This window comes from Sphingomonas zeicaulis, assembly GCF_050433225.1.
GTDB classification, from domain to species: Bacteria; Pseudomonadota; Alphaproteobacteria; order Sphingomonadales; family Sphingomonadaceae; genus Sphingomonas_D; species Sphingomonas_D zeicaulis.
Map to the genome: position 1 here is coordinate 334,976 of NZ_JBNPXQ010000004.1, position 56,865 is coordinate 391,840.

Genomic DNA, 56,865 nt, shown 5'->3' on the forward strand with positions numbered 1-56,865 from the left:
TGGGGCTGCCCGCACCCTGGCCGGCGCTGATCGGCGCGGTGCTGGGCTTTGCGATCCGCGCCGCCGCGATCGTCTGGAAAGTCACATTGCCGCCGCACCGCGGGCATTGATCGCCCGCCCCGCGCGCGGCACATCCCGTTTTGAAGGGCCGATCCCCGCCCGATCCGGAGCCATGATGCGTCTTGCCCGCCTGATCCCCGCGCTCGCCGCCTGCCTGGCGGCGGCGCTCGCCCCGTCGACGCCCGCCGCCGCGAAGCCCGCCGCCGCGGCGCCCGCCACCCCCAAGCGCCTCGTCATCGTCGATGACGACATCATCGGCCTCAACGGCGTGCCGCTGCTGATGCTGCAGGCGGCCGATATCGAGCTGCTCGGCATCACCACCACCAGCGGATCGGTGTGGCGAGACACCGCCACCGCCTATGCGCTGCGCACATTGGAGATCGTCGGCCGCACCGATGTGCCCGTCGTCCCCGGCGCCGTCGTCCCCCTGCTCAACACTGCGGAGGCGACGAAGGCGTGGGAGGGGCAATATGGCCGCCTCGTCTTCAAGGGCCCATGGACCGATTACTGGCCCGAAGGCACGATCCAGGACCATCCCGGCGCCGCGCGGCCGGAGGTGGTGCCGGCACTCCCCATCGGCAATCCCATGATCAAGGCGAAGGACGAGATCGCCGCCGCCTTCCTCGTCCGCATGGTCCGTGCGCATCCCGGTGAGATCACCTTGTTCGCCACCGGCCCGATGACCAACATCGCCATCGCGCAGAGCCTCGATCCCAGCTTCGCCGCCAATGTGAAGGAACTGGTCTATATGGGCGGTAGCCTGCCGCCCACCCAGGCCTTGCCCGGCGCCTCCGCCGAGCAGTTTGCGCGCGAGTTCGTCAATTCGCCGCGCCGCGAATTCAACATCCGCTGGGATCCCGAAGCCGCGCGGATCATGGCGCACGCCCCCTTTCGCAAGGTGACGATGATCCCGGTCGATCCTTCCACCGGCACCCAGTGGACGAGCGAATTCCTCGCCAGCCTCAAGCCCGCCGGCACCAAGCTGACCGACCTGATGCAAACCGCGATCGTCACCGGCTTCCCGATGTGGGACGAGATCGCGGCGATGGTCTGGCTCGATCCCGCGATCGTCACCCACGAAGCGCCGCTCTACATCGATTTCGAAACCAGCCAGACCGCGGCCTATGGCGATACGCTGTCATGGACCGAGGCCTATCGCCCCAGGCTCGGCGAGCGCGAGCAGCGCGTGATCCTGTCGGTCGACCGGGCGAAGATGGAGGTCGGAATGCGCGCGCTCTACATGCGGCGAATCAGGTGAGGGGAGCGCCGCCGTCGACGGATCGAGCCGGGCTGTCGACGGGCTGAAAAGGCTCGACCAGCGGCGAGGATTGCCCGCAATTCGCGCCGAACAAGGTTCCAAGCTAACCGGCTTCGGCTGTTTCGTAAAGTAAATTCCTAATTCTTGGCCATCTATACTGAAAATATGCAGTCCGAACTAAAAATTCGGCAAGAACCGCCTGTTCGCTGATTGACCGCTGCCAATCTCCCCCTAATTTGTGGGTGAGAGGAAAACAGTGCTGCTGGAATTTCTTGGGCAAAGCGAAAATATCGCGTTCAGTATCGCGCTGGCGCTGATGGTGTTGATCGGTCTGGTCGAAGCATTGGGCCTTGGTGCCGCATCGATCGATCTGGATCTTGATCTCCACCTTCCCGATGCGGCGGGCCCGCTCCACTGGCTGGGCGTCGGCCGCGTGCCGCTGATGGCGGTCCTCATCGCCTTCCTCGCCGCGTTCGGGCTGGTCGGCCTCGCCGGCCAGCAGGTCGCGCTGGAGCTGACCGGCACGCTCTTCTCTCCCCTGATCGCGATCCCCGCGGCTGCTGCTACGGCGCTGCCGGTCACCGCGGTGGCCAGCCGCCTGCTCGGCCGGGTGCTGCCGCAGGACGAGACCACCGCGATCGACGTCGCGACCCTGGTCGGCCGCACCGGCCAGATCGTCGTCGGCACCGCCCGCCAGGGCGCACCGGCCCGCGCCCGCGTGCGCGATGAACATGGCCAGTCGCATTATGTGCTGGTCGAACCCGACGATGCCGGACAGGCGCTGGGGGAGGGCGAGACCGTGCTGCTCGTCCGCCGCGAGGCCAGCCTGTTCCGCGCCATCGCCTATGATACCCCCCGTTTCTCCAACTGGACGGAATGATGACCGACATTTTGCCTGCCACTTCCGCGTCTTCCGGTTTGATGACCATCGGCTTCGCGGCCGTCGGCGTGCTGATCGCACTGATCGTCATCGGCCTGCTCATCGCGCGGCTCTACAAGCGCGCCTCGAAGGAAATCGCCTTCGTCCGCACCGGTTTCCGGGGCGAGCAGGTGGTGATGAACGGCGGCGCGATCGTGCTGCCGGTGCTGCATGAAACCATGCCGGTGAACATGAACACCGTGCGCCTCGCGGTGGAGCGCAAGAATACCGACGCGCTGATCACCCTCGATCGCCTGCGCATCGATGTGAAGGCCGAATTCTATGTGCGCGTGCGCCCCGATCGGGAGGCGATCGCCACCGCGGCGCAGACATTGGGCATGCGCACCATGCACCCGGAACATCTGAAGGAACTGGTCGAGGGCAAGTTCGTCGACGCGCTGCGCTCGGTCGCGGCGGGCATGACGATGAACCAGCTGCATGAGCAGCGCTCCGATTTCGTGCAGAAGGTGCAGCAGGTCTCCTCGTCGGATCTCGCGATGAACGGGCTGGAGCTGGAATCGGTCTCGCTGACCGGGCTCGACCAGACCTCGATCGAGCATTTCAACGCCAACAACGCGTTCGACGCCGAAGGTCTCACCAAGCTCACCGAGCAGATCGAGCTGCGCAAGAAGACGCGCAACGACATCGAGCAGGACACCCGCGTCCAGATCGAAAGCAAGAACCTGGAGGCGCAGCGCCGCTCGCTGACGATCGCGCGTGATACCGAATTCGCGCGGCTGGAGCAGGAACGCGAGGTCGAGGTGCGCCGCGCCGAACAGTCGGCGGAGGTCGCCCGCGAACAGTCCGAACGCCAGCGTGAGGCCGATCAGGCGCGCATCGTCGCCAAGCAGTTGACCGACTCCTCGCAGATCGAGGCGGATCGCACCGTCCAGCAGGCCAAAATCGCGCAGGCGCAGTCGATCGAGATCGCGCGGCAGGAACAGCAGATCGCGGTGCAGAACAAGAGCCGCGAGGAAAGCCAGGCCAAGGCGGAGGCAGACAAGGCCCGCGCCGCGGCCGTCGCCGCCGAGGAGCAGGTCGTCACCGCGCGCGAGACCGAGGTCGCCGAACGCACCAAGCGCATCGAACTGATCGACGCCGCCCGCGAGGCCGAACGCGCCGCGATCGCGGTGAAGGTGCAGGCCGAAGCCGAGAAGAAGGCCGCCGCCGACCGCGCCGAGGCCGTCCGCGCCGTCGCCCAGGGCGAGGCCGAAGCCGAAAAGCTCCACGCCGAGGCCGCCCGCGTCCGCTTCGAGGTGGAAGCCGCCGGCCAGCGCGCGGTCAACGAGGCCGCCAACCTGCTCTCCTCCGACCAGATCTCACTGCAGACCAAGCTGGCGCTGCTCAAGGTGCTCCCGGAGGTGATCCGCGAGGCCGCCAAGCCGATGGAAGCCATCGACAGCATCAAGATCGTCCAGGTCGACGGCCTGACCGGCAAGGGCGCCGGCAGCGGCGGCGAGACCGGCGCGGGCGCCGGCGGCGGTGACGGCAACCTTGCGGACAGTGCGGTTGCTGCGGCGCTGCGCTACCGGGCGCAGGCACCGGTGCTGGACGGGTTGATGAAGGAGCTTGGGCTGGACGGGAGTTCGCTGAATAGCCTGGTGGGTGGGGCTGCGGTGAAGGGGGAGTAAGGGGGGGGGGCCTTCTCCCCTTCCGAAGTCTCGCTCGGATGGGGAGGCAGGTTCCGACCCAAAGCCAGTCGTTCATTCCATCTCCGGTGACGTCCGGAACTGGCGACGTCCAGGCGACTTGTGCTCGGCATCGCACAACGACAGAAAGTGGGTTGTTTGCAGTCAGGCAGCTTTGGGTGGCGGTCAGTGAAAGCGCGCACGAAACGCTGCCGTAGACTATCCAAATCAGTCATCTTCAATTATTCAAGTTTGATAACCTATGGCATTTGAGTCTGCAGAACTATTCATACCTTGAATTTTCTAAGCCTTTAGCGCTTCAGCCATTTGAACCGCTTCTAGGAGGGAGGTGGGTTTCAACGCTCTTTCTCTACGCCAAGCAAAAGATCCGCTGACCATTTTCTCTACGGCATAGCCTTTAGGTTGTTCGACGAGCCGATATTTAGCCTTGGAACGATAAAGCACCGGTTCAGGCTCGAACCGCCAATCGGGAAGCGATTTTCTGAGGTTGTTGAGTTTCGCTATAAGGGCAGCTACCGTTTCAAATCGATCATTGCGGTTTACCTTGCAGCACTTCCGTATTATCGAAATTAGTCCTGCGGGGCACCAAGGAGGAAGGCTTTTTAAATCAAGCAGTTTGCCCTTCTTGATTTTTTCTTCGATGATGGCTGTAGCATAAAGCTGATTGTCGGGTGATTCTAGGTCGAAATACCTGATCTTCTCTTTCGCGGACAGCCAGTCAGTCTCCTCATAGGGAAGATTCCCACCTAGGAGTTGATAGAAAACAATACCAAGTTGATAGATGTCGCCGCGCTGATAAGCGCGGCCGGAATCGGTTTCCTCTGGCGTGCGATAAAGCAACGAATGACGGGAGCCTGTCTGTGCATAGCCATCTGCACCAACGCTCACGACAGAGCCAAAATCTCCAACAACAAAGCGGCCGTCGTTGTCACTGAATAAATTAGAAGGTTTCAGATCACGATGAATGTAGCCTTTTCCGTGAATAAAGCTTACGCCGCTGGCAACGTCCAGCATGATATCGACGGCTTGTTTAACGTTAATCTTTCCAGCCGACATTACGTCATCGAGATCTCCATTTTCACAGAACGGCGTTATAAAATACGCATCTTCCGCATCAATTGGCGCAGCATCATCCACTTTGAGAACGTGATTATGCGCCAAATCGCTGAGCATCTTAGGCTCAGCGTGAGCGCCATCTCCCCAGTAATAAAATTTAACAACCACCTTGCGCCCAAGGATTCTGTTCGTTCCTATCAACACAAAGCCATTGCCGCCTTTGACGTTGATGCTCTCAAAATAAATCTTGTTTTCTAACTGATTGACCACTGCGCACACATTTGCGGTCAATACACTCTTATCTATCGGCATGACTTGACTCAGGCTTTCGCCAACTTCCAAGCAGCTGCGCGATAAGCATCGACTTGATATCGGTTAACTGACTGTGGAGATGTCGCGAGATTGCTCTTTTTTGCAAAAGCTGTGAGTGTTGGTGGACTTACAAAGGTAACTTCAGTACCGGAGAGCTGAAACAACGTCTCAATCTTGAATGTTATTCCGCCCGCTGCAAGTTTCCCGGTTGCTTGTCGGGACTTTATGACAAATCCATCGATTTTATTCTCGTTAGCGAACGCCTTAATGGCCTTTATCAAAGCTTCAAGAGATGCCGTATCTTCATGGTCGTGAAGCGCGAGCTTCTTTGTGGCACATTGAAGATGCTCGATATTATCGTCGCTATCGGACCTGATGATGGCAAGGATTGCCTCCTTACCCTTAATGTCCACCCCGCAGATTACCACAGCTGTCATGCTCCCTGTTACGTAAACGCATATGCAGCCAAAGTCGCGACTTTTTCAAGTCGCGGTCAAACGGTGTGGAACGTATCACATCAAGCGTAACACTAACGTACGGACGACAGCGTCCGTCAACAGCGGTCGTTCAAAATGTCATCCGGAAACGGCGGCTTTGTCCCACGACGCGACCGGAGCCGACCATTTGGTCACTCAACTTTCTCGCGCGATACACCAGTGCGGTCAGGCCCTTTTCAAGACTAGGCGGGTTAGGCGCACTTGACTCTAATCATGTGAATCACGTATCTCATGTTTGTTACGTGAGATGTGAGGCTATGATTCTTGATATCGCTGAATTTGCGGGTGCAACAATCCTCTCGGGGGCGCCGAGCGGCAGGCAGCTTTATATACGGCTGATCAGCGCGCTCAGCGAGGAACCAGCGATGCCCGAGCCTCTGTTCCTCGATTTCGGTGGGATCGAGGTCGCGACCGCGAGCTATCTGCGGGAATCGGTCCTTGCCTTCCGAACGTTCGTGCGCGGCCGCAAGTCAAACTTCTATCCGGCGGTTGCCAATGCCAACGCTGATGTGATCGATGAGCTTGTCGAACTCGTCTATCCGCGCGGCGATGTGCTCATTGTCTGTGTCGTCGGCGATGACGGGACGGTGCTGCGCTGCCGCTACGTTGGCAAACTCGATCCCATGCAGAAGCTGACCTTCGATCTCGTCAATCGCGAGGGAGAAACAACGGCTGTTCGATTGATGGAAATCGAGGATAGCCAAGTCAAGGCGACGGCTTGGAATAACCGTTTGGCTTCATTGTCGAGCCTGGGTTTGATATGTGAATATTCGCGTGGACGTACCAAAACTTACAGGCCGATATTTGCGGAGAGTGAGGATGGGAGCTGATTTCAAGGAAAAGACGAAAAAGACTTTCGAGAAGTGCTGGGACAAGGCGGCGGTCGAAGCCAATACGCCCGACCTTTTCAGCAGGACACCGGACCATGCCGCCAGTCGTTACGAAGCCGAAGCGCTTGGCGATGCTAACCTTGCGGTCGGCGACACTTTCGCGGTGCGGATGGAAGACGGCAAGTTGATCGGACGTCGTGGCATTTCGCCCGTGCTCCAGGTTTGCTGCCCCAGCCACGCTCTCGTTCAGTCGGTTACGCAGGGTGGCAACATCGCCCGCGCCGACATTGTTGCAGTCGATCCGATCAGTGGCGTTTTCGAGGTTTCATTTAGCTAGAGGTTCGGTGAAATGTCCCGACAGGAGCGAGCGTTCAAGAGCTACTGGAGTGAGCCTGGCGCTGCTATGTCGTTGGGATGTGTCGGCTGTCCCGACCAAGCGATCTGTGGCGGACAGACCGTTATGGGGGCCGGTTTCAACTGCTTGGACCATTGCTGCGCCAAGCCCGATGCCTGTCCGGCCGTATGTCCTCACGCATTGACGTTCGCCGACCGCATCCGGGAAGTGCGTGGACTTGCGCTCGATACGCCCTTGACTGCACCGCTCGCACACCCCGACTTGCCCCACCATCTCGCCATGCTCTTCCATGGCAGCGCGCTTACAGCGCCGGTGCCGGCGAACGCCGTCGCCATGCCACTATATCGTTTCTTTAACCGTCTCGCCGAATGCCGGTTCGGCACGCGCGAAAGCGTCGCCGAAACCTTCAAGATTGATCCGGCCACGGACATTCTCCTCTCCGGCGTGGCGCAGGACAAAGAAGTCGAAGGCTGGTGGCGCCTTGAGCGGCGCGGTCGCCTCAAGGCCGTTGCGAACTTCCAACGCCTGGGGGTGTCGATGGTTACGGTTCCGAATTTCAGTCTGATGGTGGATCGCCCGCGCTGGGACGATCTCCATGCCATGCGGCGGATCGCGGTCTGCTATCATGAGATCGTGTCCGAAGGGCAGCCGGCAGCACTCCATGTGAATGGCCGGACCGAATGCGATTTCGCGCGCTGGACGGACTATATCGTCGCGCATCCCGAGGTCACGCACATTGCTTACGAGTTTACGACCTGCGGCAAGACCCCGAATCGGATGAGGCAACACGCCGCCTGGCTGATCGAACTCGCGCAGAATGTAGGTCGGCGGCTCGGTCTTGTCCTGAGGGGCGGGCTCCCGGTGGTCGGATTGCTGGCGGACTATTACAACATCGTCTTCATCGATACGTCGCCGTTCGAAAAGGCGCAGCATCGCGAGGTCGCTTGGGTCGACAATGAGGGACGGCGTCGCTGGATGAAGCGAATGACTGCTAACGGCGAAATGCTGGACGTTTTGCTCGCAGATAATATCCGTGTCTCGCGTGACTGGTTCGAAACGCTGTTGCCGAAGTTCAAGCTTGCAGCCTGACCTCCTTTCTCCGCGCTTCGACTATCTTGTAGTCGACGGTCTCGGCCGTGCTCGACAGCGCGGGGGTGTGCCGCAACTCGGCGGAGCCATTTTTCGAGCGGACACGCTGGGACCGGCCATCGAGCTTGCCCACTTGGAGCGCGGGATTTCAATCGGCGATCTGGATGATCAGAATTGGCTCGATTGCGGCTCCCTAGCGCCGATCCTGTCGGCGCTGGCAGGCGAGCAACAGCAATGGCTGGCCCCCGACGGCCGGCGTGGCTTGATCCTTGGATCGGGGTTGGCGGCCGAAGCAGTGCTCAACAGCTTCAAGATCGATGCGCATAGAGCGGCGCTTGCTGCCGGCTTTGTAAAGCCAGCACTTCTTGTCGCTGCCGTGGGCGAACTCATCGGCAACGTGATCGATCATTCCGAGGCGATCGGCAGCGGCGTGGCGGTGTTTTCCGCTGAGGTCGGGCGCTTCGAATTCGTCGTGGCGGACACTGGCATCGGCGCGCTCCGCAGTCTGACTCGCAACCCGGATCATGCGATCCTGAGCGACGATGGTGCGGCCTTGCTCGCTATGGTCGAAGCCGGGGTCTCGCGCTTCGCGCGCGACAGCGGTCACGGCAACGGCTTTCGGCCGATCTTCGAGAAGCTCGCGGATATGTCTGGGCACTTGCGTTTTCGTTCGGGCGGTTATGCGCTGACACTCGACGGCCGTTTCGGCGATCGGATCGCGCGACAGATTGCGCAGAAGCCCAAGTTGCGCGGCCTTTTGGCGGCGGTGACTTGTCTAGCGCCGAGGGCACCGGGTCGATGAGGCCGTGTCGACTTAACCGTTCGACTTTGTATCGCTGTGCGAGGTCGGTTGGACAAACGCAGGACGTCAGTTTTTGCCCAAACCTGCCGTACAACATGTCGTTTTAGGAACGGTACAAACCTGCATTCTTGCCATTCCAAAGGGCTCAGCGGGATTTTTACCCGCTTCTCGGCCGTGTGGCCACGCCCCCCGCACCGGATGCCTTTTTCCGGCGCGGGGCCGCACGTACCTCAGCTATGCGTCGCGATCCACTCCTCCAGCACCGGCGCAATCCGCGTGCGCCATTTGCTGCCGTTAAAGATGCCGTAATGGCCCACGCCCGCGGCCATGTGGTATTGCTTCTTGTCCTCGGGCAGGCCGGTCGCGATGGTCAGGGCGGCCCTGGTCTGGCCGAGGCCGGAGATGTCGTCGCGCTCGCCCTCGATCGCCAGCAGCGCCACATCCTTGATCGCGGCCGGGTCCACGCGGCGGCCGCGGTGCATCATCTCGCCCTTGGGCAACTGATGCTCCTGGAACACCACCGTGATCGTCTGCAGGTAGAACTCGGCGGTCATGTCGCAGACCGATCGATATTCCTCGTAGAAGTCCTTGGTCGCCTCGGCGCTCTCGTCGTCGCCGGCCACGAGGTGCTTGAACATCTCCCAATGGCTCATCAGGTGGCTGCCGAGGTTCATCGTCATGAAGCCGGCGAGCTGGAGGAAGCCCGGATACACCTCTCGCCGGGCGCCCGGATATTGCAGCGGCACCGTCGCGATCACATTCTGTTCGAACCAGCTGTGCGGCCGCTCGGTGGCGAGGCGGTTGACCGTGGTCGGCGCCTCCCGCGTGTCGATCGGGCCGCCCATCATCGTCAAGGTGCGCGGGCGGTTGGGGTTCTCGTCCGCGGACATCAGGCAGGCCGCGGCATAGCAGGGCACGGTCGGCTGGCACACCGCCAGCATGTGCGCGCCCGGGCCGATATGGTCGAGGAAGGCGATGATGTAATCGACATAATCGTCGAGGTCGAAGCGGCCGTCGGTCACCGGCACCAGCTTCGCGTCGCGCCAGTCGGTGATATACACGTCATGCTTGGGCAGCATGCGTTCCACCGTGCCGCGCAGCAGCGTGGCATAGTGGCCGGACATCGGGGCGACGATCAGCAGCTTGGGGCCACCCTCCACGCCGGCGCGCACGAAGCGCTTGAGCTGGCCGAACGGCTTGCGCAGCACGATTTCCTCATGGACGGCCACGGTCTTCCCCTCGACCACCGTCTCCGTCAGCCCGAAGGCCGGCTTGCCGCGCGGCGCGGATGCGTGCGCAAAAACTTCCAGCGCGGATGCGAACACCGGGCCGCCGCCGAAATAGGCGATCGGATTTGCCGGGTTCTGCAACAGGTTGGCGCCCATATCGGCAAAGGCGCTGACGCCCGCCAACAGCGAGCGCTGCATCTCATAAGCTTGGTAAAGCATCTGGTCCTATCCCACAGACTCGATCGCGCTTTCGCGTGAAGAGTCGGCTTGTTTAGCGCTGCGGATCATGGTGGTGCAACGTCGTACTGTGGATACGCGTTCCAAAATGCGACGAATTTGATGCGGCAGATGCGAACGGCGCAATCAATCGTGGCATTCCCGTTACTTGCGGGGAGGGGGTGAAAAAGCCCTCTCCCGATCGGCATCGCGATGTTCACATGGTGAGACCGGAGCTGCGTAAAAGCCCTCTCCCGCACTTCGCGGGCGTGCGTCGGTTCTGACGGGTGTGGGATGCCCCCGGCATCCCACAGATCATGCCGGGGGCATGATCGGCCCATCATAACCGCCGCACGCCCGCGAAGTGCGGGAGAGGGCAATTCGGCGGAGGTCTCGGATATCGGCAGCATTTCTCGCGCAGGCATCCACCCCCCGATCCTAAGTACCATTGAGGGCGCCCGCCTGCGCTGCTACGCCCCGCCCATGGCGGAGACCAAGGCAGTAGCCAGCGAGAATATGGCCAGCGCGAACCTATCCAGCGAAGACAAGGCCGGCGGCACCGGGGGAGGGCAGCGGCGGCTGGGCAGCCTCAAGATGGTGTGGGCGGCGGCGATCCGCTATCCGGGGCATATCGTCGCGGCCAGCCTCGCGCTGTTCGTCGCCGCGGGGGCGACGCTCGCCATCCCCAGCGGCTTCCGGCTGGTGATCGACCGCGGCTTCGCGGCGGGCGCGGACATCCATGAGATCGGCCGCTGGTTCACCTATCTGCTCGGCATCGTCGTGCTGCTCGCGCTGGCGACCGCGTTCCGCTTCTACTTCGTCTCCTGGCTGGGCGAGCGGGTGGTGGCAGACGTGCGGCTGGGCGTGCAGCGCAACCTGCTGCGCCTGTCGCCCGCTTTCTTCGAGGAGAACCGCCCGTCCGAGATCGCCTCGCGGCTGACCGCGGATACCACGATCATCGAGCAGCTGGTGGGCACCACCGTCTCGGTGGCGCTGCGCAACATCATCATGGTGGTGGGCGGCATGATCTACATGCTCACGCTCAGCCCCAAGCTGACCGGGCTGATGCTGGTCGGCATCCCCACCGTGGTCGTGCCGATCGTGCTGCTCGGGCGGCGGCTGCGCAAGGTATCGCGCGACAGCCAGGATCGCGTCGCCGATGTCGGCACCCAGATCAACGAAGTGCTGGGGGCGATGAAGATCGTCCAGGCCTTCGGCCAGCAGGCGCGGGAAGTGGCGCGCTTCGGCGCCGCGGTGGACAGCGTGTTCGCCACCGCGCGGCGCCGGATCATGCTGCGCGCGGCGATGACCGCGATCGTGATGGGGCTGATCTTCGGCGCGATCACATTGGTGATGTGGCAGGGCGCGGTGGACGTCGCCTCCGGCCGGATGTCGGGCGGCACCATCGCCGCCTTCGTGCTGACCGGCGGGCTCGTCGCCGGTGCGTTCGGCGCGTTGAGCGAGGTCTATGGCGATCTCGTGCGCGGCGCGGGTGCGGCCAGCCGGCTGGCGGAGCTGCTCGCGGAGGAACCGACGATCGCGGCGCCCGCCAGCCCCGCGGCGCTGCCGCAGCCGGCGCGCGGCGCGCTCGCCTTCGATCGGGTCAGCTTCCGCTATCCCACCCGCCCCGAACTGCTCGCGCTCGACGATTTCTCGCTGGCGGTCTCGCCGGGGGAGACGGTGGCGGTGGTCGGCCCCTCCGGCGCGGGCAAGTCGACCCTGTTCCAGCTCATCGAGCGTTTCTACGATCCCGAGCGAGGGCAGGTGCTGCTGGATGGCGTGGCGCTGACCGCGGCGGACCCGGCGGAGGTGCGCGCGCGCATCGCGATGGTGCCGCAGGAAACCGTGATGTTCGCCGCCTCCGCGCGGGACAATCTGCGCTACGGCCGCTGGGATGCTGCGGACGACCAGCTCTGGGCCGCGGCGGAGGCCGCCAACGCCGCCGATTTCCTCCGCCGCCTGCCCGAGGGGCTGGACACCTATCTGGGCGAAGGCGGCGCGCGCCTGTCCGGCGGCCAGCGCCAGCGCATCGCGATCGCCCGCGCCATCCTGCGCGATGCGCCGCTGCTGCTGCTCGACGAGGCGACTTCCGCGCTGGATGCCGAGTCCGAGCGGCTGGTGCAGGTCGCGCTCGAACGGCTGATGCAGGGGCGCACCACCATCGTCATCGCCCACCGCCTCGCCACCGTCCGCTCCGCCGACCGCATCGTCGTGATGGATCATGGCCGCATCGTCGAAGAAGGCCCCCACGACGCGCTGATCGGCCGCGGCGGGCTCTATGCGAAACTGGCGCGGCTGCAGTTCGACGGGCTGGCGGCGTAGGAGGGCGAGGCTGGGCGGGGGCGGTGTGGCGATCGTTCGCGGCGCTTTCGGGCTGTCCCGTTTTGCGAACTTTTCAGAACGACCGGGAATGAGGGGATCTCGCTTCGGCCGCAGACGCTTTTGCGCATCGGCGAGCGTGGGCTGGAGCTCGATCTCGACATTTATGCGGAGCGGAGTTTCGGGGACATAATACTAAATTGCCTCGCCTTGATCGCGGTTGGACCGGGAGTTTGAGAGTTTCGTATTATGTCCCCGAAATTCGGTCATGTCCCCGAAATTCGGTCGATCTCTGCCCGCACGAATGCCACGCGGTGTGCGACCGGTGCGCGGGGCAGGGGCACCACGCGATAGCCCGCGGCTTCATAGGCGGTGATCATCGCCGCGGCGGTCGCTTCGGCTTCGGCGTGGGACTGTCGGCGTTCGGTGTCGGTCGCGTAGATGTCTGCCCAGAACGGCGCGAGGAAGACGGTCGGGTTGTAGCGATAGAGTGCGGCGGCGCGGTGCATGTGGGGTGGCACGGGGAGGCCGCATAAGGTGAGATAGCCGATCACGTCGGGCACGCCGCGATCGAACACCACCGGGGCGGTCTGCGCCTGCGCCTCGGCATGCGAGCGCAGTTCCCAGCCCAGCATCAGTTCGGCGAAGGCGGCGCGGTCTGCCCAAGGCAGGGCGGTGCCGCCGATCGCCTGCTGGTCGCGGATGATCGCACGGCCGGCCTCCGGCATGGTGGCCAGGCCGGTTTCGGCGAGCGCGGCGATCAACGTGGATTTGCCGGAGCCGGGGCCGCCGGTGATGACGAACAAGGGTGGCACGAGGGAGCCCCCAAACCAATCGGCCCGCCCCGGGCATCCCCGGGGCGGGCCGTATCCGGCTTAGCGTGCGCCGCCGCCGCCGGTCCTGCGGACCGCGCCCTTGTGGGCGCCGACGCCGCCCGGCTTGCGCCGGCCGAACGAGCGCTTGGGGCGGTCGCCGCCGGGGGCGCCGTCACGGCGCGGCTGGTCGCCGCGGCCGCGCGATTCTTCGTGGCGGCGCTGCGCAGTCGGCTTGGCCTGCACCGGCTTGGGCAGGCGCGCCTTGGCGATGTCGAAGCCTTCGGGCAGCGGGATCGGGGTCAGCGCGACGCGCGTCAGCCGCTCGATCTGCTTCAGCCACTGCTTCTCCTCGCCGTCGACGAAGCTGATCGCCTTGCCCGCGGCGCCGGCGCGCGCGGTGCGGCCGATGCGGTGGACATACTGCTCCGGCACGTTGGGCAGCTCATAGTTGAACACATGGCTGACGCCCGAGACGTCGATGCCGCGCGCGGCGATGTCGGTCGCGACGAGGATCTTGATCTCGCCCGAACGGAACGCCTGCAGCGCGGTGGTGCGCTGCGGCTGGCTCTTGTTGCCGTGGATCGCGGCGCAGCCGATGCCGGCGGCCTGGAGGTTCTTCACCACCCGGTCCGCGCCATGCTTGGTGCGGGTGAAGACGAGCGCGCGGTCGATCGGCTCGGCCTGCAGCGTCAGCGTCAGCAGCGCCTGCTTCTCCGTCTGGTTGACGAAGGTGACATACTGGTCGACGCGCTCGGCCGTGGTCGAGGGCGGCACCACCGAGACCTTCACCGGATCGGTCAGGAAGCGGTCACCCAGTTCGGCGATCGTCTTGGGCATCGTCGCCGAGAAGAACAGGCTCTGGCGCTTGGCCGGCAGCAGCTTGTCGATACGCTTGAGCGCATGGATGAAGCCGAGGTCGAGCATCTGGTCCGCCTCGTCGAGCACGAAGATCTCGACATTGGCGAGGCGCAGCGCGCGCTGGTCGATCAGGTCGAGCAGGCGGCCCGGGGTGGCGACGAGGATGTCGACACCCTGCTGCATCTGCTTGATCTGGCGGCCGATCGGCACGCCGCCGAACACGGTGGCGACGGTCAGCTTGAGCTGGCGGCCATATTCGCGGAACGATTCGGCGATCTGGCTGGCGAGTTCGCGGGTGGGTGAGAGCACCAGCATGCGGCAGCCGCCCGGCGGACGGGTGCGGCCGCTGTCAGTAAGGCGCATCAGCGAGGGGAGCGCGAAGGCCGCGGTCTTGCCGGTACCGGTCTGCGCGATGCCGCACAGGTCGCGACCCTCCAGCAGCGGCGGGATCGACTGCGCCTGGATCGGCGTCGGCGTGTCATAACCCTTGTTGTTCAGGGCATGAAGGATCGGCTCGGAAAGGCCGAGGTCTGAGAACTTGGTCAACTAAGACCCTTTCGTCATGTGCGAACGGCGGCGCCCATGACGGACGTCGCGCGACGCGGGAATCGTCGACGACCCGCGTGAAAAGGGAAGCCTGGTGGCGCGCATCGGTTCGGCCGGTCCCGGGCAAGCCGGGCGTTCACGCTGCCGATATGCTCTGATGGCCGGAACACCGGCCATGATGCGCTGCGGCATTTATGGCGTCAAAACGCGCCAAATGCAAGAGGGGCTGTCCGACAACCGCGTGAAATTGATCAGAACAGCAGCATCAGCCCCACGACCACCAGCACGGTGGCGAGCAGCGGGCGCAATATGCGCTCATGCGTGCGGCCCGCCAGCAGGCTGCCGACGATGATGCCGGGCACTGACCCCATCAGCAGCGAGAGCAGGAGGCCGATATCGACCGCGCCCAGATAGAAATGGCCGATGCCGCTGAGCAGGGTGAGCGGCACGGCGTGGGCGATGTCGGTGCCGACGATGCGATCGACCGAGAGTTGCGGGTAAAGCACGATCAGCACCGTGGCACCGATCGCGCCGGCACCGACCGAGGAGAAGGTGACGGCGGCACCGATCACCGCACCGAGCACGATCGTGAGGATGGCGACGCTGCGGGCGCTGAGGCCGGGCCCGCCGCGCCGCGCAAGCCGCGCCGCGATCGGCTGGCGCAGAAGCAGCGCCGCCGCGGTCAGCACCAATGTCACGCCGAGGATCGCCTTGAGCAATGTCGCGGTCTCGGGGGAGGGGCCGCCGAGCCGCGAGAGGATGACGAGGCTGACCATCGCCGCGGGCAGGCTGCCGGCGCCGAGCAGCGCGACGATCCGCCAGTTCACGGAGCCACGCCAGCCATGCACCGCGCTGCCGACCGACTTGGTGGCGGCGGCATAGAGCAGATCGGTGCCGACCGCGACCGACGGATGGAAGCCGAACATCAGCACCAGCAGCGGCGTCATCAACGATCCGCCGCCGACCCCGGTCATGCCGACCAGCAACCCCACCATCAGGCCGGCAAGCGCATAGAGCGGCTGGATCGTGGCCATCATCGGCCCGAACCCTGCGGGATATGGAAGGGGGCGGCAATCGTGGGGGCTGGCATCGGGCTGGTCAGGCGTCTTCTTGGTCTGGTCGTCCGGTCAGGCGTGGAGCGCGTTCATGGCGCAAAGCGGGGGCGCTGCCCAGCCGCGGCTTTCGATGGGGGGCGATATAAAAGCTATCAGCGGCGGGGGGATGGGGGCATTTTTCCTCCCCGGCGCGCAGCGCCGGAGATGGGGACCGCGCGCGTAGCGCGTGGTGGAGGGGCAGGCGCGGAGCCTTCACCTCCAACATTGCGTGATCAATTTGCTTCGGCGCCGGCCCCTCCACCACCGGCTTTGCCGGCGGTCCCCCTGCCCGAGCAAAGCTCGGGGAGGAGATTCAGTTCAGCCCGTCCGCGCCCCCATGCCCGGACCCCGGGTCACCGGCAGCACCGGCCGTCCCGTCGCGCGGGTGCGGCCGGCGATGAGGTCGCGGACCGCCTTCACATAGGTGCGGCCGACGCGGAGCTTCTCGTCCGAGGCGAGCATCACCTGGACATGGCCGTAGGCAAGCGCGCGGACGCCGGTGATCTGCGCCTTCTGGACGATGGACGAGCGGTGGATGCGCAGGAAGGCGTCCGGATCCAGCCGCGCCTCCATGCCGGCCATCGTCTCGCGCAGCAGATAGGCGCGGCCATGGGCGTGGAGCAGCACATAGTCGCGCTCGGCGGCGATCCAGTTGATGTCGTGTGCGAACAGGCGGACGAACTCGCCGCGGTGCTGCACCCAGAACTCGCTCTCGTAGCGCGGCGACGGATGGACCGCGGGTCGGCTGGCGCGCACGCTGGCGAGCAGCGCGCTGAGTTCGTCCACGCGGTCGACCGCGTCGCTCGCGGCGATGCGGGCGCGAGCCTTGTCCAGCGCGGCGCGGAGCCGATCGAACGCCACCGGCTTCAGCACATAATCGACCGCGCTGACATCGAAGGCGCGCGGCGCGAAGACATCGAAGGCGGTCACGAATATGATCTGCGGCGCCGGTCCCTCCGCCAGCGCTTCGACGATGTCGAACCCGTCCATCCCCGCCATGCGGATGTCGAGCAGCAGCACGTCGGGCGCGAGCGCGGGGATGAGTGCCAGTGCCTGCTCGCCGCTGCGCGCGCGGCCGACGAGGATCGCGTCGTCCATCCGCGACAGGATGATCTCCAGCCGGCGCAGTGCCAGTGGTTCATCGTCGACGGCGAGGATGCGCAAGGGAGCGGTCATGCATATTCCAGTGGCATGGAGAGGCGGACGGTGAAGCCGGCAGCGTCGGGCGCGGCCTGCACGCTCGCCCCCGCACCGAAGCGCGCGGCGAGACGGTTGCCGACATTGGCGAGGCCGACACCGGTGCTGGCGCCTGCGATGATGGTGGCGGGTGGGTGGGCGATGGTGGCCGCGGGCGCGTTGTCCTGCACCTCGACGATCAGCCGGTCCGCCTCGCGGCGCGCGGCGATGTTGAGCCGCATGCGCGCGCCACGCGCGCCCACGCCATGCTTCAGCGCATTCTCGACGATCGGCTGGAGGATCAGCCCGGGCACGCGGGCACGGGCGAGCGGAGAGGGGATGTCGATGCTGACGTCGAGCCGGTCGGGGAAGCGGATCTTCTCGATATCCAGATAGAGCTTCTGCAGCGCGATCTCGTCGGTGAGGTCGACATCCTGCAGCGGATCGGCGGCGATGGTGGTGCGGAAGAAGGTGGCGAGTGCCAGCACCATGCGTTCGGCGTCGTCGTTGCGGCGATCGAGGATCAGCGCGCTGATCGAGTTCAGCGTGTTGTAGAGGAAATGCGGGTTCACCTGAAACCGCAGCGCGCGCATCTGCGCCTCGTGCGCCTGCGCCTGGACGAAGGCGAGCTGGCGTTCGCGCGCACGGATCTCGTTATTGTAGGAAATGGCGAGCGCGGTGCCGGTCCACAGCCCGATCGGCGCGAAGAAGATCAGGATCTCCAGCGCGAACAGGCGCGGGGTGAGGCCCTTGTCCAGCCCCATCAGCAGCGTGACCGTGTGCGCGATCAGCGACAGCGCAGCGGCGCCGGCGATGATGATCAGCACCGCACCAGCAAGTTGCGCGGCGAATGGCCAGTGCCGCAGGCTCTTCACCGCGAGGAAGATCGCATAGCAGAGCACGGCGCCGAGCAGGCAGATCAGCAATTCGTTGGGGCGGACGAAGAAGCGCGCGAATTCGACCAGCAGGGTGCCGATGTCCTGATGGGTGCGCAGCGCGCTGGAAGGGAAGCCCGGCCGGGTGATCGCGAAGTAGCCGAAATAGATCACCTGGAAGCCCAGCCAATAGAGCGCGATCAGTGCTATCACCGTGCGCCGTTCCGCAGGCGCGCGCGCAGGGAGCGCGCCGCCGGCTGGTCCCTCGCCATGATCATGTTGAAAGGCCATCGATTCCGCCTGGCGCAAGGCATGGTGCCGCTGGCGCAGATGTCGCAGCGGGGCGCGCCCAAGTCGATGCCCGTTCGTCGCCGGATTATGCGGTTCGTCGAATGATCCGGCCACCCGTGGCGCGGTGCGGCGCCTCGTCGCGCGCCGCCTTCCCGTCCCCGGATGGCCCGGCCTAGCCCCTGCCGATCATCGCCGGCCCTTGAGCCCCAAGCACGGGCGCCGGCCGGGGCAATAAGGGGAATTTCGTTGATCCATCATCACCGTATCGAGATGCTTGCCGCGCTGCGCCTGGGCGGTTCGGCGCTGGCCGTGGGAGCGATGCTGCTGCCCGTCTCGCTGCTGCTGGCACCGCCAGCGATCGCGCAGGACATCACATCGGGCACGCTGAGCGGCAAGGTAACCGACGCGGCGGGGGCGCCGGTCGCCGATGCGACCGTGACGATCACGTCCAACAGCCGCGGCATCACCCGAACCGTGACTTCGGGCGCGGACGGCAGCTTCGCCGTGCCGCAACTGCCGCTGGGGCTCTACACGATCGCCGCCGAGAAAGCGGGGGTCGGCGCGACGACGGTGACCGAGGCGCCGGTGGTGCTGGGCGGATCGAGCTTCGCGGTGCGGCTGGAGCCTGCCGATGGCGGCGCGATCGTGGTGACCGCGGCCAAGGCGCGCGAGCTGGACTTCTCGCAGACCGCCACCGGCCTCGTCATCGACGTGCAGGAGACGTTCAAGCGCGTGCCGATCGCGCGTGACGTGGCCGCGCTGCAACTGCTCGCGCCTCAGGCAACCGCGGGCGACACCGCGTTCAACAGCGTGACGGGCGGCAACAATGTCGCGATCGGCGGCGGGTCGGTCGCGGAGAATATCTATTATGTGAACGGCATGAACATCACCAACTTCCGCAATTTCCTGGGCGGGGGAACGGTGCCGTTCGAATTCTACGATCAGGTGCAGGTGAAGACCGGCGGCTACCAGGCGGAATTCGGCCGGTCGACGGGTGGCGCCGTGATCGCGGTGACGCGATCGGGATCGAATGAACTGCGCGGCGGCGCCAATTTCTACTGGTCTCCCAGCCAGTTGCGATCGACCTCCCCCAACAGCTTCGTGCAGGACAATCGCCGCGACGAACGGCAGGATTATGAGGGCAATATCTGGGCTTCCGGCCCGATCGTAAAGGACAAGCTCTATTTCTTCGGCTTCTTCAATCCGCGCTACAAGAAGCTGTTCGACGCGACGGTGGCCAATGACGGCAGCGTGACCGAGACCACCGCCAAGGCCGACAAGCCGTTCTGGGGCGGCAAGATCGACTGGGACATCGTCCGCGGCCACCGGCTGGAATTCACCTATTTCAACAATGACGACAGCGAGGAGGGGATGATCCGCTCGCGCCGGCTCGACGGGGCGGTGCCCGATCTGGTGACGCCCTATACGGTGCAGAGCGGCGGCAGCAATTACATCGCCAAATATACCGGTGCGCTGACCGACCAGCTCACCGTCTCAGCGCTCTATGGCCGCTCCAAGTTCAACCGCACCTCGTCGAGCAGCCAGCCCTATATCGTCGAGAGCCGCTTCGGCAGCGTCGTGCCGATCGCGGGGCACCCCGACGCCACACTCGACAGCGGTGACGACCGGCGCGAACTCTACCGCTTCGACGTCGACCTGCTCGCACGCTTCGTGGGCGAACATCATTTCCGCTTCGGCGTCGACCGCGAGGATCTCTCGTCCCGCGCGAGCCAGCGATACTCGGGCGACATCGCCTATCGTTATTACCGCGCGGGCCCGGGCGGCGCGCTGGACGGGCTGGTACCCGCCGATACGGACTATGTCCGCGTGCGCAATCTCAACCAGTTCGGAGCGTTCAAGGCGCAGAACACCGCCTTCTACCTGCAGGACAATTGGGACGTCACCGACCGGCTGAACCTGAGCCTGGGCATCCGCAACGAGACGTTCGAGAACAATACGGATTCGGGCGAGACCTTCACCAAGCTGAAGAACCAGTGGGCGCCGCGGATCGGCGCCACCTTCGACGTCTTCGGCGACAACCGCACGAAGTTGTCCGCCTTCTTCGGCCGCTATCACCTGCCGGTTGCCGCCAACACCAACATCCGGCTGGGCGGCAATGAGCTGTTCACGCAGGACTGGCACATCCTGGAGGGCGTCGACCCGGCGACGCGGCTGCCCTCGATCGGCCGGCAGGTGCTGCACGAGGTGCTGTCCGACAGCGCCGGATCGGACCCGCGGACACTGGTTTCCAAGAATCTGAAGCCGCAATTCCTCGACGAGTTCATCGTCGGGCTCGACCATAGATTCTCCGGCGGCCTGCGGGTGGGGCTGAACGTCACCTATCGCGACCTCAAGAGCGTGCTGGAGGATACCGACCTCGCCTATACCATCGAGAATTTCTGCAAGACGCAGACGATGGCGGGCTGCAATCCCGATGCGGTGCCGGCGGCCTATGGCAGCGGCGGCTATATCCTGCTCAACCCCGGGCGCGACGCGATCATCGACGTCGACCTGCTTGGTGACGGCAATCTCACCGAGATCACCATCCCCGCCGCGATCCTCGACCTGCCCAAGGCGAAGCGCAAATATTGGGCAGTGGAGCTGAATTTCGAGCGGCCGTGGGACGGGCGCTGGTCGCTGCAGGGATCCTATGTGTGGTCCAGCCTGAAGGGCAACTACGAAGGCGGCGTGAAATCGGACAATGGCCAGGACGATACCGGGCTGACGCAGGATTATGACGAGCCGGGCTGGATGGACGGCGCCTATGGCTATCTGCCCAACCATCGCCGCCATACGTTCAAGCTGTTCGGCGGCTATGCGCTGACCGACGCTCTGCAACTGGGCGCGTTCGCGCGGCTGCAGGCGCCGCGCAAGTTCGGCTGCATCGGCGTGTATGACGAAGGCGCGGGCGGCCCCGGCCGCGCGAGCACCTCGTCGGCGGCCTCCTGGTATTGCGGCGGCCAGCTCATCGGGCGTGGCCGCGCGTTCGAGGGCGAGTGGCTGAAGCAGATCGACCTTTCGCTCTCCTACACCATCGACATCGCCGGCCTGCGCGGGGTGCAACTGCGCGCGGACCTGTTCAACGCGTTCAACTGGGCTTCCAAGCTCGATTATTACGAGCTGGGCGAGGATGATGGCGGCACCCCCAGCCCGAATTACGGCAAGCCGACATCCTATCAGCAGCCGCGGCAGGTGCGGTTCGGCGTGTCCGTGAACTTCTGACGGGGCGGAGGCGGCGTGCGGCCCGTCAAGGGGGCGGGTCGCACGCGGATGGCTTTCGACTCAACCCGTTTTTCACCACCGTCGTCGCCGCACCATCGCAATCGATCGGCACTCTGTGACATTTATAATGTCACTAAGTGACGATTCGGGTGTGAGTCATGATGCGTCGGGACGACGTTCGATTGCGGATCTCGCGAGAAGCCGCGCGGCTTTTCCTCAGTCACGGGGTGGCCGAGGTGAGCGGCGACGCCATCGGCGCAGCCGCCGGCGTTTCGACGAGGACGGTGTGGCGCCATTTCCGCAACAAGGAGAGCTGCATCGAGCCGGTTCTGACCGTCTCGATCCAGCGGTTCGCCCGCATCCTCAAGGACTGGCCGCTCGACGACACGCTCGAAGCGCATCTGCGCGTCGCGATGCCGCTGGATGGCGAATCCCCCACGCTGATTTCGGACGGCGCGATGGCGGTTCGGCTGGTGGCTCTCTGTGACAAGGAACCGGCCATTCGCACCGTGTGGCTCGACGCCTATCACGCGCTCGAACTGGAGGTACGGGAGGTCGTCGCCCGGCGGGCCAACCGATCGGTGCTGGATTATGACGTCCGGCTCTGTGCCGCGACGATCGTGGCGGCAATCCGGACCATCGACGAGGCCATCAGTGTCGCCGCTGTCTCGGGGGAGCGCAGCTATACGTCGATCGATCTCGCCAGGCTGATGGCCGATGCGATCCGCACCGCCGCCACCTTGCCGATCTGCGATGCGATCGAGCGCGGCCTGCACACTTTGCTGTCGAGGCGTTCCGCGGGCGCCGCGGACAACTGATCATCGAAAGGGGGGGGGGAAGCTCAATCACCAAGGAGAGTAATATGCGTACCACCGAATTTGCCCGTTGTGCGGATACCGCGCGATATCGAGCCCCCTGGTATCGGCCGATCCTGATCGCGCTCGCCGCCGCGACCGGCGTCTGCGCAGCAGGCAGCGCGTCGGCCCAGATCGACTGGGGCCGGGCCGCCGAGCGCGAAGACAGAAAGACCTGCGAACGCTTCGGTGCGGATAACGGCAAGGAGTATACCCGCTGCATGCTCGAGCAGCAGCGCCGCCGCGACAACGCCCCGCTCTATGCCGCCGAGCAGCAGCGAAACAACGCCGAGGCTGCCCGGAACAATGTCGAGACCGTTCGCAGGATCCGCTGCAATCGCGAGGCGAAGCGTGCCCGCAAGCGCGGTGAGCGCCCCGTGCCCTGTTACTGAGTGCGCGTTGGCTGATCATCCCGCGCCGTCGTCGCCGATCGGCGCGGAGGAGGAGGGAGACGGGTTCGGCGTGGCGATCCGCTGGACGATGCGGTCGACGAGCAGCAGCAGGATCAGGGACGCGCCGAACAGCGGCAGCAGCAAGGCGAGGATGATGAGGGCCGCGACGATCCAGCCACGAACGGGGCCGTGAAACCGCGGCGGTGCGCCGAGCCGGCCTTTCGGCCTGCGCCCCAGCCACATCAGGACGCCAAGGATGCTGATCGCGATCAGCGCAACCGCCGTCAGCAGCCCGATGAGCTGATTGATCCAGCCGAACAACTGCCCCTCGTGCCATGCCACGCCCGTGTTGACGACGCGATCGATGACATGCTGGTCCGCGAACCCGCGCCGGCCGGTTTCCGCGCCGGTCAGCGGATCATAGGTCACCTGCCGCCCGAGCCAGCGGTTCTGCGCCTCGGACTTCACCGTCCACACATTGCCCGTCGGCGGGCCGAAGCGCTGCGGCGCATGCGGTGGCAGCACCAGCGCCGGAAAAGCGAGATGCTCGGCTTGCGCCCTCGCGACGAAGGCGGACAGGGGCAAGCCTTCGGCATCCTGCGTATGCGGGGGCATCGCTGGCGTGGCGCCATGGCCATGCCGCCCATGGCCGCCTTTGTCGCCGACCTTCCATGGCTGCGGGCCGTTGACGAGGCCAAGTTCGGTGCGCGCCCAACGGAAGGTGCCGCCCCACACCCCCGCCCAGGGCAGGCCGCTTGCCAGCATCACCAGCACAAGGCCGGCGATCCAGAAGCCCGCCACCCGGTGAAGATCCTTGAGCAGCGGTCGCCCCTTCAGCGACAGGCGCGGGAACAGCGTGCCACGCGCGCGGAACGGGCGCGGCCACCACAGATACAGGCCGGTGAGGATCATCACGATCGTCCAACTCGCCGCCAGTTCGACCAGCCAGTCTCCCCATGTGCCGATCAGGAGCGAGCCGTGGATCCGCGCGATCAGGTCGGAAACCTTGGTCGCCGGATCGCGGGTGCCGAGCAATGCGCCCCGCGGCGAGACGAAGACGTCGCGCTCGGCCCCGTCCTGCCCGATCAGGTGGATCATCGCGGCATCGCCCACGCGCTCGGGCAGGCGATAGGAGGTGAAGCGCGCTTGCGGATGTGCGGCCATGACCGCTGCCAACTGTCGATCTGGCGACACCGCGCCAGCCGTCTCAAGCCCCTGATAGGCGCGCTCCTCCCAGCGGTCGATCTGCGGCTTGAACAGATAGGCCGCGCCGGTCACCGACAGCAGCAGGATGAAGGGCAGCACGAACAGCCCGGCGTAGAAATGCCAGCGCCAGATCGTCGGATAGGCGTTGGCGAGCGCGTGCCCGGATCGTTTCACGAAGGAGAACTCCCTGGCTTTTGTGAATGGTCGCAAGCCGGCTGCGACGCCGGGCATTCACCGATGAGCGCACCGGCGACAAGCAGCGCAGCCGGCGCGATCGGCCGCCCCGCCGATCGGCGGCCACTGCGCGGGCGGGCACGGAACGGCGCCGGCGCCGCGATGGATATGGACATGATGAAACCTCGAATGCACGGGCCGCCACGGCGGCCGGGCGCATGGGCAATGCCATGCGCGATCAGCGGCGATCGAGATCGGCAGGCGGTCGCCGCGCGTCAGGCGTGCGCGGGCGGCCCTCGCAGCGGGGGCAGGACGACATCGGTGCCGGCGAGAACGACACTGGCGGGCGGCGGCAGCGCGAACTCTTCGAGCGACATTGCCGGCAGTGCCGGCACCGGGCCGGGCGATGCGTCGAGCGCCGGCATGGCGAGGCCCGCGAAGGCGCAGGCCGCCGCAGGCTGGTCATGGTCAGGATCGTGCTGGCCATCACCGGGGCGCTGCACGTCGAGCACCATCGTCCTGGCCTCGCCCATGCCATCGCAGATGCGGATGACGATGCCCTGTGCGGTCTGGGTCGGCATGAAGCCGGAGGGGATGGCGATCCGCAGGAGCAGGGCGAACGCGAACAGCGCGGCGACAAGCCCGCGCGCGCGTCTGCCGTTCCGGATGCCCCTCAACATGGGGCCGGCTTAGCCGCCGACGGCGGGCCTGTCAGCAGCGATGCTCCGGCGCCGGCGGATGGTGCCGATGACGCGGAGTCGTCATTGATATGTTGCAACATCGCACTTGACCCTGCTGCCGTACCGGGCGAGAGACGGCCTTCGCGCACAGCAGGGAGACTTATCTTGTCCGAAGCCGTTCCGGCTCCGATCCAGATTCAGGCGATCACATTGGCCTATGGCAGCAACCGCGTGCTCGACCGGTTGTCGCTGGCGGTGCCCGCTGGCAGCATCTATGCGCTGCTCGGTGGCAATGGCGCGGGCAAGTCGACCACCTTGTCGGTGCTGCTCGGCTTCGCGCGCGCCGCCTTGGGCCAGGTCAGCGTCGCCGGCATCGATCCCGCGGCGGATCCGGACGCGGCCCGCCGTGCGATCGCCTATCTGCCCGAGAATGTCGCGCTGTACGAGCATCTCTCGGCGCTGGAAAATGCCGATTATCTGCTCGCGCTGTCGGGCGAACCGCGCACCGCGGCCGAGATCGAGGCCGCGTTCGACGCCGCCGGGCTGCAGCAGGCGGCCTGGTCGCGGCGGCTCGGCGGCTTTTCCAAGGGCATGCGGCAGAAGGTGGCGATTGCCGTCGCGCTGCTGCGCGAGGTGCCGGTGCTGCTGCTCGACGAGCCGACCTCGGGGCTTGATCCGCGCGCAACGGCGGACTTCAACCGGCTGGTCGCCGCGGTGCGCGACCGCGGTACCGCGATCCTGATGGTGACGCACGACCTGCTGAGCGCCGCCGACGTCGCCGACCGCATCGGCTTCATCGACGGCGGCCGCATCGTCGACGAGGTCGTGCCGGGCGCCGGCGGGTTCGATCTGCGCGCGCTGCACGATCGCTTTGCCACCGGCCCGGCACCGGCGGTGGCCGGATGAGCCCCGCGCTGCTGATCGCGCGCGACGAGCTTCGACTGATGCGGCGCAACCGCGTCGCGATCATCGCCTTCGCGATGCTGGTGCTGCTCACCGTCGCCGCGGTGCTGACCGCGTGGAGCCACCGGCAGGCGACCGCCGAGCTGCGCGCGCGCCACCAGCAGGCTGCCGAACAGGCGTTCGACGCGCAGCCCGATCGCCACCCTCACCGCGTCGTCCATTATGGCAATTTCATCTATCGTCCGCTGAGCCCGCTGGCCGCCTTCGATCCAGGCGTCGACGCCTTCACCGGCAGCAGCATGTTCCTCGAAGGGCATCGCCAGAACAGCGCCAATTTCGGCGATGTGCGGCAAAGCTCGCTGCTGATCCGCTTCGGCCAGCTCACCCCCGCCTTCGTGCTCCAGGCGGTCGCGCCGCTGCTGCTGATCTTCCTTGGCTTCGGCGCGATCGCGCGCGAGCGGGAAGGCGGCACGTTGCGCCCGCTGATGCTGCAGGGCGCCTCGCGCGGCGAGATCGTGCGCGGCAAGCTTTATGCGTTGGGGATGGTCGCGCTGCTCGCGGCGCTTCCCGCGCTGCTCGGCTTCGCGCTGATCGCCGGCCAGCCCGGCGCGCTCGCCGCGCCGATGGCGGTGATCGCGCTCGGCTATGTCGCCTATCTCGCGCTGTGGACGCTGATCATCCTGCTCGTCTCTGCGCTGGTCCGCCGCAGCCGCGACGCGCTGCTCGCTCTGCTCGCCTTGTGGGCGATCATCGTCGTGCTGTTGCCGCGGGTCGCGCCGGATGTGGCGAGCGCCGCCTATCCGCTCGCCAACCGGCTGCAGACCGACGTCGCCATTGCACGAGACCTGCGGGCGATGGGGGACAGCCACAATCCCGACGATCCCTATTTCGCGCGCTTCAAGGCGTCCGTGCTCAAGCGCTACGGGGTCAAGCGGGTCGAGGATCTGCCGGTCAACTACAAAGGCCTGCTGGGCATGGAGGGGGAACGGATGACGACCGCCCTGTTCGATCGCTACGCCACCACCAGCCATGACGCGCAGGATCGGCAGAACGCGCTGGTCGACCGCATCGGCATCCTCAGCCCCGCCATCGCGCTGCGCAGCCTCTCGATGGCGGGCGCCGGTACCGATTTCGCGGGGCACCGCCGCTTTCTGGAACAGGCGGAGGCCTATCGCTACGACCTCGTCCAGCGGCTCAATCGCCTTCAGGCCGAGGCGGTCAGCTATAGCGACGACACCGCGCAGGATGCCGATGCCGACCGGCGCAAGCGCATCGCCGCCGATCGCTGGCACGACATGCCCGATTTCGCCTTCGTGCCGCCATCGGGCGCCACCCTCGCCCGCGCCGCCCTGCCGGGGCTGGCGGTGCTGCTGGGCTGGCTGCTCGCAACCTCCTGTCTTCTCATGCTTGCCGCACGCCGGCTGGGAGCGCGCTGATGCGGATCTGGATGCATGAAGCGCGGCTGTTGCTGCGCCAGCGGCTCGCCGCCTTCGCGCTGGTGCTGATCGCATTGCTGAGCAGCGGCGCGCTGATCGCCGGGCTGGTCGAGATCGAGCGGCAGCGCGATGCGATCGCGGCGATCGCCGTGGCGCAGGCCGAGGATATCGGCGCGGTCGCCGCCTTCGTCGATCGCAGCAAGGATGCCGGCAGCGCCGCCTATTACAGCTTCCACCCCACTTGGGACGCGCCGTCTCCGCTCGCCTTCGCGGCGATCGGCATGCGCGACGTGGCGCCCTATATCCTGCGCGTGCGCGCGCTGGGGCTGGAGGCGCAGATCTATGACGGTGACACCTTCAACCCCGAACTGGCTCTGCCGGGCCGCTTCGATTTCGCCTTCGTGCTGGTGTTCCTCGCGCCCTTGTTCGTGATCGCGCTGTTCCACGATCTCGTTTCGGGCGAGCGCGAGGCTGGGCGCGCGCGGATGCTGCAGGCGCTGCCCGGCGCGCACGGGCGGCTGTGGCTGCGCCGCAGCGCGTTGCGCTTCGTGCTGCTGTCCGCCGCGCTCGGCCTGCCCTTCGCCGTCGCCGCGCTGGCGACGGGGGTGACGGTGGGGCTGGTGCTCGCGGTGCTCGGCATCGCGGCCGCCTATCTGCTGTTCTGGATCCTGCTGACGGCGCTGGTCGGCGCGCTGCGCTGGAGTTCGGTCGCCAATGCCGCGACATTGGCGGCGGGCTGGCTGGTGCTGGCGCTGGTGCTGCCGACGATGAGCCATGTGCTGATCAACCGCGCCATCCCGGTCGGCGAAGGCGCCGAGATCGCGCTGGCGCAGCGCGAGCGGGTGAACGGCGCATGGGATATCCCGCGCGGCGAAACGATGCGGCTATTCTATGCGGGGCATCCGCAATGGGCGGATTCGCCGCCGCTGACCGACGATTTCCATTACAAATGGTATTTCGCCTTCCACCAGGTGGGCGACGAGAGCGTCGCGCCGCAGGTGCTCGCCTATCGCGACGGCATCGCGCGGCGCCAGCAGGCCGGGCGGACGCTGGGCTGGGTGCTTCCCCCGGTCGGCGTGCAGACCCTGCTCGCCCGCCTCGCCAATACCGACATCGACGCGCAACTCGCCTATCAGGACCGCATCAGGGCCTATCATGCCCGCCTGCGTGACTTCTACTATGGCTATCTGTTCCGCGACCGCCCCTTCACCAAGGAGGATTTCGCCCGCGCGCCCGCTTATGGTGGATAGGGCGGGGGGCTCGCCAAGGCCGGGCTGATCGCGGCAGGTCGTGCCCGGGAACGCGCAGCACGATCCATTCGGACAGTGCGACGGCTGCGCGTGGGGCGAGGCCGGCATCACGGACGATGCTGGCAGGGCGCGCTGGCGCATGGAGTTCAACGGCGTTGCCGGCCGGAACATCATTGGCGACCCGGGATCGGGCAATCACCGCTCTCACGCGCAGCGCGATGGTGCTGTTAAGTTGCCGCGCGCGCATGCCGACTTCGGCGGGCGGAACATTGGCATTCTCCGCATGTTCTTACACCGAGGCTCGTCGGAAAGGCCGAGCCGTCGCTTTCATCAAGGGGATGCTTCATGTTTCGCTGGGCAATCATATTTGCGGTTGTTGCCGTCATTGCCGCGCTGCTGGGTTTCGGCGGTGTAGCGGGTCTTTCGGCTGACCTCGCCAAGATCTTCCTCGTGGTCGCCGCTGTGATCCTGCTTCTTGGCTTCCTTTTCGGTCGTGGTGCCAGAGTGCGCTGACGCGCTGACGCGCTGACGCGCTGCCCGGGCACGACGCTGACCGCTTGGCACGGTCCCGCGAGCAGCGGGGCCGTTGTCGCGGATGATCGGAAATTGCGCGCGCATCAGCGAAGACGGGCTGGCTGTGCAAAATGTGCCGACGGGTTCGGGCAAGACGTCCAAGGCAGTGGCCGGTGCCATGGCCCGTCATCTGAAGCCTGTGAGGCTTTGACGCCTTGATTTAACCAGTTTTTTCTGTCCGGGCCTTGCAAGAGCCCAGGTTGGTGCGGACGGCGGGACTCGAACCCGCACTCCCGAACGGGAAACGGATTTTAAGTCCGCTGCGTCTACCGATTTCGCCACGTCCGCACGCAGCCGCAAAAGCCGCATCGCGGGCGCGGCGTCAAGCGGGTCAGACGTTAAGGCGCGCGCGCATATCCTTGCCAGGCTTGAAATAAGGCACACGCTTGGCTTCCACCTCCACCGACTCGCCGGTCCGCGGGTTGCGGCCGGTGCGCGCATCGCGCGATCGGGTGGAAAAGGCACCGAAGCCGCGCAGTTCGACGCGGCCGCCCTCGGCGAGGCGCGCACTGATCTCGGCGAAGAAGATCGCCACGATCTTCTCGATCTCTCTCAGAGAGAGATCCGGATTTTCCGACGCCAGCATTTGTACGAGTTCTGAACGAATCATAGCGATCCCCTTTCGGCCTGCCTTGATTCGCGACCCAAGCTCCCCGCAGCCTTGCCTGACACGACGGAGCCCCACGCTTCCAAGATAAGCGACCCGCCCTATCCAAAAACACGAATATGGCCTGCCCGAACAACCGCTTCCGGTCTGTTCTGCAATGTCCGGACCCGTTCGAGCATGATGGAAAATTGATCTGGCGCAAGCCGGAAAATGAAACACCGGGCGGCCCAAAAGGCCACCCGGTGCTGCATTCGGTTCGAAATGGATCAAGTGCCGGCCCGCAGGCCGGCCGCAGGATCTCAGTTCTTGCTCTGACGCGCCTTGAGCGCCTCGCCCAGAATGTCGCCCAGCGACGCGCCCGAGTCGGACGAGCCATACTGCGCAACCGCCTGCTTCTCCTCGGCGATCTGCATCGCCTTGACCGAGAAGGTCGGCTTCTTCGAGCGATCGAAGCCGGTGACCATCGCGTCGAGCTTCTGGCCGATCTGGAAACGCTCCGGACGCTGCTCGTCGCGGTCGCGGCCCAGGTCGCCACGCTTGATGAAGCCGTTCACGCCGTCGTCGCCGACCTGCACGTCGAGGCCGCCATCGTTGATCGCGAGCACGGTGACCGTGACCACCGCGTTCTTGTTGAGGCCCGAGGCGGAGCTGGTGCCGCCGCCGACCGCGGGGGCGCCGCGCTCGAGCTGCTTCATGCCCAGCGAGATGCGCTCCTTCTCGACGTCGATATCGAGAACGACCGCCTGGACGGTCTCACCCTTGCGGTGCAGGTTGAGCGCGTCCTCACCCGAGACACCCCACGCGATGTCCGACATGTGGACCATACCGTCCACATCGCCGTCCAGGCCGATGAACAGGCCGAACTCGGTGGCGTTCTTGACTTCGCCCTCGACGGTGCTTCCGATCGGGTGACGCTCCGCGAAGCTCTCCCACGGATTGGCCTGCGCCTGCTTGAGGCCCAGCGAGATGCGACGCTTGTCCTCGTCGACCTCGAGGATGACGACGTCGACTTCCTGGCTGGTCGAGACGATCTTGCCCGGGTGGACGTTCTTCTTGGTCCAGCTCATTTCGGAGACGTGGACCAGACCCTCGATGCCGGCCTCGAGCTCGACGAACGCACCATATTCGGTGATGTTCGTGACGCGGCCGGACAGCTTGGCGCCGACCGGATACTTCGCGGCCGCACCTTCCCACGGATCGCTCTCGAGCTGCTTCATGCCGAGCGAGATACGCTGCGTGTCCTTGTTGATGCGGATGATCTGGACGCGAACGGTGTCGCCGATGTTGATCATCTCGCTCGGGTGGCCGATGCGCTTGTAGCTGAGGTCGGTGACGTGCAGCAGGCCGTCGATGCCGCCGAGGTCGACGAACGCACCGTAATCGGTGATGTTCTTGACGACGCCCTCGATGATCTGGCCCTCATGCAGCGACTGGATCAGGCCCGAACGCTGCTCGGCGCGGGTCTCTTCCAGAACGGCGCGACGCGACACGACGATGTTGCCGCGGCGACGATCCATCTTGAGGATCTGGAACGGCTGCGGGATGTCCATCAACGGCGTGACGTCGCGCACCGGGCGGATGTCGACCTGGCTGCCGGGCAGGAAGGCGACGGCGCCGTTGAGGTCGACGGTGAAGCCGCCCTTCACGCGGCCGAAGATCACGCCCTCGACGCGCGCGGTCTTGGCGAATTCGGCTTCCAGCTTGTCCCAGGCGGCTTCGCGGCGCGCGCGGTCACGCGACAGCACGGCTTCGCCATGGACGTTCTCGACGCGGTCGACATAGACCTCGACTTCGTCGCCGACGCTGATCTCGGCCTTCTGGCCGGGGGCGGCGAACTCACGCAGCGGCACGCGGCCTTCGGACTTCAGGCCGACGTCGATGACGGCGAGGTCGTTTTCGATCGCGGTAACGATGCCCTTGACGACCTTGCCTTCGAAGCTGGCGTTCTCGCCGCCGAGGGTCTCGTTGAGGAGCGCCTCGAAATCGTCACGGGTGGGATTTGCCAAAGTGGCCATAAAAATCGGGTTCCTTGCATGTTCGTTTCAGGCCAGTCGGTTGTCTCCGACGGTCTTGGCCAAAACGCCGCGGCGGCCGTTTGCCGGTCACGGCATCCGGCGAAAGGCTTTGATTTCGCGAAGGAACCGTCTCTCCGCCAAAAGCGAAAAGGGCGCGTGGAAGCACCGGACATCGGCCGGGGCCTCGACGCGCCTGCTCAGGGTGGCGACTCACCGCCTGACCTGATCCGGAGCCTCCGCAAGCGTCAAACCGCCCGCAGGACGGCGCCCACATAGCGCCTCACCCCTTGTCCGGCAAGCATTGCCGGGCGTTTCGGCACGGTTCGGCGCAGCTTTCTTGCGGTCAGTCGCGGCAGTTGCGTTGTGCCCATCGCAGCAGCCGCAACCAGCGCGGCCCGGGGCCGGCGAGCAATTCCCACCATAGGCGAAGCGCCGCGCCACGCGGACGGTAAATCTGGCGGCGGCGACGCGGCGCCTGGGCCACCATCCGCGGGGCGGCGGCGGGCGGCAATGCCGAGACGGAAGCTGTACCCATCGGTTCGACCCTTCCCTTGCCGGACGGCGGCGTGATCACGCCGCCTGCCTGCGTTCGAGCATCATCGCATAGGAATCGAACAGATCGATGAAATGTTCGTCAAGCGTCCGCGCAGCGGCGGCCGCGGCGCCGGTCGCGCGGCGCAGCGTGGCCGGATCGCGCGCGAGCATGCGGCGGATCGCATCGGCGGCCGCGCGGCGATCGCCGGTGCGATAGGTTTCGGCATAGGCCGGATCGGCAAGGTCGTTGGCGGCGCCCTCGTCCGGCAGGATCAGCGGCAGCCCGGAAGCGCGCGCTTCCGCAGTGACGAGGCCGAAGGTCTCGGCCGCCGAGCCATGCGCCAGCATGTCCGCGCTGGCCATCAGCCGGGCGAGCAGCGCACGATCATGGGTGGGGGCGAGCGCGGTGATGTGCGGGTTGCCGCCGATCGCCTCCAGCACGCGCTTGCGGTGGATGCCGTCGCCCACCAGCACCAGCCCCAGCGGCCGTTCGGCGGCAACCATCGTGCAGGCATCGATCACCACCGGCCAGCGCTTTTCCGGCGTGTGGCGGCCGATGCCGAGCACCAATGTGGCCTGCGGGTCGAGGTTGCAGCGATCGAGCAGCGAGGCGCGCAACGTCTCGTCGCGATGCGCGGGCGAGAAGACGCCGCCGTCGACACCCATCGGGATGGTCATGGTGCCGGCGATGCCGCCCGCGGCGAGGCGCCCGGAAAGGCTCGGCGCGGCGCACACCACGATCGGGAAGCGCGCGCACATCCGCCGCAGATAGCGCCAGAACCATTCGAAATGACGATCGACCTGGTCGCGCGCGACGAAGCCGTCGAACCAGCGATAGGCCCAGGCCGACAGAGGATCATGGTGCATGAACAGCGATCGCACCGCCGCACCCTGCCATTCGGCCGCGATCCACGCGCCGCGCCAGGGGGAGGAGGCCTCGAGGATGTCGGGGCGCTCGGCATCGAGGATGGCGTGGACCGGCCGCGCATCCCAGAACATCGCATAGCGCCGGTCGAACGGAAGCGGCGGCGACTTGACGGTGACGAGCCGACAGTCGCCGGGAAAGTCGGCGACATGGTCGGCGGGGCCGGGGGCGATCACCACCAGCCGGTGCCCAGCCGCCGCCGCCGCCTTCAGCTTGGCGTGGACATAGGTGCGCACCCCGCCGCCCTCGGGCGCATAGAATTCGCAGACGTCAACGATCCGCATGCCCGTGCTTCTCCCCATGGCCGTCATCGTGCGTTCGTCCGCTCGGCGCCGGCGAGCGGGCCGAAGCCGAGCCCGCGGCGATAGTTCATCACGATCTGCACCTGCGCCACGCCGGGGCCGATGCCGAGCGCGACCGCACCCGCGGCCGGCTTGCGGCGGCCGAGGCGGGGATTGTTGGAGAAGCCGACTCCGTCGCGCAGGAAGCCGAACTTGCCGTCACCATCGCGGTCATGCAGCACTGACAGCGCATAGCGGCCGCTGGCGGGCGCGCGGATGCACATCGTCGTGCCCTCCACCGACGGCACCTGCTGCTCGACGCGCTTGAAGGGCTTGCCGGCGGCGATCAGTACCTTGTCGGGCGCCAGGAAATCCTCGTCATTGGCGGGATAGAGTTCCAGCCGCAGCAAGCCATCCCGATCCTTCAGGCCGGTAACCAGCACCCGCACCGCCGGGCCCGCTTCGCCGGCGCGGCAGGCGGCGCCGGCCTTGCCGCGTTCCGCCTTGGGCGGCACGGTGATCGCGGCCGGGGCTGCGGACAGCGCGACGAGCGCCGCTGCGGCGACAGAAAGGGCGGCGGCGACTGTGGCGCGGCGCCCGATCATGCGCGGGGCTCCCGCTCGAGCAGCCCGGCGACGCCCAGCGCACCGCCGATCAGCAGATGGCCCGCCAGCATCAGCGCGCCGGTGGTCGCCATCAGGGTCGCAACCTCGCTGTCATGGCCGATCAGGAAGATGGCGATGGTGGCGAACAGCAGATCCTTGCTGGGCAGCAGCGGCAGCCGGCTGACCACCAGCCTGAGCGTCGCCAGCACCAGCCACAGCCCAAGCGGCGCGGTGGGCATCGCGACGTGCCAGGCCAATCCGAGCGCGGCGGTGGTGGCGGCGAGGCGGGCGAGGTGGACGCCGGTGATCCACGCCAAGGTGCGGCGCGGCAAGGTGAACAGCCGGCGCGCGAACAGCAGCGGCACCGCCGACAGCGCGATCATCGCGCCGATCGAAACCATCGTCGCGGCGGCATATTGGCCGAGCGCGAGCTGGTTGAGGAAGGGCAGGGCGAAGCCGGCGAGCGCCAATGTCGCGAGGTTGGCGGCGAACGCGGAGAGGATGGCGACATCCTTGATCGCGCCGAACGGCGCGGTCGTCAGCCCGGCATTGCGCCGCGCCCACAGGTAGAAATAGGCCTCGCCCGAATAGGCGACGAGCATCTCGTTGGAGATGCGCTTGCGCAGCAGCACCGCGAAGCCGGCGGCGGGCAAACGCCACAGCTTGTGGAAGATCAGCCAGTCGGCGGCGGGCAGCGCGAAATAGAGGATCAGGATTGCCGCCCAGAACAGTGGCGAGGCGGGCAGGGTGAGCGCCGCGAGGTTCGGCCGCGCGGTGACGATCTCGAAGATGACTGCAACCAACAGCGCCAGCGATATGCCGCGCAGCAGCCAGCTCGACCAGGCGGCGCGGGGGGAGGCCAGCGCCGGCAGTTCGTCGGCCAACGGCAGCGCGGGGGGAAGGGCGGCGGCAGCGGCGGTCATGCCGCGGCCCCGCCATTGGTCCAGCTCTGGTCGCGCAGCACCGTATCCGCCTGGCCGCGGCCGGCGAAGCGGGGGGCGAGCCAGCAATGGAAGAAGTCTGCCTGGCCCGCGGACGGGGTGAGGTGGTAGCGAAGCCGCTCGGCGAGCGTCCAGCGCACCTTGCGGCGATCGGCGCGACGCTCGGACGAGATGCACCACAGGTCGGCGGCATAGGCCTGCCGGCCGCGCATGAGCACACGGTGCATCAGTTCATGGTCCTTCAGCACATAGGGCCAGATCGCCGGATCATAGCCGCCGGCCTCTGCCAGCACGGCGCTGCGGAAGGTCTGCGCGGCGCCGCTGGTGTGGTTCTGCCGGGGCAGCAGCCGGGCTGCACCCAGCCGGTGCGCGGCGCGCGCCAGCCGCCGCAACCGCCCCGGCCGCTCCGGCGCCAGCCAGGCGCAGGCGGCGACGCAGCCGGCGCCGTTGCGGTCGAACAGCCGCGTCGCGCTGGAGAGATAGTGCGGCGGATAGAGCGTATCCGCATCGCAGATCGCGACGAACTCGGTCGCGACCTCCGCCAGCCCGCGGCGTAGCGCATGGACCTGTCCCGGGCGCGCCTCGCTCAGGATCGTGGCGGTGATCCCTGCCGCGTCGATCTGGGGGCGCGCATCCTCGATGCAGCCGTCGGTCGAGCCATTGTCGATGAGGATCAGCCGGAACGGCGCATCCTGCGCTGCCAGAGAGGCAAGCGTTTGCGGCAGATAATCGGCCTCGTTGAAGACCGGCAGAACGACAGACCAGCGCATCGCGACGACACAGTCCCCCAACATGTTGCGTCGCGGCTGGCGCTAGCGGGGCAGTGTGACAGTGCCGGGTGGGGGGTGTTGCAGTTTGCGGACGGGATGATGAGGGTTTGGGGGCGGGGGTGTGACGCGGGGGTGACGGGGCTTTAGTCCCTCCTCTTCGAGGGGGGCTAAACTGCCCCCCCAAGGCTCAAGCCGCCCGCTTCCCCTCCACCAGATCGATCGCGCGGTGGATTGCGGCGTTTACGTCGAGGAAGCTCGTGTCCAGCACCAGCGCGTCGTCCGCTTGGCGCAGCGGGGCGGTGGCACGCATCATGTCGCGGCGGTCGCGGTCGCGGATGTCGGCGAGAATGCGGTCGAAGCTCATCGTGCCGCCGGCGCGGGTCATTTCGGTGTGGCGGCGGCGGGCGCGGACGTTGGGCGTCGCCTTTACGAACAGCTTCACATCGGCATCGGGGGCGATCACCGTTCCGATATCGCGCCCGTCGAGCACCGCGCCGCCCGGCTGGCTGGCGAAATCGCGCTGGCGCTGGACCAGCGCGGCTCGGACCAGCGGGTGGGCGGAGACCTTCGAGGCGGCGGCGCCGGCCGACTCGGTGCGCAGCGCCGGATCCTCGAGCAGCGCGTCGTCGAACGCGCAGGCGGCAAGTGCCGCGGCCTCATCGTCGAGATCGCCGCCGGCTGCGAGCACCGCATGGCCGACCGCGCGGTAGAGCAGGCCGGTGTCGAGATGCGGCAGGCCATAGTGTCTGGCGAGGGCGCGCGCGATGGTGCCCTTGCCGCTGGCTGCCGGGCCGTCGACCGCGATGATCATATCTGCAGGCCGCCGATCAGGTCGAAGAAGCCGGGGAAGCTGGTGGCGACGGGGGCGGCATCGTCGAGCGTCACCGGTTCGCGGCAGGCAAGGCCGGCAACCGCGAGCGACATTGCGATGCGATGGTCGAGCTTGGAGGCGATGGTGGCGCCGCCGGGCAGCGCGTCGCCGCCGGTGCCCTCGATCACCAGCCCGTCCTCCCGCTCTTCCACGCGCGCGCCGATCGCGGTCAGCGCCTCGGCCATGGTCGTGATGCGATCCGATTCCTTGACCCGCAGTTCCTCCAGCCCGGTCGTCACCGTGCGGCCCTGTGCGAAGGCGGCGGCGACGAACAGCACCGGGAATTCGTCGACCATGCTCGGGACCACGTCCGGCGGCACCTCGATGCCGGTCAGCACCGAATGGCGCGCACGAACGTCCGCCACCGGTTCGCCGCCCACGGTGCGCGGGTTGAGCAGGGTCACGTCGCCGCCCATCGCGCGCAGCACGTCGAACAGCGCGGCGCGGGTGGGGTTGATGCCGACATTCTCCACCGTCACGTCCGATCCCGGCACGATCAGCGCCGCGACGACGGGGAAGGCGGCGGAGGAGGGGTCGCCGGGCACGTCGATCTGCTGCGGGCGCAACGTCGCCTCGCCGCGGATCGCGATGTGGCGCACGCCGTCGCCATCGACATCCACGGTCAGCTCGGCGCCGAAGCCGGCGAGCATCCGCTCGCTATGGTCGCGCGTCGGCACCGGCTCGATCACGCGGGTGATGCCGGGCGTGTTGAGCCCGGCGAGCAGGATCGCCGACTTCACCTGCGCGGAAGCGACGGGCAGGCGGTATTCGATCGGCACCGCGGGGGCGGCGCCGCGCAGCATCAGCGGCAGCCGGCCGCCGGGACTGGCGGTGAAGGTGGCACCCATCAGCCCGAGCGGGTCGATCACCCGGTTCATCGGCCGCTTCGACAGCGAGGCGTCTCCGGTGAAGGTGGCAGTGATCGGGTGGCTGGCGACGAGCCCCATCAGCAGGCGGGTGGAGGTGCCGGAATTGCCCATGTCGAGCGCGGTCTGCGGCTGGAGCAGGCTGCCGACGCCGACGCCGGAGACGCGCCAGCGGCCATCCTCGCCGCGCGCCACCGATGCGCCCATCGCGCGCATCGCGGCGGCGGTGGCGAGCACATCCTCCCCCTCCAGCAGCCCGTCGATCACGCTTTCGCCGACCGCGAGCGCGGAAAGCATCAGCGAGCGGTGCGAGATCGACTTGTCACCCGGCACCCGGATCGTGCCGGTGAGCGCGCCGGCACGGGCGATCGTGCGGGGGGAGGGGCCGGTGGAAGAATGGGAGGCTGACAAGGAACGCGGCTTCCTGCTAATTGCTGGCGGTTGCGGGCCGGGCTTTTGACAGTGGCGCCCGGCTATGGCAAGGCGCGCGACGTTTCGCCGACCGGCTGGGGCCGGCCGGCTTTCCGGCATTTGTCGACACCACGTCTACGCAAGGATTGAACGATTCATGGTGAAGCCTGAATGGGGCACCAAGCGGACCTGCCCGAAGTGCGGCACCCGCTTCTACGATCTCGGGAAGGACGATCCCGTCAACTGCATCGAGTGCGGCAACCAGTGGGAGCCGGAACCCGTGCTGAAATCCAAGCAGCCGCTGCCGTTCGACGCGCCCAAGAAGGACGTCAAGACCGCGGACGACTCGGATCTGGACAACGAGGATCTGGACATCGGCGACGAGGACAGCCCCTCGCCGGACGATGAAGTCGATCTCGGCGGCGACGACGATCTCGGTGTGGACACCGGCGAGAGCGACGACGAAAGTTGAGGCTTGCAGGGCGGTGAATCCTCCACTAGAGGGCACCGCCTGTTCCCGGGGCCGTAGCTCAGCTGGGAGAGCGTCGCAATGGCATTGCGAAGGTCAGGGGTTCGATCCCCCTCGGCTCCACCATTACAGGTTCGGCGGGTGGCCTGCGTTCGCGCAAGGTCACCCCGCTGAAGAAAAATTCCCGGGGCCGTAGCTCAGCTGGGAGAGCGTCGCAATGGCATTGCGAAGGTCAGGGGTTCGATCCCCCTCGGCTCCACCAATTTCTAAGAAGCCCCGGTTCGCCGGGGCTTTTTCGTTTTAGGTCCTCTCACCAACGGGAGAGGGCAATGCGGCACCGTCCCCTACGAGGCAGCGAATCGCTCTCCATCTGCTCCGCGACACCGAAGCGTCCGATTGGCATGATAGCCTTCGCCCAGCGGAGGAGGATCGATGCGGACGCCGACCAAATATTGCGACCTGGTGATGAAGGGCGGGATCACCAGCGGGCTGGTCTATCCCAGCGCGGTGCTGGAGCTCGCGACCGTCTATCGCTTCAAGAATATCGGCGGCACCTCCGCAGGGGCGATCGCGGCGGCAATGTCGGCGGCGGCGGCGCTGGGGGAGCGGCGGCTGGTGGCCGGCCGGCAGGCGCCGCAGCCGGGGATGGGGATGGACGGGCTGGCCGGCATCGCGGCGGATCTCGGCCGGCCGGGCTTCATCTATGGGCTGTTCCAGCCGACGCCGGTGGCGCGCGCGGCCTATCGGCTGATCGTGCGGCTGGCGGCGGGGCCGTCGGCTGCGGGCTATGTGGGAGAGGCGTTGCTGGCGCTGTTGCGACTGGCGCCGCTCACCATGCTGGGCACGCTGGGCGTGCTGCTGGGCATCGGCTGGCTGGCGGCGGGCGGCTGGGGAATGGTGGCCGCCCTGCTGCCCGCGCTGGTCTGCACGCTGGCGGTCGGTGCCTGGCGCGCCCTGTGGAAGACGGCGCGTGCGGCGGGCGACAATTTCATGGGGCTGTGTTCGGGGATGGGCCACCGCGCTGCGCCCCAGCCGGCGCTGACCGAGTGGATGCATGACGGCATCCGCGCGCTGGCGGGGCTGGACGATGCGGAGCGGCGCCCGGTGACTTTCGGCGACCTGTGGCAGGCGCCGGCCTATGAGGACGAGCCGGAAAGCGCGCGGCGCATCGATCTTGCGATCATCACCACCAACATCTCGCATTCCGAGCCCCGGACATTGCCCTTCGCCAAGGGCGGCTTCTTCTTCCGTGAGGATGAGTTCCGGCGGCTGTTCCCCACCTCGGTGGTCGACTGGATGGTCACGCACAGCCCCAGGCGGCGTGACGAGGGCGGCCATGCCTATCATCATCTGCCCGATGCCGAGCAGATGCCGATCGTCGTCGCCGCGCGGATGAGCCTCAGCTTCCCGCTGCTGATCAGCGCGATCCCGCTGCACGAACTGGATGTGGAGAAAGCGGGCGCGGCGACGGTGCCGCCCGAGGATGCCGCCGCCATGCGCCGCGAACGGCCGCGCTTCACCGAAAGCGTGGACGCGCTGGCGGCGGTGGACCAGGTCGACTGCGAATCGGCCGGCGCCAACACGCTGCCGCTCAGGCGCTGCTGGTTCACCGATGGCGGGGTCAGCAGCAATTTCCCGATCCACCTGTTCGACGCGCCGCTGCCGCGCTGGCCGACCTTCGCGATCGACCTCGTCTATGGCGTCAAGCAGCCGGTGCCCGATCCGATCTTCCTGCCGACGCACAACAATGCCGCGATGCGGCCCCGCTATCAGACGATCACCGGCACCGGGCCGATCCGCGACCTCGCCGGCTTCTTCTTCGGCATCATCGGCACCATGCAGAACTGGCGCGACCTGCTGCAGGGCCGCGCGCCCGGCCATCGCGACCGCATCGTGCGCATCGCGCTGGACGCCGACGAAGGCGGCATGAACCTCGATATGCCGCAGACCGTGCTGACCTCGATCGTCGACAAGGGTCGTCGCGCGGGGGCGCGGCTGATCGCCGACTTCGATTTCGACAATCATTTCTGGATTCGCTATCGCAACGTCGCATCCGCCGCGGAGCGCTTCACCATCACCTTTGGCGATGCGCTCGGAGCGCCGCTCAATGCGGACAATGCCCGCGCTTTCGATCGGATGTGGAGTCGCGACCTGCCGACCGCGGGCCCCTATCGCTTCAGCAAGGCGCAGGCGGAGGAAGCGGTAATGCGGCTGGAGCGGATCCGGGATGAAGCGGCGCTGTGGAAGGATGCGCCGGTGGACCTGACCGAAGGGGCGCCGAAGCCGCTGCCGCAGCTCAGGGTGGTGCCGACGTTTTGAGGATCATTGTCCTCCCCGAGCGGAGCGCGGGGAGGACAATGATCGCCTCACCCCCGCGCGACGTTGACGATCATCGGCTGGGTATATTCGTGCAGCCCTTCCAGCCCCAGTTCGCCGCCGACGCCCGATTGCTTGGCGCCGCGGAATGGCACGGTCGGGCTCAGCGCCATGTGCTGGTTGACCCAGGCGGTGCCGGACTGGATGCGCAGCGCGACGTCAGTCGCGCGGTCGAGATCGCTGCCCCAGACCGAGCCGCCAAGGCCGAACTCCGAGGCGTTGGCGCGGGCGACGGCGTCGTCGACATCAGTGTAGCTCAGCACCGGCAGCACAGGGCCGAACTGCTCCTCGCGGACGATGCGCGCATCGTCGGTCACGTCGCGGACGATGGTGGGAGCGATGAAGAAGCCCGGGCGGTCGAGCGGTACGCCGCCGGCAATCACCTTGCCCTCGCGCGCGCTCTCGTCGAGCAGCGCCTTCAGCTTCTCGTACTGGGCGGCGTTCTGCACCGGCCCGATCTGCGCGCCCTGCTTGGCGCCGTCGTCGACCACCGCGGCGGTGGCGAGGCGAGCGAGTTCCTCGCAGAACACATCGTAGATCGCCTCGGGCACATAGGCGCGCTTGATCGCGATGCAGACCTGCCCGGCATTGGCCATCGCGCCCTGGAAGATCTTGCGTGCGGTCGCGATCGGATCGGCATCGTCGAGGATGATCGCGGCGTCGTTGCCGCCCAGCTCCAAGGTGACGCGCTTGAGCGTCGCGGCGGCGGCCTGCATCACCTTCTTGCCGGTCACGGTCGAGCCGGTGAAGGAGAGCTTGGCGATGCCGGGATGCGCGGTCAGCGCACCGCCCAGATCATTCTCGTCGCACAATATGTTGACCACGCCCGGCGGCAGGATCTCGGCGCACAACGTGCCGAACAGCAAGGTGGTGAGCGGCGTCGTCGGCGCAGGCTTGGCGACCAATGTGTTGCCCGCGAGCAGCGCAGGCGCGAGCTTGTTCATCAGCAGGATGACCGGGAAGTTCCACGGCAGGATCGCGCCGACCACGCCGAGCGGGCGGCGGACCTCGATGATCCGCGCCTTGTCGTCATCGCGGATGACGTTGGTTTCGAGCCGCATCGCCGCGAAGGCGCGCAAGGTGAAGACCGCGCCGATCACCTCCATCTTCGCCTGCGCGTCCGGCTTGCCCTGCTCGGCGGTGAGCAGCCGGGCGAACTCGTCGGCACGCGCCTGCAGCGCGTCCGCCAGCGCATCGATGCGCGCCGCGCGGTCCTCGATCGGAAGCGCCGACCAGGCGGGGAAGGCGGCGGCGGCGGCGGCAACGGCGGCGTTCAACTGCGCCTCGTCGGCGACCGGGCAGGTCTCGAACGCCTCGCCGGTGGCGGGGTTGACGACGTCCATCGTGCGCGCGCCATCGGTCAGCACGCCGTCGATCAACAGTTTGAAATCGCTCATGAAAATCCCTCCTATCGGTCTCCCGGTCGTCTCGTGGATCGACCGTCGTTGCACGTGGTAGCGGGTTTCGGTCGTCGCCCGCTGCTGTCACTTGTCACACGAAACTGATGACGGAGCGGGCGATGGTGCCGCTCTTCATCTCGGTGAAGGCCTCGTTGATGTCGCCCAGACCGATGCGGCGGGAAATCAGTTCGTCGAGCTTGAGCTTGCCCGCGAGATAGAGGTCCACGATCCGCGGCACGTCAACCGGGAAGCGGTTGGAGCCCATCAATGATCCGCGGAGCGTTTTTTCGGAGAGCAACTGATAGCCGGCGATGCTGACCTTCTGGCCGATCGGGATCATGCCGATCACCGTCGCCGCGCCGCCGCGACGGAGCATCGCGAAGGCGAGTTCGGCGGTGCTGGCGAGGCCGATCGCCTCGAACGCGTGGTGGACGCCGCCGCGCGTCATCGCGATCACCTGCTTGGCGGTATCCTCGCCGGAGGCGTCGACGAAATCGGTGGCGCCGAAGGTGCGCGCGAGCGCTTCCTTCTCCGCGACCCGGTCGACCGCGATGATCCGCGCGGCGCCGGCGACCGCGGCAGCATTGATCGCGGCGAGGCCGACGCCGCCGCAGCCGATCACCGCCACCGTCTCGCCCGGGCGCACCTGCGCGGTGTGAACGATCGCGCCATAGCCGGTCAGCACCGCGCAGCCGATCAAGGCGGCGCGATCGAGCAGCATATCCTGCCGGATCGCGACGCAGGCATGTTCGTGGACCAGCATCGTCTCGGCGAAGCCGGAAAGGTTGAGGAATTGCGCTATCGGCATGTCGGCGGTGCCCAGGCGCGGCTGTTCCTCGGCGCCGCGCTGCACGTCCGGCGCGTGGCAGAGGCTGAGATGGCCGGTGACGCAATGCTCGCAATGGCCGCAGAAGGCGGAGAGGCAGGTGACGACATGGTCGCCCACCTTCACCGTGCGTACCTCGCTGCCCACCGCTTCGACCACGCCGGCGCTTTCATGCCCCAGGATGGTCGGCAGCGCGGTGGGATAGCTGCCTTCCAGGAAATGGAGATCCGAATGGCACACGCCCGTCGCGACGGTGCGGATCCGCACCTCGTGCGGGCCGGGGTTGGAGATCGCGACATCCTCGATCACCAGCGGCGCGCCTACTTGGCGCAGAACGGCAGCCTTCACAGTCTCTCTCCCTTTGGTCGGCGCCATTTTGCAAAATTGGGAATGGCATTCCAAGCGGGTTTTTCGAGGGTGTGTGAGATTTATCGAATAGTGCGTATGAAATGCGGGCTTGCCTTCGCGCGCGCCGCCTGCAAGAAATCGCGACCACGGAGCGCGCCGCTGCGCGACTCCGCAACGACTCCGCAACAAGGCCGAGGAGAGAGCGGTGGATTTCGAACTCAGCGAACGTCAGCGCCTGTATCGCGATCAGGTTCGCGACTTCATCGAGTCGGAGATCCGGCCGCGCGACCACGACTATGAGGCACAGGCGCATGAGGGCGATCGCTGGAAGGTGATCCCGGTGATCGAGGAACTGAAGCCGAAGGCGCGCGCCGCGGGGCTGTGGAACCTGTTCATGCCGCCGCAGTCCGGCCGCGCGCATGTCGACGATGCGTTCGAATTCGAAGGGCCGGCGCTCACTAACCTCGAATATGCGCTGTGCGCCGAGGAGATGGGGCGGCTGCGCTGGGCGAGCGAGGTGTTCAACTGTTCCGCGCCCGACACCGGCAATATGGAGGTGCTTCACCGCTACGGCACGCTGGAGCAGAAGCAGCGCTGGCTGAAGCCGCTGATGGACGGCGAGATCCGCTCCGCCTTCCTGATGACCGAGCCCGCGGTGGCCTCCTCGGATGCGACCAACATCCAGAGCTCGATCATTCGCGACGGCGATGACTATGTGATCAACGGCCGCAAATGGTGGTCGTCGGGCGTCGGAGATCCGCGCTGCGAGATCGCGATCGTAATGGGCAAGTCCGACCCCGAAGGCTCGCGCCACGGCAGCCAGAGCATGATCCTTGTGCCGATGAACGCGCCGGGGGTGCGGATCGAGCGGCTGCTGACGGTCTATGGCTATGACCATGCCCCGCACGGCCATGGCGAGGTGGTGCTGGAGAATGTCCGCGTGCCCGCGGAGAACATGCTGCTGGGCGAGGGGCGCGGGTTCGAGATCGCGCAGGGGCGCCTGGGGCCGGGCCGCATCCACCATTGCATGCGCACGATCGGCGTCGCCGAGACCGCGATCGAGGCGATGGCGAAGCGGCTGACGTCGCGCGTGGCGTTCGGCAAGCGCATTGCCGAGCACAGCGTGTGGGAAGAGCGCGTCGCCCGCGCGCGCATCGATATCGAGATGAGCCGGCTGCTCTGCCTGAAGGCTGCCGACATGATGGACCGCGCCGGCAACAAGGCCGCTCAGCTCGAGATCGCGATGATCAAGGTGCAGGCGCCGACGATGGCGCTGCGTATCCTCGACGACGCGATCCAGGCGCATGGCGGCGGCGGCGTTTCATCCGACTTCTTCCTGGCGGAAGCTTGGGCGCACCAGCGCACCTTGCGCTTCGCCGACGGACCGGACGAGGTCCATGCCCGCGCCATCGCCCGTGCCGAGTTCGGCAAACATGTCGACTTCAAGGCCCCGCGCTGACCCCCTTTTCACCACAGGATGACCACGCCATGACCCGCGAAGCCGCGATCGTCTCCACCGCCCGCACCCCGATCGGCCGCGCCGGCCGCGGCGCGTTCAACAACACCGAGCCGACCGTGCTCGCCGGCCATGTCATGCGCGCCGCGATCGAGCGGGCGGGGATCGACCCCGAGCGGATCGACGACGTGTTCTGGGGCGCCGGCAACCAATATGGCCAGCAATTCTACAATATCGGCCGGATGGCCTCGTTCGCGGCCGGGCTGCCGCAATCGGTGGCGGGGTTCTCGGTGGATCGGAAGTGCGGATCGGGGCTGACGACGGTGGCGCTCGCCGCGCGCTCGATCATCTGCGGCGACATCGACGTGGCGCTGGCCGGCGGCGGCGAGTCCGTCACCTACACCAGCCTGCCCGGGCTGGTGACGCCCGAGTGGAGATCGCAGGCGGTGCTGGCGAACGAGCCCGACGCCTATATGGCGATGATCGAGACCGCCGAGATCGTCGCCGAGCGCTATGGCATCAGCCGCGAGGTGCAGGATCGCTTTTCGGTGGAGAGCCAGCACCGCGCCGCAGCCGCGACCGAAGCGGGCCGCTATGCCGACGAGATCGTGCCGCTGACGGCAGAAAAGATCCTGCGCGCCAAGGATGGCAGCGAGACCGGCCGCGAGACGGTGACATTGACCACCGACGAAGGCATCCGCGCCGACACCAGCTATGAGGGGCTCGCCTCGCTCAAGCCGGTCTGGAAGGGCGGCAAGACGGTGGCGGAAGGGCGCTTCGTCACCGCCGGCAACGCCAGCCAGCTCTCCGACGGCGCCTCCGCCCAGATCGTGATGGACCGCGCTACCGCCGAGGCGGAGGGGCGCGAGGTGCTGGGTGTATTTCGCGGCTTCCAGGTTGCGGGCTGCGGGCCCGAGGAAATGGGCATCGGCCCGGTGCTGGCGGTGCCGAAACTGCTGGCGCGCGCGGGCCTCAAGGTCGAGGATATCGGCCTGTGGGAGATCAACGAGGCGTTCGCCAGCCAGGTGGTCTATTGTCGCGACACACTGGGAATCGACCCCGCGAAGTTCAACGTCGATGGCGGCGCGATCGCGATCGGCCACCCGTTCGGGATGACCGGCAGCCGCCTTGTCGGCCATGCGCTGATCGAGGGACGGCGGCGCGGCGTGCGCCATGTCGTCGTCTCGATGTGCGTGGCGGGCGGCATCGGTGCCGCCGGGCTGTTCGAGATCGTTTGAGGAGGAGCAGGCGATGGATCTGAGCTTCACCCCCGAGGAAGAGGCGTTCCGCGAGGAGGTCCGCACCTTCCTGCGCGAGAAACTGCCGGCGCGCATCTCGAACAAGGTGCTGAACGGCCAGCACCTCAGCAAGCAGGACATGGAGGAATGGCACGCCATCCTCAACGCGCGCGGCTGGCTGGCCAATCACTGGCCGGTCGAATGGGGCGGCACCGGCTGGACGGTGATGCAACGCTTCATCTTCGACGTGGAGACAGCACTCGCCCACGCGCCGCGGATCATCCCCTTCGGCCTCTCGATGCTGGCGCCGGTGCTGATCAAATATGGCAATGAGGCGCAGAAGCGCTACTGGCTGCCGCGCATCCTCGACGGCAGCGACTGGTGGTGCCAGGGCTATTCGGAGCCGGGGGCGGGATCCGACCTCGCCAGCCTCAAGACCGCGGCGGTGCGCGACGGCGACCATTATGTCGTCAACGGCCAGAAGACCTGGACCACGCTCGGCCAATATGCCGACATGATCTTCTGCCTCGTGCGCACCTCGAATGAGGGGCGCAAGCAGGAGGGCATCTCCTTCCTGCTGATCGACATGAAGACGCCCGGCATCGAGGTGCGGCCGATCAAGCTGCTCGACGGCGATTATGAGGTGAACGAGGTGTTCTTCACCGACGTTCGCGTGCCGGTGGAGAACCTCGTCGGGGAGGAGAACAAGGGCTGGACCTACGCCAAATATCTGCTGACCTACGAGCGGACCAACATCGCCGGGGTCGGTTCGTCGATGGCGGCGTTCGAGCGGCTCAAGCAGGTCGCGCGCACCCAGCGCCGCAACGGCCGGCCGCTGGCGGAGGATCCGCAATTCGCCGCCCGCCTCGCGCGGCTGGAGATCGACCTCGAAAACATGAAGACCACCAATTTGCGCGTGCTCGACGCGGCGGGGCATGGCGCGGCGCCGACCGCGGAAAGCTCGATGCTCAAGATCCGCGGTACCGAGATCCGCCAGACCATTACCGATCTGATGCGCCGTGCCGCCGGCGCCTATGCCCAGCCTTTCGTTGCCGAAGCGCTGGAGGCGGGGTATAATGGGCCGCCGGTGGGCCCCGATTTCGCCGCGCCGGTGGCGGGGCAATATTTCAACAACCGCAAGCTCTCGATCTTCGGCGGCTCGAACGAAGTGCAGCGCGAGATCATCACCAAGGCAATCCTGGAGCTCTGACGATGGACTTCTCTCTGGGTGAAGACCGCCAGATGCTGGTGGATACGCTGAGCCGCTACCTGCGCGAGAATTATGATTTCGCCACCCGCGAACGCATCACCGCCTCGCCCGAAGGCTGGTCGCGCGATACATGGCGGGCGTTGGCCGAACTCGGCATTGTCGGCGCGCTCTTCGACGAGGCGAGCGGCGGCTATGGCGGATCGGCGTTCGATGTCGGCGCGGTGTTCGGCGAACTCGGCCGGGCACTGGTGGTGGAGCCGTTTCTCGGCACATTGCTCGCCGGGCGCGTGCTGGCGGCGGCGGGGGAGGGCGATGCGCTTGGCGGAGTGATCGCCGGCGAGACCATCCTCGCCTTTGCGTATGAGGAGCCGCATGGCGATCATGACATCGCGTCGATCGAGACGCGCGCGAATGCCGAGGGCGATGGCTGGCTGCTGACCGGCGCCAAGGCGGTGGTCGCGCAGGCGGCGCAGGCGGACCTGATCGTGGTGACGGCACGGATCGAGGGGGACGATGGGCTGTCCACCTTCCTCGTCGAGCGCGGCGCCGCCGGCATCGACATCCGTGACTATCCGCTGGTCGACGGCGGCAGCGCGGGCGAGCTGGTGCTGAACGCGGCGCCGGCGCGACTGCTGGGCGCGCAGGGCGGGGCGGGGGACATCGTCGAGGCGGCGATCGCTGCCGGACTGGTCGCGCTCGCCTGGGAAGCGGTGGCGATCATGGACGTGCTGAAGGATCAGACGCTCGACTATCTGCGCACGCGCAAGCAGTTCGGCGTGCCGATCGGCAAATTCCAGGCGCTGCAGCACCGCATGGCGACGGTGGCGCTGGAAATCGAACAGGCCCGCTCCGCCGCGATCAACGCCGCCGCGGCGCTGGATGGCGACCGGCTGGCGCGCGAGCGGGCGGTCTCCGCCGCGAAATATTCGATCGGCCATATCGGCTCGCTGGTCGCGGAAGAGGCGATCCAGTTGCACGGCGGCATCGGCATGACCTGGGAATTGCCGCTGTCGCACCATGCCAAGAGGCTGGTGATGATCGGGCATCAACTGGGTGACGAGGATTATCATCTGATGCGCTTTGCGGCGCTGGGGCGTGAGGTGGAGGTGGCTTGATCCCTTTTCCTCCCGACGCTGCGCGCCCGGGAGGACATGCTGCGACCGCTTTTCGGCTGACGGCCGCTCCCACCGCCGCTACACCCCGCTGCCATGAAGATCGCGACCTACAATGTGAACGGCATCAAGGCCCGTCTGCCGCGGCTGCTCGAGTGGCTGGACGAGACCAGACCGGACATCGTCTGCCTGCAGGAACTCAAGTCTAGCGACGAGACCTTCCCGGAGGCGGATATCCGCGGCGCCGGCTATGGCGCGGTCTGGCATGGCCAGAAGGGGTTCAACGGCGTCGCCATCCTCGCGCGCGATGCGGAGCCCGCGCTGGTCCGCAAGGGGCTGGAGGGCGAGCCCGAGGATGAGCATAGCCGCTATATCGAGGCGGATGTGTTCGGTCTGCGCGTCGCCTCCATCTACCTGCCCAACGGCAATCCGCAGCCCGGCCCGAAATTCGATTACAAGCTGCGCTGGATGCGCCGGCTGCAGTTGCGCGCGCTGGAGATATTGGCGGAGGAAGTGCCGGCGGTGCTCGCGGGCGATTACAACGTCATCCCCACCGACGCCGACGTCTATTCGCCCGCGGCGATGGCGAGCGACGCGCTGATGCAGCCCGAGAGCCGCACCGAGTTCCGCACCTTGCTCTACCAAGGCTGGACCGACGCGATCCGCACCCGCCATCCGGTGGGCCCGATCTGGACCTTCTGGGACTATCAGGCGGGCGCCTGGCAGCGTGACGCAGGCTTCCGCATCGACCATCTGTTGCTGAGCGCCGCGGCCGCCGACCGGCTGGTCGACGCCAATGTCGACAAGGCGTTTCGCGGGCGGGAAAAGGCCAGCGACCATGCCGCGACCTGGGCTGTGCTGCGGGACGTCTGAGCGGGATTTAGCCCCTCCCCTTCAGCGGAGGGGACGAACGCAGCGAGCTTCCGCGCAAGCGGAAACGGCAGCGCCGCCGGGGGCATTGAGCGCCCGTCGCCGCTCGCCTCCCCTGAAGGGGAGGGGTAAGTTAAGATGCCGCATCCGCGCACTTCGCCCCCGAGACATGTAATTTAACCCGGGTAATATTGACCCGACATCGGCGCCCGCCTAGATGGCCGCGGGAAGGAATGTCGATGGAAAGTTGCACAGTCTTTGCGGGCGACACCTGGATCGCGACCGGCAGTGCCGAGGCGGTGCGGGAGGCGATCCGTGCGCTCGAGACGCATGGTGATATGGGAACGCTGCTGGTGTTCGACGACGTCACCGGGCGCCAGATCGACCTGGACATGCGACCGGAGGAGCCGGCGCGTCCGCGGGGACGGCCGCGCATGGGCGTGGTCTCGGGCGAGGTCACCTTGCTGCCCCGCCATTGGGAGTGGCTGCGCGCGCAGCCCGGCGGCGCCTCCGCGACACTGCGGCGGCTGGTCGATGCGGCGCGGCGGCAGGGGATCAGCGGTACCGCGGCACGCGACGCCGCCTATCATTTCCTGTCGGCGATGGCGGGCAACCGCGCCGGCTATGAAGAGGCGATCCGCGCGCTCTATGCGCATGACGCGGCGCGCTTCACCGAACTGACCGAGAACCTGCCGGTCGACGTGCGCGACCATGGCCGCGATCTTGCCGCCGCCTGGTTCGCGTCCGAGCCGCCGGTGGTGGCGGCCTGATCGCCTCTCTTCCGCACGGAACCCGGGACGGCTAGGACGGTTCGCCGTCTCGACGACAGGGTTTCGACGACAACAGGGGGATATTACCGGCCATGGCTTCCGGACTTGCCGCACTGCTCGACGATGTCGCCGCGATCGCCAAGCTGGCGGCGGCGTCGCTTGACGATGTCTCCGCCGCGGCGGGGAAGGCGGGGACCAAGGCCGCAGGGGTGGTGATCGACGATACCGCGGTCACCCCGCGCTACGTGACCGGCTTCACGCCGGAACGCGAACTGCCGATCATCTGGAAGATCGCGGTTGGATCGCTGCGCAACAAGCTGCTGCTGCTGCTGCCCGCCGCGCTGCTGCTGAGCGCCTTCGCGCCCTGGGCGATCACCCCGATCCTGATGGTGGGCGGCGCCTATCTCTGCTTCGAGGGCGCCGAGAAGCTGATCGAGGCGCTGAGCGGCCATGGCAAGCATGCCGACGAGGCAGAGGCGGGCGGCGATCCGGCGGAACTGGAGAAGACCAAGATCGCGGGCGCGATCCGCACCGACCTGATCCTGTCGGGCGAGATCATGGCGATCGCGCTGGCCGAGGTGCAGTCAGGCGGCGCGGTGCCGCTGTGGGAGCAGGCGATCGTGCTGGCGCTGGTCGGCGCCGCGGTGACGGTGGGCGTCTATGGCGTCGTCGCGCTGATCGTGAAGATGGACGATATCGGCGTCCATCTGGCGGCGCGCGATTCGGCGGCGGTGCAGGGCCTCGGTCGCGGGCTGGTGAAGTTCATGCCGGTGCTGCTCTCCGCGCTGGCGACGATCGGCACCGCGGCGATGATCTGGGTGGGCGGCGGCATCATCGTCCACGGCCTGCACGAATATCATCTGACGCCGCTGCCGGAGTGGATCGAGCATCTCGCCGGCGGCGCGGCGCATGCTGTGCCGGTGGCTGAGGGGCTGGTCCACTGGGTGGTGGAAGCGGCCTGCTTCGGTGTGGTCGGTGTGATCCTGGGCGGGGTGATCGCGCTGGTGGTGCACAAGGTGGCGGCGATGCGCGGGGGGCATTGAAAGCTCCCCTCCCGCTGGCGGGAGGGGCTGGGGGAGGGCATGTCAGCCCGCCCCGCATTTCAGGACAGGCCCTCCCCAAACCCCTCCCGCGAGCGGGAGGGTTTTAGGGTTCACAGCGCCTTTTCGTAGATCACATATTCCTTGTTGACCTCGGCGCCGATGGTGTCGGCGATGGCGACCATGCCTTGGTTGTCTTCGAGGATCCAGCCGATCTCGCCGCGGGTGGCGCCGAACTTCGTGGTGGAATCGCGCCGGATATATTCGATCATCATGAAGGCAAGCTGGCTGGCGAGGCGGCTGGATTGCATGCGCTTGACCACGCCCATCAGCGGCACGCGCATCGTTTCCATCTTCGGCTTGCGCAGCCACAGCAGCAGCTTGGCCCAGTTGAACGGCCACAATGTGCCGCCCATGTCCTTCAGCTTCTCGTTGAGGTTGGGCAATGTGATCATGAAGGCCACGGGCTCCCCCTCCACCTCGGCGACGCGGATCAGATCCTCGAACACGATCTGCTTCAGCTTCTTGCCGACATAGGCGATCTCGCTGTCGGTCAGCGGCACGAAGCCCCAATTGTCCGACCAGGCATCGTTGAGGATGCCGAGGATGAGGGTCGCTTCCTCGTGGAAGCGCGACTTGTCGGCGCGGCGGATATTGATGCGCGGGTTGCGCTCGCCGCTCTGGATGATGCGCTCGACGATGCCCGGGAAGGGCTTCTCGATGTTGAGATCGTAGCAGTAGAGCGACTTGACCGGGGTGTGGCCGTCGGCCTCGATCCACGCGCGATAGGCGGGGCTGTTGTGGCCCATCATGATCGTCGGCGGATGATCGAAACCGGAGACGAGCAGGCCGGGTTCGTCCCACACCGAGATGCTGATCGGGCCGAGCGCGCGGGTGAGGCCCTTGGCGCGCAGCCAATCCTCGGCGGCGGCGAGCAGCGCCTTGCCGACCGCCTCGTCCTCCGCCTCGAACAGCCCCCAATTGCCGGTGTTCGGCCCCATGCCCTGTTCGATCGGCTGCTTGAGCGCGAGATGATCGATATGCGCCGAGATGCGGCCGACCACCCGACCGCCGCGACGGGCGAGGAAAAGCTGCTGTTCGCCATGTTCGAACCACGGGTTCTTGCCCGGCGTCAGCAGTTCGTAGACGTCCATGCGCAACGGCGGCACCCAGGCGGGATCCTTGCCGTTCAGGCGATAGGCGAGTTCAACGAACGCCTTGCGATCGGCTTTGCTGGTAACCGGGGTGACGGTGATCGGATCAGACATGGCTGACGGGCTTTCGGGGCATGGCTTCGACAAAAAAAGGGCGGGTGACGCGCTGTCGTGCGTCCCCGCCCCGGATGCGGTTGAGCGGAGGATCAGTCCTGCTTGCGCTTGCGCGGATGGCCGCTGGCAACGCCGCCGGAAAGCTCCGCGACATAGGGATATTTCTCGGCGACTTCCTGGGTGTAGCCCAGATTGAATACCGTCGGGCTCTTCTTCCGCTCACCGGCACGCTCGTAGAAGGTGCCGAACAGGCGATCCCAGAAATAGTTGGTGATGCCGAAATTGCCGTTTTCGTTGTGGAAATGGTGGGCCATGTGGCGCTGCTTGATCGTCGCCAGCCACTTGTTCTTCGGCTTGTAGCCGAGGTGCTGGATGCAGTGGCAGAACTCGTAGAAGCAGGTGGTGAGCAGCCCGGTGGAGGTCGCGATGGCCGCGCCGCCGACGCCGCCGATCAGATAGCCGAGCGGCGCGGTGGCGATCACGATCGTCGGCAGCGTGGTGTGCAGCGCGCCGAACAGGATCTCCAGATGGTTGGGATCCTGGTGGTGATCGTAATGGATGCGCTTCCAGGTGGGGGCGAGGATCTTCACCTTCCACATCCACTGGCTGTGCAGCACCCAGCGGTGGAGCACATACCAGGCGAGCGGATAGACGATGATCGCGATGGCGATCGAGGCGAGCGTCTGCACCGGCGCCGCGGGGCGCCACACATAGACGCCGGCCGAAACCACGGCGAGCGCCAGATAGGCGATGATCGCCGGATACTGGAAATAGGCGACGGTCAATTCCTTGAGCGTCATCCGGTCCAGATAGTGTGACCGGTTCCAGAAACCGGTACGGAGCGTCTGCTCAGTCTTCACGTCATCTTCCTCGAACGGACTCGGGGCACGGCGCGCAGCCGGCCTCCCGTATATGAAAGCCGCTAGTGACCGCGCAATAAGGCGATTTTTCGACGGGCGCGGCGGAACGTGCCACAATCGTAACCCGCCGCCTTACTCCTCGGTGCGGATCAGCACCGCTTCGCCGATCAACAGGAACAGGAAAAAGGGTGCCCAGGCGGCGAGGACGGGCGGGTAGGCGGAGAGATTGCCCATCGCCAGCGAGAAATTGTCGGCGACGAAATAGGTGAAGCCCAGCGCCATGCCGACCACCGCGCGCACGAACAGCCGGCCGGACCGCGCGAGGCCGAAGCCCGCGACCGCGCCCAACAGCGGCATCAGCATCGCCGAGAGTGGGCCTGAGAATTTGTGGTGCCAGGCCGATTCAAGCGCCGCGGTCTGGCGCCCGGCGGCGCGCAGATCGTCGATCGCGGCGCCGAGATCGGCGAAATCCAGCGAATCGCCATCGACATTGGACAAGGTGAACTGGTCGGGGCGCACGCTGCGCGCGATCGTGGCGGCGCCGGTCGGCACCTCGACGCCGCGGCCGACGTCGAACCGTTGGCCCTGGGCGAGGCGCCAGCCGCCGCCAGCGGGCACATAGCGCGCCTCGGGCGCCCTCAGGATCTGGTCGAGCGCGCCGCTGGACCGGTCATAGACGGTGACATCCTTCAGCCAGGTGCCGTTGCCGCCGCCATGGACCTCGCCGGCGCGGATCAGCATCGGTCCGTCGCGCACCCACACATTGGTCTGCAGCGCGCGCTGCTTTGGGACCGGGCCGTAATCGACGCGCTCCCACTGCGAGAGGGTGGAGGTGGCGCGCGCGACGATGCGCTCGTTGAACGTGAAGGAGACCGCGGCGACGCCGAGGCTGGTGATGATCAGCGGCGCCAGCACCTGGTGCGCGGACAAGCCCGCGGCCTTCATCGAGATCACCTCGCTGTTCTGGTTCAGCGTGGCGAGGGTGATCAATGTGGCGAGCAGCACCGAGAAGGGCAGAAAGCGCGCGATGATCTGCGGCGCGCGCAGCGACACATAATACCAGAGCTGTTCCTGGCCGTTGCCGGGATAGGCGAGGATGCTCCCCGACTCGCCGAGCAGGTCGAGCGTCTGGAGGACGACGACGAGCGCGCCGAGCACCGCGAAGGTGCGCAGCAGGAACATGCGCGCCATGTAGAGCGCCAAGGTGCGCGACGGAAAGAAGCTCATCATCGGGTGGTCATAGCCCTCGTCACGCGACTTCCGACGATTTGCGCCGGCCGAGCCGCAGCCATGCCTTCAGCGCGCCGCCGGCCTTGGCGGCGACGCGTTCCAGCGCCGCGATCGGCGCGCCGCCGGGAACGTGCGCGACCATGTGGTACATCCAGTAGATCAGCCCCGCGAACATCGCGAACGGCACCCACAGCGCGATGATCGGATCGACCTTGCCGAGCGCGCCCAGGCTTTCGGCATATTCGTTGACCTTGTGGTAGGTCACGATCATCACGATCGAGATGAACACGCCAAGCGCCGACGAGGATCGCTTGGGCGGGATCGCCAGCGCGATGCCGAGCAAAGGCAGCAGCAGCATCATCGCCACCTCCGCCATGCGGAAATGGAAATTGGCGCGGCTTTCCAGCCGCAGGTTCTTCGGCTGGTTGGGATCCTTGCCGATGCGGACGAGCTCCGGAATCGTGCGTTCCAGATCCTTGTCGCCGCGTTTGCGGAACGCCTCGATCTTGGGCAGGTCGATCGGCAGGTCATGGCCGGTGAAGGCGAGCACCCGCGGCGACTTGAACTCGGGCGCGTTGTGGACGAGCACGCCGTTGCGCAGCCGCAGGATGATCGTGTCCGGATCGTCCGTGGCCATGAAGGTGCCATGTTCGGCGGTGACCGCGAGCGACTTGCCGTCGCGCGATTCGGCGCGGACGAAGATGCCGTTGAGGTCGCGGCCCGAATTGCGGCTCGATTCGATCCGCATCGTCATCCGCGCGCCCAGCCGGGTGAACTCCCCCACCTTGATCGAGGCGCCGAGCGCGCCCGAGCGCAGTTCGAAGCGCAGCCCTTCATAGGCGTAGCGCGCATAGGGCTGGACGAAGCCGACGATCGCGAGATTCACGAGCGCCAGCCCGATGGCATACATATAGGGCACGCGCATCAGCCGGCCGTAGCTGAGGCCGACCGCGCGGAACACGTCCAGCTCGGAAGACATCGCGAGCTTGCGGAACGCCAGGAGGATGCCGAGCATGAGGCCGATCGGGATGCCCAGCGACAGATATTCCGGGATCATGTTGGCGAGCATGCGCCACACCACGCTCACCGGGCCGCCCTCGGCCGCGACGAAGTCGAACAGCCTGAGCATCTTGTCGAGCACGAGCAGCATCGCGGCGATCACCAGCGTGCCGAACAGCGGCAGCGCGATCAGACGGGCGACGTAACGGTCGGTTGCGGTCAGCATTTCGAAATTCAGACGCCCCATGACCATGTTTTGGCCGCAAACGAGCCCGATCTTCAATGGCATGGGGGCAACAGGGCCGGTCATGCCGATTGTGGCATGGCTATAGCTTCCAGGAGTCGTGAGGTCATGTCGAAACTTTGGAGGACGCTGATCGCGGGTCCGCTGGTGCTGACGGCACTGGCTGTGCCTGCGTATGCCGGCGCCCTCGGTCCCGACGCGGCTGTCTGCGATGCGGGCCAGGGGCCCTCCGTGCTCGTGCGCGTCGAGGGCTTCAAGGCGCGCACCGGCAAGCTGCGCGTGCAGATCTATGGCGGCAATGCCGCGGAGTTCCTCGAAAAAGGCAAGTGGCTGAAGCGGGTCGATCTGCCCGTCAGCCGCAGCGGCCCGATGAATGTCTGCGTCGGCCTGCCGACGGCGGGGAATTACGCCGTCGCGGTGCGCCACGACATGGATGGCAACGGTAAGTCGGGCTGGAACGATGGCGGCGGCTTCTCGCGCAACCCGCATCTGTCGCTGACCAACCTCAAGCCCAAGCATAGTGCGGTGGTGATTCCGGTCGGCACTGCGACTCGCACGGTGGATGTCGTGCTCAACTACCGGTCGGGTCTGTCGATCCGCCCGATCGAGGGATCACGATAGGTCATGCCCAGCGTCGCGCTTCTGTCCAACCCCCGGTCCACGGGCAATCGCGCGCTGTTGCCGCGCGTGCGGGCCTATTGCGCGACGCATCCCGAGATTTTCCACTATGAGGTGGAGAATGTCGACCAGATCGGCCAGGCGCTGCGCACGATCGCGCGGGTGGAACCCCAGGTGATCGTGATCAACGGCGGTGACGGCACCGTGCAGGCGGCGCTGACCGAGCTGCACCAGGGCGGCCATTTCGGCGATTCGCCGCCGCCGGTCGCGGTGCTGCCCAACGGCAAGACCAACCTCATCGCGCTCGACCTGGGCGCGCACGGCGATCCGCTGGATGCGCTCGACCGCATCGTCAAGATGACGCACGGCGACCTCAGCAAGCATGTCGTGGTGCGCGAACTGATCGAGCTTTCGAGCGGCGAGGTGGGCAGCCGGCCGGTGCTGGGCATGTTCCTGGGCGGCGCCGGGCTGGCGGACACCATCCTCTATTGCCGCAACAAGATCTATCCGCTGGGGCTGCCCAACGGGCTCAGCCATGTGATCGCGGCGCTGGCGGTGCTGTTCGCGATGCTGTTCGGTATCGGCGGCCGCTTCCTGCCGCCGCGGCCGCGGCCGGTGCAGGTCTCGATGATTCGCGACGGCGAACTCAGCGGGCGCTTCTCGCTGCTGATCGTCACCACGCTGGAACGCATGCTGCTGGGCAGCCGCACCGAGATGGCGGGGGTGAGCGCCGGCCGGATGAAGCTGATGGCGGTGGACCAGAGCCCAT

Annotated in this window: 52 protein-coding genes and 3 tRNA genes (2 of these 55 only partly in view); 29 read left to right on the plus strand and 26 right to left on the minus strand. The window is 66.6% G+C overall.

Going from position 1 to position 56,865, the window contains the following annotated elements; translation table 11 throughout:
* The 4 genes from FHS96_RS16785 to FHS96_RS16800 all read left to right on the plus strand — a co-directional run.
* Positions 1-110: the final stretch of a trimeric intracellular cation channel family protein gene (locus FHS96_RS16785; RefSeq protein ID WP_429593954.1), read on the plus strand. The gene continues 508 nt to the left of window position 1, outside the view; the window shows 110 of its 618 coding nt (coding positions 509-618); its start codon lies beyond the left edge, outside the window; it ends in the stop codon at positions 108-110.
* Between the two features lie 65 nt (positions 111-175).
* Positions 176-1,318 carry a nucleoside hydrolase gene (locus tag FHS96_RS16790; RefSeq protein ID WP_429593957.1) on the plus strand — a complete coding sequence of 381 codons (1,143 nt, stop codon included), beginning with the start codon at positions 176-178 and terminating at the stop codon, positions 1,316-1,318.
* 256 nt (positions 1,319-1,574) lie between these two features.
* Positions 1,575-2,198, plus strand: a complete 624-nt coding sequence (locus FHS96_RS16795; protein ID WP_429593960.1) for a YqiJ family protein — start codon at positions 1,575-1,577, stop codon at positions 2,196-2,198.
* Between the two features lie 41 nt (positions 2,199-2,239).
* Entirely contained in the window at positions 2,240-3,868 is a 1,629-nt protein-coding gene (locus FHS96_RS16800) for a flotillin family protein (RefSeq protein ID WP_429594125.1), read from the plus strand.
* Positions 3,869-4,168: 300 nt separating this feature from the next.
* Here the strand turns inward: FHS96_RS16800 and FHS96_RS16805 are convergent, their stop codons facing one another.
* Positions 4,169-5,254 (minus strand): serine/threonine-protein kinase, encoded by a 1,086-nt coding sequence (locus tag FHS96_RS16805; RefSeq protein ID WP_429593963.1) that lies wholly within the window; start codon positions 5,252-5,254, stop codon positions 4,169-4,171.
* 8 nt (positions 5,255-5,262) lie between these two features.
* The gene (locus tag FHS96_RS16810; protein WP_429593966.1) at positions 5,263-5,691 is read right to left on the minus strand and encodes a DUF3010 family protein; all 429 of its coding nucleotides are present in this window, start codon (positions 5,689-5,691) and stop codon (positions 5,263-5,265) included.
* 317 nt (positions 5,692-6,008) lie between these two features.
* Here FHS96_RS16810 and FHS96_RS16815 point away from each other — a divergent pair, with 317 nt between their 5' ends.
* From FHS96_RS16815 to FHS96_RS16830, 4 genes are all read left to right on the plus strand, one after another.
* Entirely contained in the window at positions 6,009-6,581 is a 573-nt protein-coding gene (locus tag FHS96_RS16815; protein ID WP_429593969.1) for a hypothetical protein, read from the plus strand.
* Entirely contained in the window at positions 6,571-6,918 is a 348-nt protein-coding gene (locus tag FHS96_RS16820) for a hypothetical protein (RefSeq protein WP_429593972.1), read from the plus strand. The genes FHS96_RS16815 and FHS96_RS16820 overlap by 11 nt, the downstream gene beginning before the upstream one ends.
* Before the next feature lie 198 nt (positions 6,919-7,116).
* Positions 7,117-8,025 (plus strand): hypothetical protein, encoded by a 909-nt coding sequence (locus FHS96_RS16825; RefSeq protein WP_429593975.1) that lies wholly within the window; start codon positions 7,117-7,119, stop codon positions 8,023-8,025.
* A complete protein-coding gene (locus tag FHS96_RS16830) occupies positions 8,015-8,827 on the plus strand; it encodes an ATP-binding protein (protein WP_429593978.1) in 813 nt (270 codons plus the stop codon). The genes FHS96_RS16825 and FHS96_RS16830 overlap by 11 nt, the downstream gene beginning before the upstream one ends.
* A gap of 230 nt (positions 8,828-9,057) precedes the next feature.
* Here the strand turns inward: FHS96_RS16830 and FHS96_RS16835 are convergent, their stop codons facing one another.
* On the minus strand, positions 9,058-10,275 hold the full coding sequence (locus FHS96_RS16835) for a polyhydroxyalkanoate depolymerase (RefSeq protein WP_429593981.1): 1,218 nt from the start codon (positions 10,273-10,275) through the stop codon (positions 9,058-9,060).
* A 513-nt stretch (positions 10,276-10,788) separates the two neighbouring features.
* Here FHS96_RS16835 and FHS96_RS16840 point away from each other — a divergent pair.
* Complete coding sequence (locus FHS96_RS16840; RefSeq protein WP_429594128.1) at positions 10,789-12,594, plus strand: ABC transporter transmembrane domain-containing protein; 1,806 nt, start codon at positions 10,789-10,791, stop codon at positions 12,592-12,594.
* 263 nt (positions 12,595-12,857) lie between these two features.
* On the opposite strand, the gene FHS96_RS16845 is transcribed toward FHS96_RS16840, so the two are convergent.
* The 5 genes from FHS96_RS16845 to FHS96_RS16865 all read right to left on the minus strand — a co-directional run bounded on the left by FHS96_RS16845 (position 12,858) and on the right by FHS96_RS16865 (position 18,246).
* On the minus strand, positions 12,858-13,406 hold the full coding sequence (locus FHS96_RS16845) for an AAA family ATPase (protein WP_429593984.1): 549 nt from the start codon (positions 13,404-13,406) through the stop codon (positions 12,858-12,860).
* Positions 13,407-13,466: 60 nt separating this feature from the next.
* The gene (locus FHS96_RS16850) at positions 13,467-14,810 is read right to left on the minus strand and encodes a DEAD/DEAH box helicase (RefSeq protein ID WP_429593987.1); all 1,344 of its coding nucleotides are present in this window, start codon (positions 14,808-14,810) and stop codon (positions 13,467-13,469) included.
* Between the two features lie 251 nt (positions 14,811-15,061).
* Positions 15,062-15,844 carry a sulfite exporter TauE/SafE family protein gene (locus FHS96_RS16855; protein WP_429594131.1) on the minus strand — a complete coding sequence of 261 codons (783 nt, stop codon included), beginning with the start codon at positions 15,842-15,844 and terminating at the stop codon, positions 15,062-15,064.
* Between the two features lie 378 nt (positions 15,845-16,222).
* Positions 16,223-17,080, minus strand: a complete 858-nt coding sequence (locus tag FHS96_RS16860) for a LytR/AlgR family response regulator transcription factor (RefSeq protein WP_429593990.1) — start codon at positions 17,078-17,080, stop codon at positions 16,223-16,225.
* Positions 17,077-18,246: a sensor histidine kinase gene (locus tag FHS96_RS16865; RefSeq protein ID WP_429593993.1), complete on the minus strand. Its 1,170-nt coding sequence runs from the start codon at positions 18,244-18,246 to the stop codon at positions 17,077-17,079. Before FHS96_RS16865 ends, FHS96_RS16860 begins: the two co-directional genes overlap by 4 nt.
* A gap of 246 nt (positions 18,247-18,492) precedes the next feature.
* Between FHS96_RS16865 and FHS96_RS16870 the strand changes: the two genes are divergently transcribed.
* The 3 genes from FHS96_RS16870 to FHS96_RS16880 all read left to right on the plus strand — a co-directional run bounded on the left by FHS96_RS16870 (position 18,493) and on the right by FHS96_RS16880 (position 22,714).
* Positions 18,493-21,468, plus strand: a complete 2,976-nt coding sequence (locus tag FHS96_RS16870; RefSeq protein ID WP_429593995.1) for a TonB-dependent receptor — start codon at positions 18,493-18,495, stop codon at positions 21,466-21,468.
* Positions 21,469-21,629: 161 nt separating this feature from the next.
* The gene (locus FHS96_RS16875) at positions 21,630-22,286 is read left to right on the plus strand and encodes a TetR/AcrR family transcriptional regulator (protein WP_429593997.1); all 657 of its coding nucleotides are present in this window, start codon (positions 21,630-21,632) and stop codon (positions 22,284-22,286) included.
* Between the two features lie 44 nt (positions 22,287-22,330).
* Entirely contained in the window at positions 22,331-22,714 is a 384-nt protein-coding gene (locus FHS96_RS16880; protein WP_429594000.1) for a hypothetical protein, read from the plus strand.
* A gap of 15 nt (positions 22,715-22,729) precedes the next feature.
* On the opposite strand, the gene FHS96_RS16885 is transcribed toward FHS96_RS16880, so the two are convergent.
* Together FHS96_RS16885 and FHS96_RS16890 are read right to left on the minus strand one after the other, a co-directional pair.
* Positions 22,730-24,094 carry a PepSY-associated TM helix domain-containing protein gene (locus tag FHS96_RS16885; RefSeq protein WP_429594003.1) on the minus strand — a complete coding sequence of 455 codons (1,365 nt, stop codon included), beginning with the start codon at positions 24,092-24,094 and terminating at the stop codon, positions 22,730-22,732.
* A 275-nt stretch (positions 24,095-24,369) separates the two neighbouring features.
* Entirely contained in the window at positions 24,370-24,774 is a 405-nt protein-coding gene (locus FHS96_RS16890) for a hypothetical protein (protein ID WP_429594006.1), read from the minus strand.
* A 165-nt stretch (positions 24,775-24,939) separates the two neighbouring features.
* Between FHS96_RS16890 and FHS96_RS16895 the strand changes: the two genes are divergently transcribed.
* The 4 genes from FHS96_RS16895 (at position 24,940) to FHS96_RS16910 (ending at position 28,876) form a co-directional block, all read left to right on the plus strand.
* Entirely contained in the window at positions 24,940-25,680 is a 741-nt protein-coding gene (locus FHS96_RS16895) for an ABC transporter ATP-binding protein (protein WP_429594009.1), read from the plus strand.
* A complete protein-coding gene (locus FHS96_RS16900; RefSeq protein ID WP_429594011.1) occupies positions 25,677-27,113 on the plus strand; it encodes an ABC transporter permease in 1,437 nt (478 codons plus the stop codon). Before FHS96_RS16895 ends, FHS96_RS16900 begins: the two co-directional genes overlap by 4 nt.
* A complete protein-coding gene (locus FHS96_RS16905) occupies positions 27,113-28,363 on the plus strand; it encodes an ABC transporter permease (RefSeq protein WP_429594013.1) in 1,251 nt (416 codons plus the stop codon). Before FHS96_RS16900 ends, FHS96_RS16905 begins: the two co-directional genes overlap by 1 nt.
* Before the next feature lie 345 nt (positions 28,364-28,708).
* Positions 28,709-28,876: a DUF1328 domain-containing protein gene (locus tag FHS96_RS16910; protein WP_429594016.1), complete on the plus strand. Its 168-nt coding sequence runs from the start codon at positions 28,709-28,711 to the stop codon at positions 28,874-28,876.
* Positions 28,877-29,137: 261 nt separating this feature from the next.
* Here the strand turns inward: FHS96_RS16910 and FHS96_RS16915 are convergent.
* From FHS96_RS16915 to aroA, 10 genes are all read right to left on the minus strand, one after another.
* A tRNA-Leu gene (locus FHS96_RS16915) sits at positions 29,138-29,224 on the minus strand.
* Positions 29,225-29,267: 43 nt separating this feature from the next.
* Positions 29,268-29,546 (minus strand): integration host factor subunit beta, encoded by a 279-nt coding sequence (locus FHS96_RS16920; protein WP_429594019.1) that lies wholly within the window; start codon positions 29,544-29,546, stop codon positions 29,268-29,270.
* A gap of 296 nt (positions 29,547-29,842) precedes the next feature.
* Positions 29,843-31,558 carry a 30S ribosomal protein S1 gene (rpsA, locus tag FHS96_RS16925; RefSeq protein ID WP_429594022.1) on the minus strand — a complete coding sequence of 572 codons (1,716 nt, stop codon included), beginning with the start codon at positions 31,556-31,558 and terminating at the stop codon, positions 29,843-29,845.
* Positions 31,559-31,901: 343 nt separating this feature from the next.
* A complete protein-coding gene (locus FHS96_RS16930; protein WP_429594025.1) occupies positions 31,902-32,093 on the minus strand; it encodes an SET domain-containing protein in 192 nt (63 codons plus the stop codon).
* Between the two features lie 35 nt (positions 32,094-32,128).
* On the minus strand, positions 32,129-33,301 hold the full coding sequence (locus FHS96_RS16935) for a glycosyltransferase (RefSeq protein WP_429594027.1): 1,173 nt from the start codon (positions 33,299-33,301) through the stop codon (positions 32,129-32,131).
* A gap of 23 nt (positions 33,302-33,324) precedes the next feature.
* Positions 33,325-33,903, minus strand: coding sequence for a DUF2141 domain-containing protein (locus FHS96_RS16940; RefSeq protein ID WP_429594030.1), 579 nt, complete (start codon positions 33,901-33,903; stop codon positions 33,325-33,327).
* Entirely contained in the window at positions 33,900-34,826 is a 927-nt protein-coding gene (locus tag FHS96_RS16945) for a hypothetical protein (protein ID WP_429594033.1), read from the minus strand. The genes FHS96_RS16940 and FHS96_RS16945 overlap by 4 nt, the downstream gene beginning before the upstream one ends.
* Positions 34,823-35,638 (minus strand): glycosyltransferase family 2 protein, encoded by an 816-nt coding sequence (locus FHS96_RS16950; protein ID WP_429594036.1) that lies wholly within the window; start codon positions 35,636-35,638, stop codon positions 34,823-34,825. Before FHS96_RS16950 ends, FHS96_RS16945 begins: the two co-directional genes overlap by 4 nt.
* A 163-nt stretch (positions 35,639-35,801) precedes the next feature.
* Positions 35,802-36,425: a (d)CMP kinase gene (gene cmk / locus FHS96_RS16955; protein WP_429594039.1), complete on the minus strand. Its 624-nt coding sequence runs from the start codon at positions 36,423-36,425 to the stop codon at positions 35,802-35,804.
* A complete protein-coding gene (gene aroA / locus FHS96_RS16960) occupies positions 36,422-37,762 on the minus strand; it encodes a 3-phosphoshikimate 1-carboxyvinyltransferase (RefSeq protein WP_429594041.1) in 1,341 nt (446 codons plus the stop codon). Before aroA ends, cmk begins: the two co-directional genes overlap by 4 nt.
* A gap of 157 nt (positions 37,763-37,919) precedes the next feature.
* Here aroA and FHS96_RS16965 point away from each other — a divergent pair, with 157 nt between their 5' ends.
* The 4 genes from FHS96_RS16965 (at position 37,920) to FHS96_RS16980 (ending at position 40,550) form a co-directional block, all read left to right on the plus strand.
* The gene (locus FHS96_RS16965; RefSeq protein WP_429594044.1) at positions 37,920-38,234 is read left to right on the plus strand and encodes a TIGR02300 family protein; all 315 of its coding nucleotides are present in this window, start codon (positions 37,920-37,922) and stop codon (positions 38,232-38,234) included.
* 47 nt (positions 38,235-38,281) lie between these two features.
* Positions 38,282-38,357, plus strand: a tRNA-Ala gene (locus tag FHS96_RS16970).
* 60 nt (positions 38,358-38,417) lie between these two features.
* Positions 38,418-38,493, plus strand: a tRNA-Ala gene (locus FHS96_RS16975).
* Between the two features lie 170 nt (positions 38,494-38,663).
* Entirely contained in the window at positions 38,664-40,550 is a 1,887-nt protein-coding gene (locus FHS96_RS16980) for a hypothetical protein (RefSeq protein WP_429594046.1), read from the plus strand.
* A gap of 47 nt (positions 40,551-40,597) precedes the next feature.
* On the opposite strand, the gene FHS96_RS16985 is transcribed toward FHS96_RS16980, so the two are convergent.
* Together FHS96_RS16985 and FHS96_RS16990 are read right to left on the minus strand one after the other, a co-directional pair.
* A complete protein-coding gene (locus FHS96_RS16985; RefSeq protein WP_429594048.1) occupies positions 40,598-42,004 on the minus strand; it encodes an aldehyde dehydrogenase family protein in 1,407 nt (468 codons plus the stop codon).
* 94 nt (positions 42,005-42,098) lie between these two features.
* The gene (locus tag FHS96_RS16990; protein ID WP_429594050.1) at positions 42,099-43,181 is read right to left on the minus strand and encodes a Zn-dependent alcohol dehydrogenase; all 1,083 of its coding nucleotides are present in this window, start codon (positions 43,179-43,181) and stop codon (positions 42,099-42,101) included.
* 205 nt (positions 43,182-43,386) lie between these two features.
* Between FHS96_RS16990 and FHS96_RS16995 the strand changes: the two genes are divergently transcribed.
* The 7 genes from FHS96_RS16995 to FHS96_RS17025 all read left to right on the plus strand — a co-directional run bounded on the left by FHS96_RS16995 (position 43,387) and on the right by FHS96_RS17025 (position 50,880).
* Positions 43,387-44,640 carry an acyl-CoA dehydrogenase family protein gene (locus FHS96_RS16995; RefSeq protein WP_429594052.1) on the plus strand — a complete coding sequence of 418 codons (1,254 nt, stop codon included), beginning with the start codon at positions 43,387-43,389 and terminating at the stop codon, positions 44,638-44,640.
* A 29-nt stretch (positions 44,641-44,669) separates the two neighbouring features.
* On the plus strand, positions 44,670-45,875 hold the full coding sequence (locus FHS96_RS17000; protein ID WP_429594054.1) for a thiolase family protein: 1,206 nt from the start codon (positions 44,670-44,672) through the stop codon (positions 45,873-45,875).
* Between the two features lie 13 nt (positions 45,876-45,888).
* A complete protein-coding gene (locus FHS96_RS17005; RefSeq protein ID WP_429594058.1) occupies positions 45,889-47,085 on the plus strand; it encodes an acyl-CoA dehydrogenase family protein in 1,197 nt (398 codons plus the stop codon).
* A 2-nt stretch (positions 47,086-47,087) separates the two neighbouring features.
* Complete coding sequence (locus FHS96_RS17010; protein WP_429594061.1) at positions 47,088-48,200, plus strand: acyl-CoA dehydrogenase family protein; 1,113 nt, start codon at positions 47,088-47,090, stop codon at positions 48,198-48,200.
* A 93-nt stretch (positions 48,201-48,293) separates the two neighbouring features.
* Positions 48,294-49,070 (plus strand): exodeoxyribonuclease III, encoded by a 777-nt coding sequence (xth, locus tag FHS96_RS17015; protein WP_429594063.1) that lies wholly within the window; start codon positions 48,294-48,296, stop codon positions 49,068-49,070.
* Between the two features lie 236 nt (positions 49,071-49,306).
* A complete protein-coding gene (locus tag FHS96_RS17020; protein WP_429594066.1) occupies positions 49,307-49,837 on the plus strand; it encodes a DUF2239 family protein in 531 nt (176 codons plus the stop codon).
* Positions 49,838-49,929: 92 nt separating this feature from the next.
* Positions 49,930-50,880 (plus strand): DUF808 domain-containing protein, encoded by a 951-nt coding sequence (locus FHS96_RS17025; RefSeq protein WP_429594069.1) that lies wholly within the window; start codon positions 49,930-49,932, stop codon positions 50,878-50,880.
* A 110-nt stretch (positions 50,881-50,990) separates the two neighbouring features.
* Here the strand turns inward: FHS96_RS17025 and FHS96_RS17030 are convergent, their stop codons facing one another.
* The 4 genes from FHS96_RS17030 to lptF form a co-directional block, all read right to left on the minus strand.
* A complete protein-coding gene (locus tag FHS96_RS17030; RefSeq protein ID WP_429594072.1) occupies positions 50,991-52,145 on the minus strand; it encodes a GNAT family protein in 1,155 nt (384 codons plus the stop codon).
* A 92-nt stretch (positions 52,146-52,237) separates the two neighbouring features.
* Positions 52,238-52,945 (minus strand): sterol desaturase family protein, encoded by a 708-nt coding sequence (locus FHS96_RS17035; RefSeq protein ID WP_429594134.1) that lies wholly within the window; start codon positions 52,943-52,945, stop codon positions 52,238-52,240.
* A gap of 192 nt (positions 52,946-53,137) precedes the next feature.
* Positions 53,138-54,235 carry an LPS export ABC transporter permease LptG gene (gene lptG / locus FHS96_RS17040; protein ID WP_429594075.1) on the minus strand — a complete coding sequence of 366 codons (1,098 nt, stop codon included), beginning with the start codon at positions 54,233-54,235 and terminating at the stop codon, positions 53,138-53,140.
* Positions 54,236-54,254: 19 nt separating this feature from the next.
* Complete coding sequence (lptF, locus tag FHS96_RS17045) at positions 54,255-55,460, minus strand: LPS export ABC transporter permease LptF (protein WP_429594078.1); 1,206 nt, start codon at positions 55,458-55,460, stop codon at positions 54,255-54,257.
* Positions 55,461-55,586: 126 nt separating this feature from the next.
* Here lptF and FHS96_RS17050 point away from each other — a divergent pair, with 126 nt between their 5' ends.
* Both FHS96_RS17050 and FHS96_RS17055 read left to right on the plus strand, forming a co-directional pair.
* Complete coding sequence (locus FHS96_RS17050; RefSeq protein ID WP_429594081.1) at positions 55,587-56,099, plus strand: DUF2141 domain-containing protein; 513 nt, start codon at positions 55,587-55,589, stop codon at positions 56,097-56,099.
* Between the two features lie 3 nt (positions 56,100-56,102).
* Positions 56,103-56,865, plus strand: the 5' portion of a protein-coding gene (locus FHS96_RS17055) for a diacylglycerol/lipid kinase family protein (RefSeq protein ID WP_429594084.1). 212 nt of this gene lie beyond the right edge of the window; the window shows 763 of its 975 coding nt (coding positions 1-763); it begins with the start codon at positions 56,103-56,105; the stop codon falls past the right edge of the window.

Bases quoted from the DNA above. Each gene is read 5' to 3' on its own strand.
- cmk (WP_429594039.1), bottom strand. From the start codon at position 36,425: ATGATCATCGCGGTCGACGGCCCGGCAGCCAGCGGCAAGGGCACCATC.
- FHS96_RS16980 (WP_429594046.1), top strand. From the start codon at position 38,664: ATGCGGACGCCGACCAAATATTGCGACCTGGTGATGAAGGGCGGGATC.
- FHS96_RS16965 (WP_429594044.1), top strand. From the start codon at position 37,920: ATGGTGAAGCCTGAATGGGGCACCAAGCGGACCTGCCCGAAGTGCGGC.
- FHS96_RS17005 (WP_429594058.1), top strand. From the start codon at position 45,889: ATGGATCTGAGCTTCACCCCCGAGGAAGAGGCGTTCCGCGAGGAGGTC.
- FHS96_RS17000 (WP_429594054.1), top strand. From the start codon at position 44,670: ATGACCCGCGAAGCCGCGATCGTCTCCACCGCCCGCACCCCGATCGGC.
- FHS96_RS16900 (WP_429594011.1), top strand. From the start codon at position 25,677: ATGAGCCCCGCGCTGCTGATCGCGCGCGACGAGCTTCGACTGATGCGG.
- lptG (WP_429594075.1), bottom strand. From the start codon at position 54,235: ATGATGAGCTTCTTTCCGTCGCGCACCTTGGCGCTCTACATGGCGCGC.
- FHS96_RS16940 (WP_429594030.1), bottom strand. From the start codon at position 33,903: ATGATCGGGCGCCGCGCCACAGTCGCCGCCGCCCTTTCTGTCGCCGCA.
- FHS96_RS16920 (WP_429594019.1), bottom strand. From the start codon at position 29,546: ATGATTCGTTCAGAACTCGTACAAATGCTGGCGTCGGAAAATCCGGAT.
- xth (WP_429594063.1), top strand. From the start codon at position 48,294: ATGAAGATCGCGACCTACAATGTGAACGGCATCAAGGCCCGTCTGCCG.
- FHS96_RS17020 (WP_429594066.1), top strand. From the start codon at position 49,307: ATGGAAAGTTGCACAGTCTTTGCGGGCGACACCTGGATCGCGACCGGC.
- FHS96_RS16835 (WP_429593981.1), bottom strand. From the start codon at position 10,275: ATGCTTTACCAAGCTTATGAGATGCAGCGCTCGCTGTTGGCGGGCGTC.
- FHS96_RS16805 (WP_429593963.1), bottom strand. From the start codon at position 5,254: ATGCCGATAGATAAGAGTGTATTGACCGCAAATGTGTGCGCAGTGGTC.
- FHS96_RS16985 (WP_429594048.1), bottom strand. From the start codon at position 42,004: ATGAGCGATTTCAAACTGTTGATCGACGGCGTGCTGACCGATGGCGCG.
- FHS96_RS16860 (WP_429593990.1), bottom strand. From the start codon at position 17,080: ATGACCGCTCCCTTGCGCATCCTCGCCGTCGACGATGAACCACTGGCA.
- FHS96_RS16880 (WP_429594000.1), top strand. From the start codon at position 22,331: ATGCGTACCACCGAATTTGCCCGTTGTGCGGATACCGCGCGATATCGA.
- FHS96_RS16935 (WP_429594027.1), bottom strand. From the start codon at position 33,301: ATGCGGATCGTTGACGTCTGCGAATTCTATGCGCCCGAGGGCGGCGGG.
- rpsA (WP_429594022.1), bottom strand. From the start codon at position 31,558: ATGGCCACTTTGGCAAATCCCACCCGTGACGATTTCGAGGCGCTCCTC.
- FHS96_RS17050 (WP_429594081.1), top strand. From the start codon at position 55,587: ATGTCGAAACTTTGGAGGACGCTGATCGCGGGTCCGCTGGTGCTGACG.
- FHS96_RS16800 (WP_429594125.1), top strand. From the start codon at position 2,240: ATGACCATCGGCTTCGCGGCCGTCGGCGTGCTGATCGCACTGATCGTC.
- FHS96_RS16855 (WP_429594131.1), bottom strand. From the start codon at position 15,844: ATGGCCACGATCCAGCCGCTCTATGCGCTTGCCGGCCTGATGGTGGGG.
- FHS96_RS17010 (WP_429594061.1), top strand. From the start codon at position 47,088: ATGGACTTCTCTCTGGGTGAAGACCGCCAGATGCTGGTGGATACGCTG.
- FHS96_RS16820 (WP_429593972.1), top strand. From the start codon at position 6,571: ATGGGAGCTGATTTCAAGGAAAAGACGAAAAAGACTTTCGAGAAGTGC.
- FHS96_RS16790 (WP_429593957.1), top strand. From the start codon at position 176: ATGCGTCTTGCCCGCCTGATCCCCGCGCTCGCCGCCTGCCTGGCGGCG.
- FHS96_RS16810 (WP_429593966.1), bottom strand. From the start codon at position 5,691: ATGACAGCTGTGGTAATCTGCGGGGTGGACATTAAGGGTAAGGAGGCA.
- FHS96_RS17030 (WP_429594072.1), bottom strand. From the start codon at position 52,145: ATGTCTGATCCGATCACCGTCACCCCGGTTACCAGCAAAGCCGATCGC.
- FHS96_RS17035 (WP_429594134.1), bottom strand. From the start codon at position 52,945: ATGACGCTCAAGGAATTGACCGTCGCCTATTTCCAGTATCCGGCGATC.
- FHS96_RS17025 (WP_429594069.1), top strand. From the start codon at position 49,930: ATGGCTTCCGGACTTGCCGCACTGCTCGACGATGTCGCCGCGATCGCC.
- FHS96_RS16865 (WP_429593993.1), bottom strand. From the start codon at position 18,246: ATGGCCTTTCAACATGATCATGGCGAGGGACCAGCCGGCGGCGCGCTC.
- FHS96_RS16945 (WP_429594033.1), bottom strand. From the start codon at position 34,826: ATGACCGCCGCTGCCGCCGCCCTTCCCCCCGCGCTGCCGTTGGCCGAC.
- FHS96_RS16950 (WP_429594036.1), bottom strand. From the start codon at position 35,638: ATGTTGGGGGACTGTGTCGTCGCGATGCGCTGGTCTGTCGTTCTGCCG.
- FHS96_RS16815 (WP_429593969.1), top strand. From the start codon at position 6,009: ATGATTCTTGATATCGCTGAATTTGCGGGTGCAACAATCCTCTCGGGG.
- FHS96_RS16840 (WP_429594128.1), top strand. From the start codon at position 10,789: ATGGCCAGCGCGAACCTATCCAGCGAAGACAAGGCCGGCGGCACCGGG.
- FHS96_RS16905 (WP_429594013.1), top strand. From the start codon at position 27,113: ATGCGGATCTGGATGCATGAAGCGCGGCTGTTGCTGCGCCAGCGGCTC.
- FHS96_RS16875 (WP_429593997.1), top strand. From the start codon at position 21,630: ATGCGTCGGGACGACGTTCGATTGCGGATCTCGCGAGAAGCCGCGCGG.
- FHS96_RS16930 (WP_429594025.1), bottom strand. From the start codon at position 32,093: ATGGGTACAGCTTCCGTCTCGGCATTGCCGCCCGCCGCCGCCCCGCGG.
- FHS96_RS16910 (WP_429594016.1), top strand. From the start codon at position 28,709: ATGTTTCGCTGGGCAATCATATTTGCGGTTGTTGCCGTCATTGCCGCG.
- FHS96_RS16890 (WP_429594006.1), bottom strand. From the start codon at position 24,774: ATGTTGAGGGGCATCCGGAACGGCAGACGCGCGCGCGGGCTTGTCGCC.
- lptF (WP_429594078.1), bottom strand. From the start codon at position 55,460: ATGCTGACCGCAACCGACCGTTACGTCGCCCGTCTGATCGCGCTGCCG.